Origin of the sequence: Paenibacillus sp. NEAU-GSW1, from assembly GCF_009737085.1 — a bacterium.
Lineage (GTDB): Bacteria > Bacillota > Bacilli > Paenibacillales > Paenibacillaceae > Pristimantibacillus.
Genome location: NZ_WOVL01000012.1, coordinates 57,672 through 115,342, shown reverse-complemented (window position 1 = coordinate 115,342; position 57,671 = coordinate 57,672). Strand labels below are relative to the sequence as shown.

At 52.4% G+C, this 57,671-nt stretch carries 51 protein-coding genes and 1 pseudogene (2 of these 52 cut by a window edge); 20 read left to right on the top strand and 32 right to left on the bottom strand.

The features are described from left to right. Positions 1 to 1,059, bottom strand: partial view of a bifunctional 2',3'-cyclic-nucleotide 2'-phosphodiesterase/3'-nucleotidase gene (locus GOM71_RS11540; protein WP_156281255.1) — the 5' end (the start) only. The gene continues 1,131 nt to the left of window position 1, outside the view; the window shows 1,059 of its 2,190 coding nt (coding positions 1-1,059); the start codon lies at positions 1,057 to 1,059; the stop codon falls past the left edge of the window. A gap of 657 nt (positions 1,060 to 1,716) precedes the next feature. On the opposite strand from GOM71_RS11540, the gene GOM71_RS11535 reads away from it, so the two are divergent. The 5 genes and pseudogenes from GOM71_RS11535 to GOM71_RS11515 form a co-directional block, all read left to right on the top strand. Beyond that, the gene (locus GOM71_RS11535; RefSeq protein ID WP_156281157.1) at positions 1,717 to 2,712 is read left to right on the top strand and encodes an ABC transporter ATP-binding protein; all 996 of its coding nucleotides are present in this window, start codon (positions 1,717 to 1,719) and stop codon (positions 2,710 to 2,712) included. Continuing rightward, positions 2,712 to 3,524, top strand: coding sequence for an ABC transporter permease (locus tag GOM71_RS11530; protein WP_156281155.1), 813 nt, complete (start codon positions 2,712 to 2,714; stop codon positions 3,522 to 3,524). The genes GOM71_RS11535 and GOM71_RS11530 overlap by 1 nt, the downstream gene beginning before the upstream one ends. After that, positions 3,508 to 4,365 carry an ABC transporter permease gene (locus GOM71_RS11525; RefSeq protein ID WP_156281153.1) on the top strand — a complete coding sequence of 286 codons (858 nt, stop codon included), beginning with the start codon at positions 3,508 to 3,510 and terminating at the stop codon, positions 4,363 to 4,365. Before GOM71_RS11530 ends, GOM71_RS11525 begins: the two co-directional genes overlap by 17 nt. A 24-nt stretch (positions 4,366 to 4,389) precedes the next feature. Further along, a complete protein-coding gene (locus GOM71_RS11520; RefSeq protein ID WP_156281151.1) occupies positions 4,390 to 5,271 on the top strand; it encodes a PhzF family phenazine biosynthesis protein in 882 nt (293 codons plus the stop codon). A 49-nt stretch (positions 5,272 to 5,320) separates the two neighbouring features. Then, a pseudogene (locus tag GOM71_RS11515) lies at positions 5,321 to 5,464 on the top strand (tautomerase family protein); the annotation flags it as partial. A 61-nt stretch (positions 5,465 to 5,525) separates the two neighbouring features. Here GOM71_RS11515 and map read toward each other — a convergent pair. Both map and GOM71_RS11505 read right to left on the bottom strand, forming a co-directional pair. Continuing rightward, positions 5,526 to 6,272, bottom strand: coding sequence for a type I methionyl aminopeptidase (gene map, locus GOM71_RS11510; RefSeq protein ID WP_156281149.1), 747 nt, complete (start codon positions 6,270 to 6,272; stop codon positions 5,526 to 5,528). 486 nt (positions 6,273 to 6,758) lie between these two features. Next, positions 6,759 to 6,938: a hypothetical protein gene (locus tag GOM71_RS11505; RefSeq protein ID WP_156281148.1), complete on the bottom strand. Its 180-nt coding sequence runs from the start codon at positions 6,936 to 6,938 to the stop codon at positions 6,759 to 6,761. Positions 6,939 to 7,214: 276 nt separating this feature from the next. Here GOM71_RS11505 and GOM71_RS11500 point away from each other — a divergent pair, with 276 nt between their 5' ends. Beyond that, positions 7,215 to 7,721 (top strand): hypothetical protein, encoded by a 507-nt coding sequence (locus tag GOM71_RS11500; RefSeq protein WP_156281146.1) that lies wholly within the window; start codon positions 7,215 to 7,217, stop codon positions 7,719 to 7,721. A 182-nt stretch (positions 7,722 to 7,903) separates the two neighbouring features. Further along, positions 7,904 to 10,192: an ATP-binding protein gene (locus GOM71_RS11495; protein ID WP_173275511.1), complete on the top strand. Its 2,289-nt coding sequence runs from the start codon at positions 7,904 to 7,906 to the stop codon at positions 10,190 to 10,192. A gap of 58 nt (positions 10,193 to 10,250) precedes the next feature. Here GOM71_RS11495 and chrA read toward each other — a convergent pair whose 3' ends face one another. Both chrA and GOM71_RS24710 read right to left on the bottom strand, forming a co-directional pair. Further along, positions 10,251 to 11,450 carry a chromate efflux transporter gene (gene chrA / locus GOM71_RS11490; RefSeq protein ID WP_156281144.1) on the bottom strand — a complete coding sequence of 400 codons (1,200 nt, stop codon included), beginning with the start codon at positions 11,448 to 11,450 and terminating at the stop codon, positions 10,251 to 10,253. A 118-nt stretch (positions 11,451 to 11,568) separates the two neighbouring features. Next, positions 11,569 to 12,138: a CatB-related O-acetyltransferase gene (locus GOM71_RS24710; RefSeq protein WP_301539625.1), complete on the bottom strand. Its 570-nt coding sequence runs from the start codon at positions 12,136 to 12,138 to the stop codon at positions 11,569 to 11,571. 164 nt (positions 12,139 to 12,302) lie between these two features. On the opposite strand from GOM71_RS24710, the gene GOM71_RS11480 reads away from it, so the two are divergent. Both GOM71_RS11480 and GOM71_RS11475 read left to right on the top strand, forming a co-directional pair. Further along, positions 12,303 to 13,181 carry a lipoate--protein ligase family protein gene (locus GOM71_RS11480; protein WP_156281140.1) on the top strand — a complete coding sequence of 293 codons (879 nt, stop codon included), beginning with the start codon at positions 12,303 to 12,305 and terminating at the stop codon, positions 13,179 to 13,181. Positions 13,182 to 13,202: 21 nt separating this feature from the next. After that, positions 13,203 to 13,502 carry an antibiotic biosynthesis monooxygenase family protein gene (locus tag GOM71_RS11475; protein WP_156281138.1) on the top strand — a complete coding sequence of 100 codons (300 nt, stop codon included), beginning with the start codon at positions 13,203 to 13,205 and terminating at the stop codon, positions 13,500 to 13,502. Between the two features lie 824 nt (positions 13,503 to 14,326). On the opposite strand, the gene GOM71_RS11470 is transcribed toward GOM71_RS11475, so the two are convergent. From GOM71_RS11470 to GOM71_RS11425, 10 genes are all read right to left on the bottom strand, one after another. Then, the gene (locus GOM71_RS11470; RefSeq protein WP_156281251.1) at positions 14,327 to 14,773 is read right to left on the bottom strand and encodes a threonine/serine exporter family protein; all 447 of its coding nucleotides are present in this window, start codon (positions 14,771 to 14,773) and stop codon (positions 14,327 to 14,329) included. 129 nt (positions 14,774 to 14,902) lie between these two features. Then, positions 14,903 to 15,628 (bottom strand): threonine/serine exporter family protein, encoded by a 726-nt coding sequence (locus GOM71_RS11465; RefSeq protein ID WP_173275525.1) that lies wholly within the window; start codon positions 15,626 to 15,628, stop codon positions 14,903 to 14,905. 144 nt (positions 15,629 to 15,772) lie between these two features. Beyond that, positions 15,773 to 17,158, bottom strand: coding sequence for an MATE family efflux transporter (locus GOM71_RS11460; protein WP_253944806.1), 1,386 nt, complete (start codon positions 17,156 to 17,158; stop codon positions 15,773 to 15,775). A gap of 145 nt (positions 17,159 to 17,303) precedes the next feature. Beyond that, positions 17,304 to 18,491 carry a response regulator transcription factor gene (locus GOM71_RS11455; RefSeq protein ID WP_156281134.1) on the bottom strand — a complete coding sequence of 396 codons (1,188 nt, stop codon included), beginning with the start codon at positions 18,489 to 18,491 and terminating at the stop codon, positions 17,304 to 17,306. 4 nt (positions 18,492 to 18,495) lie between these two features. Next, the gene (locus GOM71_RS11450; RefSeq protein ID WP_156281132.1) at positions 18,496 to 20,415 is read right to left on the bottom strand and encodes a sensor histidine kinase; all 1,920 of its coding nucleotides are present in this window, start codon (positions 20,413 to 20,415) and stop codon (positions 18,496 to 18,498) included. 87 nt (positions 20,416 to 20,502) lie between these two features. Continuing rightward, entirely contained in the window at positions 20,503 to 21,387 is an 885-nt protein-coding gene (locus GOM71_RS11445) for a carbohydrate ABC transporter permease (protein ID WP_156281130.1), read from the bottom strand. Between the two features lie 14 nt (positions 21,388 to 21,401). Next, on the bottom strand, positions 21,402 to 22,295 hold the full coding sequence (locus tag GOM71_RS11440; protein WP_156281128.1) for a carbohydrate ABC transporter permease: 894 nt from the start codon (positions 22,293 to 22,295) through the stop codon (positions 21,402 to 21,404). Positions 22,296 to 22,413: 118 nt separating this feature from the next. Beyond that, positions 22,414 to 23,766 (bottom strand): extracellular solute-binding protein, encoded by a 1,353-nt coding sequence (locus tag GOM71_RS11435; RefSeq protein WP_253944805.1) that lies wholly within the window; start codon positions 23,764 to 23,766, stop codon positions 22,414 to 22,416. Between the two features lie 639 nt (positions 23,767 to 24,405). Beyond that, the gene (locus GOM71_RS11430) at positions 24,406 to 25,623 is read right to left on the bottom strand and encodes a polysaccharide deacetylase family protein (protein WP_173275508.1); all 1,218 of its coding nucleotides are present in this window, start codon (positions 25,621 to 25,623) and stop codon (positions 24,406 to 24,408) included. A gap of 123 nt (positions 25,624 to 25,746) precedes the next feature. Then, the gene (locus GOM71_RS11425; protein ID WP_156281124.1) at positions 25,747 to 26,931 is read right to left on the bottom strand and encodes an ROK family protein; all 1,185 of its coding nucleotides are present in this window, start codon (positions 26,929 to 26,931) and stop codon (positions 25,747 to 25,749) included. A gap of 167 nt (positions 26,932 to 27,098) precedes the next feature. Here GOM71_RS11425 and GOM71_RS11420 point away from each other — a divergent pair, with 167 nt between their 5' ends. Beyond that, the gene (locus tag GOM71_RS11420; protein ID WP_156281122.1) at positions 27,099 to 27,746 is read left to right on the top strand and encodes an NAD(P)-dependent oxidoreductase; all 648 of its coding nucleotides are present in this window, start codon (positions 27,099 to 27,101) and stop codon (positions 27,744 to 27,746) included. A gap of 23 nt (positions 27,747 to 27,769) precedes the next feature. On the opposite strand, the gene GOM71_RS11415 is transcribed toward GOM71_RS11420, so the two are convergent. Beyond that, positions 27,770 to 28,258 carry a glutathione peroxidase gene (locus GOM71_RS11415; protein WP_156281120.1) on the bottom strand — a complete coding sequence of 163 codons (489 nt, stop codon included), beginning with the start codon at positions 28,256 to 28,258 and terminating at the stop codon, positions 27,770 to 27,772. A 218-nt stretch (positions 28,259 to 28,476) separates the two neighbouring features. Between GOM71_RS11415 and GOM71_RS11410 the strand changes: the two genes are divergently transcribed. The 5 genes from GOM71_RS11410 (at position 28,477) to pepT (ending at position 32,890) form a co-directional block, all read left to right on the top strand. Further along, complete coding sequence (locus GOM71_RS11410) at positions 28,477 to 28,917, top strand: MarR family winged helix-turn-helix transcriptional regulator (RefSeq protein ID WP_156281118.1); 441 nt, start codon at positions 28,477 to 28,479, stop codon at positions 28,915 to 28,917. Between the two features lie 650 nt (positions 28,918 to 29,567). Next, a complete protein-coding gene (locus GOM71_RS11405) occupies positions 29,568 to 29,939 on the top strand; it encodes a GntR family transcriptional regulator (protein WP_156281116.1) in 372 nt (123 codons plus the stop codon). Continuing rightward, the gene (locus tag GOM71_RS11400) at positions 29,936 to 30,829 is read left to right on the top strand and encodes an ABC transporter ATP-binding protein (protein WP_156281114.1); all 894 of its coding nucleotides are present in this window, start codon (positions 29,936 to 29,938) and stop codon (positions 30,827 to 30,829) included. The genes GOM71_RS11405 and GOM71_RS11400 overlap by 4 nt, the downstream gene beginning before the upstream one ends. Further along, positions 30,829 to 31,512: a hypothetical protein gene (locus GOM71_RS11395; protein WP_156281109.1), complete on the top strand. Its 684-nt coding sequence runs from the start codon at positions 30,829 to 30,831 to the stop codon at positions 31,510 to 31,512. The genes GOM71_RS11400 and GOM71_RS11395 overlap by 1 nt, the downstream gene beginning before the upstream one ends. Positions 31,513 to 31,651: 139 nt before the next feature. Further along, positions 31,652 to 32,890 (top strand): peptidase T, encoded by a 1,239-nt coding sequence (gene pepT / locus GOM71_RS11390; protein WP_156281107.1) that lies wholly within the window; start codon positions 31,652 to 31,654, stop codon positions 32,888 to 32,890. 225 nt (positions 32,891 to 33,115) lie between these two features. Here the strand turns inward: pepT and GOM71_RS11385 are convergent, their stop codons facing one another. The 8 genes from GOM71_RS11385 to GOM71_RS11350 all read right to left on the bottom strand — a co-directional run bounded on the left by GOM71_RS11385 (position 33,116) and on the right by GOM71_RS11350 (position 42,355). Then, on the bottom strand, positions 33,116 to 36,472 hold the full coding sequence (locus GOM71_RS11385) for an S-layer homology domain-containing protein (RefSeq protein WP_173275505.1): 3,357 nt from the start codon (positions 36,470 to 36,472) through the stop codon (positions 33,116 to 33,118). A 444-nt stretch (positions 36,473 to 36,916) separates the two neighbouring features. Then, on the bottom strand, positions 36,917 to 37,540 hold the full coding sequence (locus GOM71_RS11380) for a flavin reductase family protein (protein WP_156281103.1): 624 nt from the start codon (positions 37,538 to 37,540) through the stop codon (positions 36,917 to 36,919). A 55-nt stretch (positions 37,541 to 37,595) separates the two neighbouring features. Further along, positions 37,596 to 38,204 carry an alpha/beta hydrolase gene (locus GOM71_RS11375; RefSeq protein WP_173275522.1) on the bottom strand — a complete coding sequence of 203 codons (609 nt, stop codon included), beginning with the start codon at positions 38,202 to 38,204 and terminating at the stop codon, positions 37,596 to 37,598. 2 nt (positions 38,205 to 38,206) lie between these two features. After that, positions 38,207 to 39,169 (bottom strand): ring-cleaving dioxygenase, encoded by a 963-nt coding sequence (locus GOM71_RS11370; protein WP_156281099.1) that lies wholly within the window; start codon positions 39,167 to 39,169, stop codon positions 38,207 to 38,209. Between the two features lie 67 nt (positions 39,170 to 39,236). Then, positions 39,237 to 39,680 carry a MarR family winged helix-turn-helix transcriptional regulator gene (locus GOM71_RS11365; protein WP_156281097.1) on the bottom strand — a complete coding sequence of 148 codons (444 nt, stop codon included), beginning with the start codon at positions 39,678 to 39,680 and terminating at the stop codon, positions 39,237 to 39,239. Positions 39,681 to 39,792: 112 nt separating this feature from the next. Then, positions 39,793 to 40,656, bottom strand: a complete 864-nt coding sequence (locus GOM71_RS11360) for a helix-turn-helix domain-containing protein (protein ID WP_156281095.1) — start codon at positions 40,654 to 40,656, stop codon at positions 39,793 to 39,795. 129 nt (positions 40,657 to 40,785) lie between these two features. Further along, complete coding sequence (locus GOM71_RS24705; RefSeq protein WP_156281093.1) at positions 40,786 to 41,814, bottom strand: peptidoglycan-binding domain-containing protein; 1,029 nt, start codon at positions 41,812 to 41,814, stop codon at positions 40,786 to 40,788. Between the two features lie 259 nt (positions 41,815 to 42,073). Next, positions 42,074 to 42,355: a hypothetical protein gene (locus tag GOM71_RS11350; RefSeq protein ID WP_156281091.1), complete on the bottom strand. Its 282-nt coding sequence runs from the start codon at positions 42,353 to 42,355 to the stop codon at positions 42,074 to 42,076. 130 nt (positions 42,356 to 42,485) lie between these two features. On the opposite strand from GOM71_RS11350, the gene GOM71_RS11345 reads away from it, so the two are divergent. From GOM71_RS11345 to fabI, 5 genes are all read left to right on the top strand, one after another. Beyond that, positions 42,486 to 43,166 (top strand): class I SAM-dependent methyltransferase, encoded by a 681-nt coding sequence (locus GOM71_RS11345; RefSeq protein ID WP_156281089.1) that lies wholly within the window; start codon positions 42,486 to 42,488, stop codon positions 43,164 to 43,166. A gap of 105 nt (positions 43,167 to 43,271) precedes the next feature. Then, a complete protein-coding gene (locus GOM71_RS11340; RefSeq protein ID WP_156281087.1) occupies positions 43,272 to 43,985 on the top strand; it encodes a glycosyltransferase in 714 nt (237 codons plus the stop codon). A 91-nt stretch (positions 43,986 to 44,076) separates the two neighbouring features. Next, on the top strand, positions 44,077 to 45,798 hold the full coding sequence (locus GOM71_RS11335; protein WP_156281085.1) for an ABC transporter substrate-binding protein: 1,722 nt from the start codon (positions 44,077 to 44,079) through the stop codon (positions 45,796 to 45,798). Between the two features lie 155 nt (positions 45,799 to 45,953). After that, entirely contained in the window at positions 45,954 to 46,586 is a 633-nt protein-coding gene (locus GOM71_RS11330) for a lysoplasmalogenase (protein WP_253944804.1), read from the top strand. Positions 46,587 to 47,358: 772 nt separating this feature from the next. Further along, positions 47,359 to 48,135, top strand: a complete 777-nt coding sequence (fabI, locus tag GOM71_RS11325) for an enoyl-ACP reductase FabI (protein WP_156281083.1) — start codon at positions 47,359 to 47,361, stop codon at positions 48,133 to 48,135. An 80-nt stretch (positions 48,136 to 48,215) separates the two neighbouring features. Here fabI and GOM71_RS11320 read toward each other — a convergent pair whose 3' ends face one another. The 8 genes from GOM71_RS11320 to GOM71_RS11285 form a co-directional block, all read right to left on the bottom strand. Then, the gene (locus tag GOM71_RS11320) at positions 48,216 to 48,902 is read right to left on the bottom strand and encodes a glycosyltransferase (RefSeq protein WP_156281081.1); all 687 of its coding nucleotides are present in this window, start codon (positions 48,900 to 48,902) and stop codon (positions 48,216 to 48,218) included. Positions 48,903 to 48,999: 97 nt separating this feature from the next. Then, positions 49,000 to 50,334 (bottom strand): polysaccharide deacetylase family protein, encoded by a 1,335-nt coding sequence (locus tag GOM71_RS11315; RefSeq protein WP_156281079.1) that lies wholly within the window; start codon positions 50,332 to 50,334, stop codon positions 49,000 to 49,002. Between the two features lie 52 nt (positions 50,335 to 50,386). Continuing rightward, positions 50,387 to 51,133 (bottom strand): hypothetical protein, encoded by a 747-nt coding sequence (locus GOM71_RS11310; protein WP_156281072.1) that lies wholly within the window; start codon positions 51,131 to 51,133, stop codon positions 50,387 to 50,389. Positions 51,134 to 51,394: 261 nt separating this feature from the next. After that, positions 51,395 to 51,979, bottom strand: a complete 585-nt coding sequence (locus GOM71_RS11305; protein WP_156281070.1) for a pyridoxamine 5'-phosphate oxidase family protein — start codon at positions 51,977 to 51,979, stop codon at positions 51,395 to 51,397. A 40-nt stretch (positions 51,980 to 52,019) separates the two neighbouring features. Continuing rightward, complete coding sequence (locus GOM71_RS11300) at positions 52,020 to 52,850, bottom strand: sugar phosphate isomerase/epimerase family protein (protein WP_156281068.1); 831 nt, start codon at positions 52,848 to 52,850, stop codon at positions 52,020 to 52,022. 163 nt (positions 52,851 to 53,013) lie between these two features. After that, complete coding sequence (rlmN, locus tag GOM71_RS11295) at positions 53,014 to 54,084, bottom strand: dual-specificity RNA methyltransferase RlmN (RefSeq protein ID WP_156281066.1); 1,071 nt, start codon at positions 54,082 to 54,084, stop codon at positions 53,014 to 53,016. 138 nt (positions 54,085 to 54,222) lie between these two features. Then, a complete protein-coding gene (locus GOM71_RS11290) occupies positions 54,223 to 57,138 on the bottom strand; it encodes an S-layer homology domain-containing protein (protein ID WP_156281064.1) in 2,916 nt (971 codons plus the stop codon). A 111-nt stretch (positions 57,139 to 57,249) separates the two neighbouring features. Next, positions 57,250 to 57,671 carry the final stretch of a response regulator gene (locus tag GOM71_RS11285; protein WP_156281062.1) on the bottom strand. 679 nt of this gene lie beyond the right edge of the window, so only the last 422 of its 1,101 coding nucleotides appear in the window; the start codon falls outside the window, past its right edge — the gene reads right to left on this strand; the stop codon is at positions 57,250 to 57,252.

The following is a 57,671-nucleotide window of genomic DNA, read 5'->3' as shown; positions in this document are numbered from 1 at the left end:
TTGATCCGCATCGACAAGCGGCTTCTTGTTCACCGTATCGAATATCGGCTTCACGGATGTGGCCGAATCGACAACCGTCCATTTGCCGTCAGCCGTCTGCTCCAGCGTCAAGTCGACAATGCCGAGATTGTTGCCCCAGAAACCGGGCTCTACGGCAGGCACCCCGTTGATCGTTCCTTTAGCCAGATCAACACCCGATTTGCCTTCAAACGATTTGTCCGGAAACACTTTGTGCGCGTGCCCAAACAAAATGGCATTGATATCCTTTACTTTACTTAAGTACAGCACGGAATTTTCCAGGTTGTCCGCCTGCGGAATATCCTCAAAGCCCGAATGGGGAATCGCCACAACGATATCGGCGCCCTTCGACTTCATTTCCGGAATGAACTTTTCAGCCGTCTTCACGATATCCTTGGCTATAACTTTGCCTTCAAGCTTCGCCTTGTCCCATTGCATAATTTGCGGAGGCACGAATCCGATTACGCCGACCTTCAACTTGTGCGTCGCGCCGCTCTCGTCCTTCACTTCCTTATCAAGGATGAGATACGGCGTGAACGCATTTTTGTCGTTCGACTCGTCCTTGTCCCCGTCGTCAATATAGACGTTGGCGTTGACGTAAGGAAAATTGGCGCCAGCCAGCGAATTATCCAGGAATTCCAAGCCGTAGTTGAACTCATGGTTGCCGATATTGCCCGCGTCATAATCAAGCAGATTGAGCGCTTTGTACACCGGATGCGTCTCGCCCTTCTTCAGCGGATCGACCGTAGCCACATAGTCGCCGAGCGGATTGCCTTGAATGAGATCGCCATTGTCAAAAAGAAGACTGTTCGGCGCTTCCTGACGCGCCTGCTTGATCAGCGTCGCCGTCTTCGCGAAGCCATACTCATCCGTCGGCTTGTCCGCAAAATAATCATAGTTCACCATGTTCACATGCAAATCCGTCGTTTCCATAATTCGAAGCTGAACTTTCGTCCCGCTCCCCGTCGCAGCGGCGATCGCCGAGAACGGCAACGCCACTAGCCCCGCCGTTACCGCGACCGATAACGCGCTTCTCCACATTTTTTGATTACCTCTCACGAATCTCACATCCCTCTTCTAATTTCAACCGAATTATTAGACTCGATGACATAGATGTGTGAATAATATGGGAATTATGGCATCATTTTTTTAAGTTTAGGTCAAATATCCGCAATTGTCACGCAATATTTTTGTAAAATTATTCCCCATTATGTGAGGTTAATCGACAGTCATCATCCCCTTCATTTCTGCTGTTTTCGACATCAATCTGAACATTACTTCCCGCTGTTCCTTCCCTAGCAAAATAATCATTGCATGGAATCACCTTCCATGTTAGTATGTCTAAAATCATGGAAGGGTATCTAGGGATCCGATCCTGCAAGGGAGGCGAACCAAGCGATGCCAGCGACGGCAATACGCCAAAGCCACACCGTAAGGAATAAAAGGCCTTCGGAAAGTTCCGCCCGTATAGGGCGAGACTGTCCGAAGGCTTTTTTGTGCTTGTACAGAGGGCTAACCGCAACTGCGAAAATAGATGGACTTCCGGTTACTGTTGTTTTCAGATTTTCTAATTGGATTCCTTATAGTTAAAATCTGAAAACAAAGGTAAACGCTAACGCTCCTCCAGCTCATCTATTCTCTCCGTTTGCTCCTACGCCATATTGTGCACCAACAAAAATAAATAAAAGGGGAATCACCATGGCAACCATTCAAGTGGAGCAGTTAGGCAAGGCTTTCCGCATGAAAAAGAAACAGGAAGGCTTTGCCGGCAGCGTCAAATCGCTGTTCAAGCCAATTTACGAAGACAAGACCGCCGTCGACGGCATCACGTTCTCGGCTAAACAAGGCGAGACCGTCGCTTTTCTCGGTCCGAACGGCGCCGGCAAATCGACGACGATCAAAATGCTCACCGGCATCCTTCACCCGTCCACCGGCTCCGCCGAAGTGCTCGGCTGCTGTCCCTGGACGGAGCGAACGAAGCTGTCATACCGGATCGGCTCTGTATTCGGGCAAAAATCGCAGCTGTGGTACCACCTTCCGCCGATGGATACGTTCGAGCTGATGAGCCGTATTTACGAGCTGCGCCGCAGCGACTACTTACAGCGGCGCGATGCGCTGATCGAGCGGTTTGAGCTGGAGCCGTACATGCAAACGCCGGTACGAAAGCTGTCTCTCGGCGAACGAATGCGCTGCGAAATCGCCGCATCTCTTCTCCATCGTCCGCAGGTGCTGTTCCTGGACGAACCGACAATCGGTCTCGACGTCGTCGTTAAGCAGCGCATCCGCCAGCTGATCCGCGAACTGAACGAGCAAGAGGGAACGACCGTATTCCTTACCTCCCACGATGCAGGAGATATCGAGCAGCTGTGCGAGCGCGCGATCGTCATCAACTATGGCCGTATCGTTTTCAACGACCGGGTCGAACTGATGAAGCAGCGGTATATGACGCACAAAACGATCAAGCTCGTTCTTGCTAACGATCCCGGCAGCATGATCGTTCCCGGAGCGGAAATCGTGGAACGCAGCGGCGCGCGGGTTACGCTATCCGTAGACACTTCGCTCACAACCATCGAAGCGGCGCTGACAACCGTAATGGCCAATTGGCGAATCGTAGACGTCACTGTCGAGGATCCGCCGATGGAGGAAATCATTACGCGCATGTACAGTGATTTCGGAGAGGAGGCGCTCTCGTAATGGCTGGAACAGCCCTCCGCAAAAGCGCGAAATACGCATTCATTGGCAAAATAACGCTCCGAAACCAATTGGCCTACATCGTTGACTTCCTTATCCGCTCCTTGTTTCTGTTCCTTATCCTTTATATTTTTTTGCAGCTATGGCAGGCGACATTCCATGGGGAGGGCAGCGGTTCATTCATTTCCGGATACAATCTGAAACAAATCATGTGGTATCTGGTCATCACCGAATCGATGACCCTTGCATGCCCCAGCCTTTGCTCCAAGATCGAGGAAGAAGTGAAGAACGGCGACGTCGGCTACCGCCTCGTTCGTCCCATCCACTTCATCGCGTTTCATTATGTTGAATATATGGGCGAGACCGTCGTCCGTTTCAGTGTTAATATCGTGCTCGGCGGCCTGCTCGGACTGCTTATGCTCGGCCCTCCGGATTTAAGCTTCGGCTACCTGTGGCTGCCGCTCGCCGCCTTATTCGGCTTTACGGTCAATTTCCTGATGAATATGATGCTCGCCCTCTGCGCGTTCTGGGTAGAAGAAACGAAGGGCATCGAATTCGTTTACAACAAAATCTTGTTTACGATCGGCGGCATGCTGATGCCGCTGGAGCTTTTTCCGCAGGCGCTCCAAGCCGTCGCCCATTGGCTGCCATTTCAAGCGATTCTGTATATTCCGGCCAAAATCGCTGTTGCGTTTGACGCCTCCCAGCTCGCAGCAATGTTTGCTGTGCAGACGCTATGGATCATCGTCATCGGCGCGGTCGTGGCGTGGATTTACCGGAAAGGAGTGACAAAACTCAATGTCAACGGAGGCTAGGACGCAACCAACCGCAGCTCGGCATACCATCAGCGAGCACGAGCAGCCAGGCAAGCTGCGGCGGCAGCTTGTATTCATTCTGCGAAGCTGGACGCTGAACCTCGCCGGTGCGATGGAATTCAGGCTAAGTTTTCTGCTTACGGCAGGGATGATGATCGTCAACAACATCGTCTGGATTCTTTTCTGGGGACTGTACTTCAATCGGTTTCAAGTGCTGAACGGCTGGGAGCTGCACGACGTTATGATGATGTGGGCCGTGTCGGCAGGCGGCTTCGGCTTAATGGCCGCCTTTTTCGGCAACGCCGCGCGTATCGCCAATATTATCGCGACGGGCCAGCTTGACATCTATTTAGCCCAGCCGAAGCCGGTGCTGCTTCATGTGCTTATTAGCCGAATGTCGGTCAGCGCGATCGGCGACGTGCTGTTCGCACTGCTCATCTTTGCCATATTCGGTGACAAATCGGCGCTCGGCATCATCAAGTTTGCGCTGGCGTTAACGATCGCCGCCGTCATCTTTATTTTCTTCACCGTTATCGTCAACTGCCTGGCGTTCTGGCTCGGCAATACGGAGGGTCTCAGCTTTCAGCTGTTCAACGCCCTTCTGGCATTTACGACTTATCCGACGAGCATATTCAAAAGCTGGGGCAAGCTCGTCTTGTTCTCCGTCATTCCCGCAGGCTTCATCAGCTATTTGCCGATCGGCTTGCTGCGCGAGATCGAGCTGCCTTTTCTGGCTGGCGCGCTTGCCGTTGCGCTTCTGCTCGCCGCCGGCGGAACGCTGCTTTTCTACCGCGGACTGCGGCGCTACTCGTCAGGCAACATGATGTCGCTGCGGCGCTGAACAACAACAAATGGAGGCTTGATTATGGAATCCGTTAAGGTCTATCATTATGACTCCTTCAGCCCTGTTCCCCATAAAGGGAACCCGGCTGGGGTCGTGTTCAATGGAGCACAATTGTCTGAGGAGCAAATGCTCGATATCGCCAATAAAGTAGGGTTTAACGAAACAGCTTTCCCTCTTCCGTCCGATAAAGCCGATCTGCGCATTCGTTTTTTCACGCCCGGACATGAAATCAATCTATGCGGCCATGCCACTGTTGCAACCGTATATGCATTGGCAACGAAAGGGCTATTGGACGACAAAACAGACATCACCATCGAAACGAAAGCCGGCGTTTTGCCGATACGAATCGATAAAGCCGACGGCGTATTTTTCATTACCATGCGGCAAGCCGCTCCCGAGTTCCGCCCCTTTAACGGCTCGCTCCGCGAGCTGGCGGAAAGCATCGGACTTGAAGAGCATGACATCGATGATCAGCTGCCGACCCTGTATGGAAGCACGGGCACGTGGACGCTGCTCGTTCCGATCAAAAGGCTCGAAGCATTTAACCGAATGAAGCCTGCCAGCCAGCGTTTTCCGGACGTGCTGGAGGAGATGCCGCGAGCTTCCGTCCATCCATTTTGTCTAGAAACCTATGATCCCTCAGCTCACATGCATGCCCGGCACTTCTCATCGCCATTCTCCGGCACGACGGAAGATCCTGTTACCGGCACGGCTTCAGGGGTGATGGGCGCTTATTACAACAGGTACATTTACCAGCGCACCGATTATCAGCTTTCGCTGATCGTCGAGCAGGGACAGGAGATCGGAAGGGACGGCCGCGTTCATGTCACCGTTACGAACGGCAACATCATTGAAATTTCCGGACATTGCGTTCACGTTAACGATTTCGACGTCTCCCTTTAGCACCGGAGCGAAGTTACGCCGGAAGATGACAGAAGATTTGGAAAATTTTATACTATTTATGCGAATCGACGAGATAGTCGGCATTGCGCCGAATGACCTCGAGATCACGATATTTGAAACGCCGAAACAAAATTGGGGAATTCGAGGCTTGCCCGCAGACGAGCTGCAATTAAACTATAAGGTGAATGTTTAGCAACGAAAAAGCTGTTGGACGTTAAGGGTCGCCCCCTGCATCCAACAGCTTATTTTCATGATTATTGGGCGGTCAAAATGAGCGGTCCGTCCGCTGTAATCGCCAGCGTATGCTCGTACTGCGCCGACAGCTTGCCGTCTCTCGTGCGAGCGGTCCAGCCGTCCGCATCGATTTTCGTCAAATAGGTGCCGACGTTCAGCATCGGCTCGATGGTGAACACCATGCCCTCTTTAATACGAGGCCCTTTGTTTGGCGGCCCGTAATGCGGCACCTGCGGGTCCTCGTGCATCACTTGGCCGATGCCGTGGCCGATGAAGTCGCGCACGACCGAGAAGCCTTCCGCCTCGGCGTATGCTTGAATCGCATGGGACACATCGCCGATTCGGTTGCCCGCAACCGCTTGCTCGATCCCTTTGTAGAGCGATTCCTTCGTTACGCGCAACAGCTTATCCGCTTCCTCGGAAACTTGGCCTACTGCATAAGACCACGCGGAGTCCGCGAGCCAGCCATTCAAATTGACGACCATATCAATCGTAACGATGTCGCCTTCCTTGAGCTTCTCTTTTTTCGGGAAGCCGTGGCAGATGACGTCGTTAACCGATGCGCATGTTGCGTACGGGTACCCTTTATACCCTTTTTGCTCCGGCGTTGCGCCGTGCTGCTTCATGAACTTTTCAGCAAACTGGTCGATTTCGTGCGTCGTAATGCCTGGCGCAATCAGCCCGGCGATTTGACGATGAATTTCCGCAAGCAATTTGCCCGCTTCTTGCATACGGCTAATTTCAGCCGGTGTCTTGATCGTTATCATCTGTATCTCCTTCTTTACTCCTCATGTTCGTGTACTAAAAAGCATACATCAGCGACGAGCCCGCTTGCAACCCGCCTTACGGTTGCGATAAACTGTCGCTAACATTTAACGATTGGAGATGAAGAGAATAATGTAAAATTTCTTGCTGCCCCGTTTAAAGAATAAAGCCGTTTATTTGTGTTTTATTCTTTGGCCAGCAAGAAGGTTACCTTATTCTTTTCACTCTCAAAATATACCCTAATCCACCCCTCCGCCAGGGGTAGGTTTGCTGTATTCTTTTGGAGCTGCGAGAAAGGTATCTTTCTTGCAGCTCTTTTTATTTTGTCCAAGGAGGTGCATGACCTATGTCATTAATCAATGTAACCAACCTAACATTTGCCTATGACGGCAGTTACGATAACATATTCCTAATCGCCCTTTATATAAATAAATCCCCTTCAGGTCGAAGGGGATGGTTATTATAATTATTTAAAATGACCGCAATCATTATTCCGCTTCTCCCTCAGATGCTTCGGCCTCAGCCGCTTCCTCTTCTTCCTCTGCTGCTTCTTCTGCGGATTCTTCTTCCGCAGCTTCCTCTGCAGCTTCTTCCACAGCGGCAACCTCTTCGGCTGCTGCTTCTACTGCCTCTTCAGCAGCTTGTACTACTTCTTCTTCATGGCTCATCGTTATCACCTCCTAGGTCCTTGTTACTTCTAATTGTAGCGCTTTCATAGTAGATCACAAGAGGTGTAAAATGTCGTAATCTAAGAAGTTTTGATTGATTTTAGCCGGTTGTGGGAGCAGTCGGATTTCTATGATTCAGTGCCTATCAAAAAGCTGGACTTAAGTCCAGTTCACCCGTTACCCAAAGGACGAGGACAGCGAGGAACCTGCTATGGTATGCTGTAAACAACTTACAAATCACTCGGCGATTACGTTGTGAACAAAGGAGATAAACTCATGAGCAAAAAGGCAATTCTCGGCCCCGTTTTTATTTTATTCGGCGCCTACTTATTTCTAAACGAAGGCTCCAGCTTTGGCACAGGCGATATTTTCGCCTACTTCTGGCCCAGCTTGTTCGTCATTCCGCTAGGATTATTTTTTCATTGGATGTACTTCGCAATGACCGGCCGCAGAGGCGTCGGCATGCTTGTGCCCGGCGGCGTTCTGTTTACTGCAGGTATCGTATGCCAGATCGCCATGCTGTTCAACAACTGGGAGTATATGTGGCCGGGCTTCATTCTCGCACCCGCAATTGGCCTATTTGAGCTCTACTGGTTCGGCTCCCGCAACAAATGGCTGCTTATTCCGATCAACATCCTCACTGTCCTGTCGCTTTTATTTTTCGCCGTCTTCTCGATCGGCGCGTTCTTGAATGAAGTATCCGCGATGCGTCCGTTCCTCGCTATCGTATTCGTCGCAGGCGGTGCGTTACTCCTTATCGTCCGAAGCCGTAAAGAGGATTAAATAACAAAGAGTGAGCAATGACGGGAAGATTCATCCGTTGCTCACTCTTTTTTACGTTTACTAAAGGTTCGAACGCTCTTCCTCAACCGCCCGCTAATTCCCTCGCCGCTTTAACAAGGATTTTACACTATGCATGTCAAATGAATAAATATGCATCTAGAATCCCGCAGGAGGGCACATCATTGTCGATCAAATCTAAAATCGCCTGGTTTATTTCGCTAACGGTTACCGTTATTTTGCTGTTGAATATATCAATCTACTACCTCTCCTCGAAATCGGAGCTGCAAACGAACGCCGAGCAGCAGATGCTCGTCATCGCCAAGCAAATCGGCCAAACGCTGGAAGCCTCTCAAAAATCCCGCAAGATGATAGAGGATGCGCTAGGCGAGAAGCTTCGGACGGCAGCGATTGCCGCTCAGCAGCAGCTCAACCCCGACATCGACAAAGTCAGCAACGAAGAGCTCGTTCAGTTGAGCGAAGAGCTCGACGTTGACCATATAACGCTATGGAAACGGACAGACAACGACATTATCGTGCAGAAATCATCCGATCCCAATGAAATCAATATGAGCTCAAAAACGTGGGATTACTGGTATACGGCATTCAATCAGCTGTTTGACTTAAAGCCGGTAACCGTCCCGCAGGGGCAAAAGCTCGAACACTTCTGGTCGGGTCCGATCAACTTCTCATCCTCCAACCCTTCCGAAATTAATAAGTGGGGCAACTATTACGACGGAACGACCAATTACATGATCAATCCGTATATTCATGCCGACGTATTTCTAAAGTTTGAGCAATTGAACGGCAGCGAGGCGATCTCAGCTCAAGTGCTTAAAGACAACCCTTCCATTCTGGAGGTGACAGGCTTCGATCCTGATTTTGTCGGCAAGGAACCGATCATTAAAATGAAAAAAGGGATGCCGATCCGCAATTTGGATGTGCGCAGCGTCATTTTTGGCGATTACACCTATATGGACCAAGCCGACAGCGACAACATCCGGCTTGCCGCGCAAAGCGGCAAAGTCATCACGACCAAGCTAATTATTAACGGGCGCCATGTGTTAAAAAGCTTTATCCCGATTACCGGGCAAAAAACGTACGTCATCAGCGTCAACTTTGATCATGGCGTTATTCAGAAGACATTGTTCCGCCAATTGACCGTCCAAGCCATGATCTCGCTCGGACTCATCCTGATTACTGTCGCAGCCAGCTTTATTCTCGCAAGGCTCATTACCCGCTCGCTGAATCAAATTGTAATGAAGGTCAGCGATATTTCCAAAGGCCATTTCGGCGTTCAGCTGGCGGTAGAAAGCAGCGACGAGCTGGGCTTGCTGGCATCGAGGGTCAACATGATGAGCCATAACTTGCAAGCCTACACCTCGCAGCTCAAGGACGCCGCCGAGGAACTGAGGCATACGAAGCAGTATTTGGAATCGTTCGTCAATCATACCTCGGATGCGATTCACGTATCTGATCTAAGCGGCAGTGTCATTCAAGTCAACAAGGCGTTCGAGGCGCTTTACGGCTGGAGCGAAACGGAAGTTCTCGGCAAGCGGATTTCGAATGTTCCGGATGAATATATCGAGGAGCAGCGGCAGCTGCTGGCAATTGTCAAGGAAGGCGGCTCGATTGCCGACCATGAAACCGTCCGATATGACAAAGACGGCAACCCGATCGACGTCAGTATTACGGTATCTTCTATTCGCGATGAACAAGAGGCGATTGTAGCTGTTGCTTCCATTACGCGGAACATTACGGCGCGGAAGCATACCGAGGAAGTATTGCGCCGCTCAGAGAAGCTGTCCGTCGTCGGCCAGCTCGCCGCCGGCGTAGCGCATGAGGTTCGCAATCCGCTCACGACGCTCCGCGGCTTTGTCCAATTGCTCAAGAGAGACGGCAAGCTCGCTCCTGCCTATTTCGATATCATGCTGTCCGAGCTTGACCGCATCAACTTTATTGTCAGCGAGCTTCTCGTTTTTGCGAAGCCGCAAGCGAGCCGCTACCAGCTGACTGATATTCGCGAGACGTTGAATGACATCGTTATGCTGCTCGATTCGGAAGCAAATTTCTATAACATTCGCATTATCACCCGCTTTGACGATAACGTTCCGCTGTTGAAAGCCGAGCCGAATCAATTAAAGCAAGTGTTCGTCAACGTCATGAAGAACGGCATCGAGGCAATGAAGGACGGCGGCGATCTGACCGTCGAATTGATCTGCCATTCGGAGGACAGCATCCTCATTCGGATTGCGGATCAGGGCAGCGGCATCCCCGAGCAGGATATGGCCCGTCTATGCGAACCGTTCTTCACCCGCAAAGATGAAGGCACCGGCCTGGGGCTTATGGTCAGCCAGCAAATTATCGACAATCATAAAGGCAGCCTAAGCTTCAGCAGCGAGCTTGGCGTCGGAACAACCGTAGAAATCAAATTGCCGCTGCAGCAAGGAGCGGCAGCGGCAAGCACGAATTAGTTCGGGACTAGGAGGCTTCCTCCGGAGCTGCCAAACCGGCAGCCTCGAGTCATTCCGCCTAAACGAGTGCGAGCAGCGTTCCGCCCAGCATGCCCGCGAGCACAACAGCCCAAGGCGGCATTTTCCAAAATACAAGCATCAGAAACAGGACGAGTGCGAGCGCCAGATCAGCAGGTTCCATAATGGCCGTCGTCCATAACGGATTGTAGAGCGCAGCCAGCAGGATGCCCACAACGGCGGCATTCACGCCAGCTAACCCCCCTTGGGCCGACGGACTGTTCCGCAAGGAGCTCCAGAACGGCAAAGCCCCGGCGACGAGCAGAAAAGCAGGCAGAAAAATCGCCAGCGTGGCAATAACCGCTCCTGGAATGCCGCCTGCCATCGCACCCAAATAAGCTGCAAATGTGAAAAGCGGACCAGGTACCGCCTGCGCAGCGCCGTAACCGGTCAAAAACTGCTGCTCGCCGATCCAGCCTGCAGGCACGGTCTCCCGCTCCAGCAGCGGCAGTACAACATGGCCTCCGCCGAACACTAGCGAACCCGCGCGGTAAAAGCTGTCGAACATCGGCAGCCACAATCCGCTGTCTCCGTTCGCGTCAAAGAAAGCGCGGAGCAGCGGCAGCGCAAGCAGCAGCGCGGCAAACAGCGCGAGGCATGCCGCGCCCCATCGGCGGCTAATCGGCACCGCTAACGGCGGCGCAGCATGTACGGCCGCCTTGCGGTACAGCCAATAGCCAGCCAGTCCGGCAGCGGCAAGCAGCGCAATCTGGCTGACAGCAGTCTGCCATAGCAGGCTCACGGCCGCAGCCAGGATGGCAATTGTCGCTCGAATCTTGTCCGAAGCGAGCTTTTGTCCCATTCCAAGCACAGCTTGCGCTACGATTGCGACCGCAGTTATTTTGAGCCCGTGAATCCAACCCGAGCTGCTCACATCAAAGCCTTGCAGCAGCAACGCGAATAGCGTCAGCGCAACGACGGATGGCAGCGTAAATCCGATCCACGCCATCAGGCCGCCGAGCCAACCCGCCCGAATAATCCCGATGCCGATGCCAACCTGGCTGCTCGCAGGACCGGGCAGAAACTGACATAGCGCCATCAAGTCGGAATAGCTCTGCTCGTCCAGCCATTTGCGGCGGCGAATATATTCATTATGAAAATAACCCAAATGCGCAATCGGCCCGCCAAAGGACGTTAACCCCAGCTTTAGCGACACGAGTCCCACTTCCGTTAAGGCGCGCAGCCGTTCTTTAAACGTCATTTTTAAAACCACTCCCGTATGCAATCGTGATGCTTTCACAGTATCATTTTACGGGAAGCCTCTCTACTCCCTTTACATAAAAAAAAATAATCCGCCCGAGAACGGACGGATAGATCCTCTATTTGCCGAAAATTTTCGCGTACCGGAAGACGGCAGGGAAATTTTCCGACATCAAGAGCGGAATGACCTGCTCAATTTGCTGCGGTTCCCACTCCCACCACTTAATCTCCATCATGCGATCAATAATGTGCTGCGGAAAACGATACTTGATCACTCTCGCCGGATTCCCGCCTACGATGGCGTATGGCGGCACATTTTTGGTCACTTGCGCATTCGTCGCTATGCAAGCGCCATCTCCGATCGTCACACCGGACATAATCGTTGCGCCCATGCCGAGCCACACGTCATTACCGATGATCACATTGCCGTTCGATCGCGATACGTTCGCGATATAGCTGTACTCGGGCATAAACGCGCTGAACGGATAGGTGGTTCCCCAGTCATACCGGTGATTTCCTCCCAGCATAATGGTGACCCCGTTTGCAATTGAGCAAAACTTGCCGATTACAACAATATTGCTCACGCCATAGGCGAGCACAAGCGGTTCGCCATAAGTATAGGGACCGATGTACGTATTTCCGTTCAAAAAACGCGGCGGATGGGTAGCATACAGATGATTCATTCCCATTACTATCACTTCCTTGGCGTTCATTTGCTATCAATCTATTACAATTTAGTATATTCGGAATCAAGTCTCGCGCTACCGGTCAAATGCCAAATCATTAGCGGCGCCGGCAAAAATAATGGTATGATGGAGCCACATGAGTAAGCGGAAAGAAAGGTACGATAGCGATGACGAAGGAAGAAGGAGCTAGAGAGCTGCTCGTATTAGATCGGATGGGCGACGTGGCGTCCATGCATAAGAACATGGATCCGCTCTATTCGTTCGCTTTGGACGAGCTGCTGTGCCGCAGCACCGGCCGAGGCGGACCGGCGATATGCCATATTTGGCGCCATCCGCGCGCCTTCATTATGGGGCTTCGCGACAGCCGTCTTCCCGGAGCCGGAGAAGCCCAGCGATGGCTGGAGTCCGACGGCTGGGCCGCCGCCGTTCGGCATTCCGGCGGCGCTGCGGTGCCGCTCGATCTTGGCGTCGTGAACGTGTCGCTTATTTTGCCGAAAACGGATACGCTCGACTTTCATTTTCACAGCGACTTTGAACGAATGTACGAGCTCATCCGCGCTGCGCTTGCCGATACCGGCCGCCAGATCGACAAAGGAGAAATAGCCGGCGCATATTGCCCCGGCGACTACGACCTAAGCATCGGCGGCTTGAAGTTTTGCGGCATTGCGCAGCGCCGGCAGACGCACGCGTACATCGTGCAGGCGTTCGTCATCGCGGCAGGTTCCGGCCGCGAGCGGGCGCAGCTCGTCCGCTCCTTTTATGAGCGGGCGGCTGCTGGGGCTTTGTCCGTAACCGCCGCCGATTATCCGGCGGTTACGGACACAAGCACGGCCAGCCTCGAAGAGCTGGCCGGATTGGGCGGCGGCGCGGCAGGAGACGCAGCGGCGATCGCATTCGCCGATGCGGTGAAGCGCGTCATCCGCGCCGGCCAAACCGAAGAGGGCATGCGGCGCGCAGCCGCCGCGCTCGATATGCCCTCGGAGGAGCAAATCCGCGAGATGATTTGCACTTTACGGGAGCGATATACGATTAGAGACCGAAGTTAATCGAAAAAGGAGGAAGAAACTATGCTTTTGGAAGCGGTCATGCTGCAAGTAAAACCGGGGATGGAAGCCGAGTATGAGGAAGCTTTTCGCATAGCCTCCGGCATCATCTCCTCGATGAAGGGATATATCAGCCACGAGCTGCAGCGCTGCATGGAGACGGAGGGCAAGTATTTGCTGCTCGTCCGCTGGGAAACGCTCGACGACCATATGACCGGCTTTCGCCAATCGCCGGAATATCAAGAATGGCGAAAGCTGCTGCACCATTTCTACGACCCGTTCCCCGTGGTGGAGCACTTTGAACAGGTTGATCTCACGCGCTAACTAAGGAAAAGCAACTCGCTATCATGCTCTCGGTGCGGGTTGTTCCAGTTAACGAACCGCATTCGCTAACTAAGGAAAGTTACTTCGTTATTTCATGTTCTCGGCGCTGGTTGTTCCATTTAACGAACCGCATTCGCTGATTAAGGAATGTTACTTCGCTATTCATGCTCTCGACGCTGGCTGCTCCAGTTAACGAACCGCATTCGCTCATTAGAGAAAGTAACTTCGCTATTTGCTTCCGTTTGGTCGTGCGCGAGGGGGATAGCGAACCAGCCTTCGCTATTTGCGAAGGTTGGTTCGCGAATTGCGAAATTTGGTTCGCTACAGCGGGTTTGAGGTCATTTCGGCGCATGGTTAGCGAAGTTTGGTTCGTTAATTAGCGAAACAGCTTCGCTGTCGAGCTTGGTTCACGTTGCAAAGCAACTGTGTCGCTGCTGGTGACCATTGGGTGACCATATAACGAACCGCATTCGCTAACTAAGGAAAGTAACTTCGCTATCCATGTTCTCGACGCTGGCTGCTCCAGTTAACGAACCGCATTCGCTCATTAGAGAAAGTAACTTCGCTATTTGCTTCCGTTTGGTCGTGCGCGAGGGGGATAGCGAACCAGCCTTCGCTATTTGCGAAGGTTGGTTCGCGAAGTGCGAAATTTGGTTCGCTACAGCGGGTTTGAGGTCATTTCGGCGCATGTTTAGCGAAGTTTGCTTCGTTAATCAGCGAAACAGCTTCGTTAACGAATGGTTGATCGTTACGATACAAGACGCGAGACGAAACGCCAAGCGCCCGCCAAACAAAACAGCCTCAGCACCTCCCCCAACGGGAGGCTACTGAGGCTGTTTGGCTGCTGCGGATTTGCGCAGCACTTGGTTGACGACCTCGGAGAGTACGAGGCCAAGAGCAATTGTGCCGGAGAACATGAAGGCGCGGACGACCAGTTCGACAGCGGCGTTGTAGTCGTTCTCCACGACTTTGCGCATCGCGTCGTACGCAATGCCGCCAGGGACGAGCGGGATAATGCCGGAAACGTTAAATACGGTCACCGGCGTTTTATACCACCGCGCAAAAAACTGGCTGATCACCGTTACGACAACGACCGCAATGAGCGTCGACGGTATGGCGTGCACTTGCAGCTTCGTGCAGCATACGTACATCATCCAGCCGGCCATGCCGACCGCACCGCATTGCACGAGCGTCCGCTGCGGCGCATTAAATATGAAGCCAAACATCGCCGAAGCGATAAAGCTCGTCGCCAGTTGCCCTAACCACCACATCATGATCGCCCTCGCGCCTCCTCGCTATACAATCCAATCTCCCATGCAATTGATGATCCCCAGCCTGCTAGCAGCCTTTGCGTTGGGCAGACCTGCCGCAACGCACGCTCATTAGCGCCGCAATACCCGTCAAGCAAATGACAACACGACAGCAATTCCTGATCCAATCGCAAAAGCGGTCAAAAACGCCTCCGCCCCTTTGGACAGACCGGACACTAAATGTCCGGCCATCAAATCCCGCACCGCGTTCGTAATATGCAGGCCCGGTACTAGCGGCATGACGGATCCGATTATGATTTTATCCAATTGATCTCCTAAACCGAACTGAACCATCAGAACCGACACGACCCCGACAGAGATCGCAGCCATAAACTCGGCAAAAAACTTGACCGGCACGAGCCGGTGAAGCAGGACGAATAGCAGAAACCCGAGTCCTCCTGCCAGAACCCCCGGCAGAACGTCATGCCAGCTGCCTTGAAACATAATGACAAAGCAGCCGCTGGCAACAGCCGCGGCCGCAGTCTGCAGCCATTCGCCGTATGCGAAGGGCTGCGCCTCAACTTCATGTAACAGCGTATAGGCTTCCTCGGCTCCGAGTCTGCCGCTGACGATTCGCCGCGATATATCGTTAACCAGCGACACTTTGCGCAAATTGGTGGAACGCTCGGATATTCGGATGAGACGAGTCGACGGAGCCGTTCCGTCGATCGCAAACAGTATGCCCGTTGGCGTCACGTAGCTGTGCGAATCGGAATAGCCGTATGCGGCGGCAATTCGCATCATCGTATCTTCCACGCGAGACGTTTCCCCGCCGTTCTGGAGAATGATTTTGCCCGCCAGCATACATATTTTCATTACGTTGCGCTCGTCCTGCCAATCGCCGCCGCTTTGACCGCCAACCAATTCAGCGGCAGCTTCAGCTCCTTCACCCTCCACAGCTCCGGCCGTTTTATCCGCCATCTGCGTCAGTCTCCTCTGCAAATTCAATTCGCACGTCGCTTAATGGGCAACCGTCGCCGGCTCCGAGCGGTCATGCTTCACGAGCGCATGCTTCTCCCAAGCGCGGCTACGCCAGCGCAGCGACATGATGACGGCGCGCAGCCACTCATCGGCGGCAATCGCCAGCCAAATGCCCGGCAGTCCCATGTCCATTACAAATACCAGCAAATAACCGAGCGGCAAGCTGATGCCCACCATCGTCACCATGCCGACCCATAGCGGATAACGAGCGTCACCCGAAGCGCGCAGCGAATTGACGAGAATAATGTTGATTGTTCTTCCAGTCTCTAGAATAACGCTATACAGCAGTACATGCGCGCCAATCTCAATGATGCTCATGTCATCAGTGAAAATACTCATTAACGGCTCGCGGAATATCATCACGAGCGCAACCATCACAATCGTCGATAGACTCGCAGATTTAACGCTTTGCCATACGCGGCTGTATGCGTCGTCCTTGCGGTCCGCGCCGACGAAGCGGCCTACCAGAATTGAAGTACCGATTCCGATCGCAAATGCCATCAAGTAAATAAACATCGAGATGTTGGACGCATACTGACGCGCAGCCATCGATTCGTTCCCGAGAAACGTAGCGTAATAAAGAAATACCATTTGGCAGCTCTGATACATCACTTGCTCGGTAGCGGACGGTACGCCGATCTTTAATATTTTACCTACATACGTTTTGGATAACGATAAATAATAGCGGAACTGCACTTTAATTTCCATAATCCGATACAGCAGCCAGAAGAATACGATCAGCGCAATGCCGCGGCTTATAACCGTTGAGATCGCAGCGCCGTGGACGCCCATTTCCGGAAATCCGAAGTTGCCGAAAATAAGTGCGTAGTTGCCGATAATATGCACGACGTTCATCCCCAGCGAGACGAGCATCGCTTCTTTCGTAAAGCCATGTACGCGAATGATCGCCGCCAAAGAATTGATAATAGCCTGCAAGAAGATGAATCCGCCGACAAACGACAGATAGCTCTTTGCATGCTCCAAAATTTCACCCTGCAAATGAAGCCCTTGCAGGATTTGATTGCAGAATAACAGGAAAAATCCGCTGATAACGAGGCCGACGATCAAGTTCATCGTCACCGCGAGCGCTGAAATGCGCGCCGCTTCCAGCATTTTGCGTGAGCCAAGATACTGGGCCACAACGATTGACGCGCCGTTTCCGATTACTTCCAGGACCAGGATGGCTATGTGCAAATATTGATTCGCCGCGCCTACGCCCGATACGGCATTGTCGGAGATCGCACTCAGCATCAGCGTATCGGCGATGCCCATGAGCATAAACAAAAAGATTTCTAAAAATATCGGCCAAGTCAAATAAAACAGCTTAAACGACTTTGCTTCTTTCTCATCTATTGCACTTACCAAAATAACACCTTCTCCACTCTAATCTGTCCATCTTGTTGCTCTCTCTATCTAAAGCAACCCGTATAGTAGCATAGTTCTCACCCAAATGCATCAACTAATTATATGTTAACAAATACTTCTTTTTTCGTTCAGCTTGCCGTTTGGATTAAATCGGCTCCTTTGTTACCCCGTTATCCTGCTTTTGCCGAAATTCCGAAGGCGTTTCTCCAAACTTCTTGCGGAAAAGCTGAGAGAAGTGACGAATGTCCTGATAACCGATCCTCTCCGCAATGTCTGCAAGCTTCAGCTTCGGATTGAGCAGCAGCTTTTTCGCTTGATCCATGCGCAAACCGATGACATATTCCTTAAATCCCGAGCCGGTCTTTTGTTTAAACAGCTGGCTGAAATAAACCGGATTCAAGTAAACGATCGACGAGACTTTCTCCAGCGACAGATCCGCATGGTAATGCGTGCGAATATATTGCTGAGCAACTTCGACCGCCTGATCCCCGCCGCTTGCGTAATGCTCATACACTTGAGTGGACGAGGCCTGACGCATTCGCTGCACCTCCGCCGGAATGGCGTTGCTGTCCTCAATCCGTTCGGAATGCATGATCTGGAACGGAATGCGCAAATATTTAATCAAATGTCCGCGCAATTCCTCGAGCAGCGCAGCAAGAGCGACTCCTTCATTCAGCGTAACGAGACCAAGCAGGCTCTTATTGTCTTGAATCGCAACAAAGCCGGTTCCGTAGCGGCCAATCAGCTCCGTAAGCACGTTCTCGATAATAAAATGCTCCAGATGGACGATTTTCTCGCTCTCCATCTTCACCATAATGAGATGAAAATACGGATGGCTGTCCATAAAAGGCTTCATATCAATACGGCCGATATCCAGTCCCGACGCCCACCGCTGAAACACAGCCTCGCGCAAAAACTTCTGATTGACTCGCAGAAGTTCCGCCTCCTCGGTCAGCTCCTTCTCGCGGGCAATTTCCGCGCCAAGCTTCTCGATCATTTCGATCAACACCTCTTTGCCGATCGGCTTCAGCAAATAATCTTTGGCGCCAAGCCGCACCGCTTCCTGAGCGTACGAAAATTCGGAATGTGCCGATATAACGACCCATTTGACACACGGGTAGCTGGCCGCGGTCAAATTCATCATCTCAAGCCCGGACATGCCGGGCATTAAAATATCGGTCAGCACAATATCGATCCGTTCACTGCGCAGCCGAACGACTGCTTCTTCCGGACCCGCGGCCAGAAAAACGCGATACTGAGGAAACCGGTTCGCCAGTGTGCGCTTGATTCCTTCGCGAATGATTTTTTCATCGTCAACCATTAATATGTTCATGCGGCTAACCTCCTAGCTGTTGTGACGACGGTGGCGGCGTTTGCGGCATTATCGGCATAGGCATGACGATTACGACCGTCGTGCCTTCGCCATGCTTGCTGTCGATGCGAAGCCCGTAGTTGTCGCCGAACATAAGCGCCAACCGATGATGCACATTCGGCAGGCCAATGCCTCGGCGCGACCGCTCTCCGGCTCCGGACGCTCGATCCTGTATCAGGCCGCCGCCATTGCCCGCAGCGTTGACGGAGTTGCCGGGCGCTCCTGCGCTGCCGAATACGGGCTCCATCATTGAAGTTCGAATTTGCGCGAGCGTGTCCTCGCTCATGCCGATGCCATTATCGGCAATAACGATGCGAAGCTCCTGCGCTTTCTCATCCACTTCGGAATAGACGCGCAATACGCCCATATGGCCGAGCGGCTCAATTCCGCTCTTCACTGCATTCTCGATAATCGGCTGCAGCGTCATTTTGGGCATTGGCGCCTCCAGCCATCGCGGATCAATCGCTATCTCCGTCTGGATGCGTCCATCCAGCCTGCTTTCGATAATGTTCATATAGTGCTTCATTTGATCCAGCTCCTGGCTAAGCGTCGTCTTTGAAGCTTCCTCCCAATGGCTGCTGTAGCGGAACATATGCGACAGGGAGAGAATAACTCTGCCCAGCCTGTCGTTCTCCCGCTCGTCCAGCATCCAATAAATCATATCGAGCGTGTTGTACAAAAAGTGCGGGTTCACCTGCGATTGCAGCGCTTGCAGCTCAGCGTTCTTCTCGCTGATTGATGATAGCGTAATCCGGTCGATCAATTCGTCCATTCGCAGTACCATCCGGTTAAAAGAAGAGACGAGGCTATTAATCTCATCAAATGAATTGACGTTAACGGCGCCGCGGAAATTACCGAGCTCCACCTGCTTCATCTCGCGGATGAGCAATTTGAGCGGCTTTGCGATATTCCGAGAGATCAAGCTTGCGAGCAGTGTCGCCAAAATAAAAACGGCCGCAATAACAACGATCAAATAAAGTCTAGTCTGCGCAAGCTCGGCATTAATATCCGCCTTCGGCGTAAAACCGAAAACCGTCCATTCCGCCATTGCGGCGTTTGCCGCGACGATGAGCTGATCGGTCGTGTTGTCGATTACGATCTCATTGTTTTTCGGCCTCGGCAGCCCCTCGAACGATGGCGATTCGGGCAGCGCCTCCCCCGCTGCCACTTCAGGCTCCGTCGAAGCGATAATATTGTTCTCGCGATCCACAATATAAACTCGGCTGTTCGGACTGATCGAAACGTTGGATAGCGCGTTCATAATCGGTCTTGGGTCGGTCTCAATCAGAATGACGCCAATCGGCTTGTAGTTTGTCAAATCATACAATTGCCGGCCGAATACGAACACAGGGTCCTGACGCAGAAAGCTGTTGATCAACGAGCCCTGGGACAAACCGTACCAAACCATCTGGCCGTTGGAATCAACAAGACGGTGATACCAGTCGGCGGAGTTATAGTTGATATCGACGATCCCCGCGAAACGCCGCTCATAGTTGTATACCTTGCCGCTGTTCGAAATGACATGTATGCCAATGATGTCATCGCGCGAGTAATAAACGGCCCCAATCATATTCGTAATCGTCCGTTCATTAATAACGCTAAGAACCGAGTCCTCTTCCCCGTCGCGTTCCTCCAGCAGCCGCAGCAGCTCATAGTTGCCGTTGAGCGACTTTGTGACGCTGTCGTAGCCTTCGAGCATCAGATCGAACAGGCCGACCGTCTGTGAAATATTTTTTTCTGCCATATCGCTAATTTTAGTATGAATGATTTGCGTCGTTTTTTGATAATAAAGAACGCTCGTTAATAGAAGAAGCGTTAACATCGAAATGAGGAACAATAAAAATAGCCGTCTATGAATCGAATGGCTTCTCCATATTCGCAGCATCGTTTGCGGAACCTCCAAATCTCGCCTTTTTCCAAGTATTGTAGCATACGTCCGCCTAGCAACAGGAACGAAAAAACGGCGAAGGGTTTAACCCTTCACCGCACCTGCTACCATGCCCTTCGTAATCTTGTCGGCAAGCAGGAAGTATATAACCAAGACCGGCAATGCGCCTAGAACGAGATACGCACCGATCCCGCCGTAGTTGACCGAATACTGGCCGACAAAGCTGTTTACGCCAAACGGAAGCGTCTTGAGACGCTCGGATGAAATAAAGGTCGCCGCCAAAATGTACTCGTTCCAAATGTTGATAAAAGTCAAAATACATACCGTCATCATCGGCGGCACCGATACCGGCAGGATGATGTTCCAGAAAATCCGGAAAACGCCCGCTCCGTCTACGATCGCCGATTCTTCGATCTCATGCGGAATCGACTTCATGAAACCGCTGAGGATAAATACCGAGATTGGCGTCTGGAACGCAATATACGGCAGGATGATCGAAGCATGCGTATTGAGGATATGCATGTTTTTGAAAATAATCATGAGCGGCAACAGCGTCGCCTGCATCGGAATCATCATCCCGATTAGGAAAATCAGCAGAACAACTTGCCCGTACTTCCATTTAAAGCGGCTGATCGCAAACGATACGAGCGATGCCAGCAGCAAGACGCACACCATCGTAATTGCGGTAACAAATACGCTGTTATACAGGTATTTAAGGTAGTTGCCCGATTCCACTGCCGTTTGATAGTTCACCCATTGCGGGACAGCAGGAAAGGAGAAAAAGCTTCCGGACAATATTTCTTCATTCGTTTTCGTCGAATAGATAAGCAGCCAAAGGAGCGGATACAGCTGCGTGACAAACAGCACCGCGAGCAATAGATAGACCAAGCCTTTGACGATACTAAACTTGCTTTGCGGCTTTATTTTCGCGGACGGTTTGACCGCTCCTGCGTTCGCAGTATGATTCATGGCGGTTCCCTCCATTACGTGTATTTCCGTTCTAAGCGGTTAAAGATCACATTGATGACAAATGTTGCAACCAGACATACGACTACGAGGAATGCTGCAATCGAGCTGCCGTAGCCGTATTTCATCGACAGGAACGACATGTTGTACATATGCGTTGAGATCACGTCTGTCGCGTGCGCCGGTCCGCCGCCGGTCATAACCATAATGAGGTCAAACGATTGAAGCGAGCCTATAAATGCAAGAACGATCGAAATCTTTATGATCGGAATGTTCATCGGTAAGGTAATATGCCAATCTGCTTTAAGCCCTTCAGCGCCGTCGATTTTCGCAGCTTCATAAATATCGGAAGGGATGTTCTGAATGCCTGTAAACTGGATCAAAGCATGGTATCCCAAATATTGCCACACAGCAACAAAATATAAACTGTACATCGCTACGCTTGGATCTGTCAGCCAAGAATGCGTCCAAGATTCCAAGCCTATTGTCGTAAGCACCTGGTTAAGCATGCCGCCTTGCGTAGCCGGATTGTAAATGGTTTTCCATAATTGGCCGATAACGACGACCGAAAGAATGGCCGGCAGGAAATAGCTTGATACGAGGAAATTCGGCTTTTTTACATAACGGTTAAGCAAAATGGCTACAAACAATGCGAGCGGAATTTGCACGCACATGGAGACAACCGCGAACATCAACGTTCTGCGGACAGCCGGCCAGAACACCGTGTCTTCAAAAAGCATATGTTTAAAATTTTGCAGTCCGATAAATTGCGATTCGCCGATTCCGTTCCAATCCAGCAAGCCGCTGTACAGGGATACGAGAATGGGGACAAATACAAAGCTGAAATAGAGCAGCAAGCACGGCAGCACGAACAGCGCTATCGTCCATTTAGATACTCTTAGTACATTCATCTCGCGCTCCTCCTTGGAGTTACTGACAGCAACAGCGAACGACGAGAGGGCTCCCGCCCCTTTCAGCAAGGAGCCCTTCGCCACGCAAATTGCTTCTTTATCTATTTTGTCTTGTTGCTTATTTGTTTGTTTCGTAAGCCGACTGATGCTCTTTCGCTACGTTAGCAGCATCGTTCTTTTTAACGAACAGGTTTTGGATGCTCGTCAAGTGGCCTTGAGCAGTGCCTGGGTTCATCGTGTTGTCGAACGCGATGTCGCCGCCTTTAACGTCTTTGAACATTGCCAGTACGTCCATTGCCATGTCGGAGTAGCCGGCAGCTTTGAAGTCGCCGTCAACCGTTTGTGCCAGACCAACTGCGCCTTTAACGGCAAATGCTTCTTTAGGGAAGTTCAGCATGAAGTAGTTCAAGAAATCTTTCGTTTCTTCAAGATGCTTGCTGTCAGCCGAGATCGCGAATGCGCTGCCTGGAGCGAGCATGAATTCGTTAGGGTCGCCTTTGCCGTTAACCGTAGGGAATTTGAACACGCCTACTTTGCCGTTTACGGACGAAGTTTCGATACCGCCAGTTGCCCAGCTGCCCATGTAGTACATTGCCGCTTGGCCTGTTTTGAACAGGTTTTCGCCTGCGTTGTAGTCGAACGATGTTGCGCCTTCTTGGAACGCGCCTGCTTGAATCAGATTTTGGAACGCGTCAACCGCTTCCGTGAACGCTGGATCTTCGAATGTTTTCGTACCGGCAACTACGTCGCTAAGGAAGCCAGGGCCGCCGTTTGTGCGAAGCAGTACGTTCATGAACAGGAACGAACCTGTCCACGTATCTTTTTCGCCGATTGCCATTGGCTGAATGCCTTTGGCTTTCAATGCTTTTACAACTTCGACCATTTCTTCGAAAGTTGTAGGCACTTTCACGCCAGCTTTTTCAAACAGTTCTTTATTGTAGTACACAAGGCCGATGTTGTTGCCGTCCGGCAATGCGTAGATGTTGTTATCGAATGTGTAGAAATCAAGAATGCCTTCTTGGAACGTGCCTTTCAGGCCGTTTTCCTCGATCATGTCGTTCAACGGAGCGAACAGCTTCGCTTCAACGAACGGCTTCATTTGCGCCGCAGGATTCACAATAGTAATGTCCGGCACTTCGCGGGAAGCCGCTTGCGTTTTCAGCTTCAGCTTTTGTTGGTCCGTATTCAGCGAGTCCAGCTCGATTTTTACGTTTGGATGATCTTTCTCGTATTGTTCGACGATTTTCTTCATCATTCCGTTTTTCGGATCCGTTGGGTCCGGGTAAATGTTTTGGAATGTAATCGTGATGTTCTCTTTCTTAACTTCCGTCTTGCCCTCATTTGTAGCGCCTGTGTTGCCGTTTGTGCCAGTGTTGCTGCCGCCGCCGTTATTGGCTCCGCATGCTGCAAGGCTCAGTGCCAGCGTACCAGCAGCCGCAACTTTCAGGATGTTCTTCATGTTATTCGTCATTTGTTTATCCCCCTTATTTGTGGATGTGTTTATTATGCTCGGATATGAAATCCCTTACAATGTGCGAACTTAGGGTAACAGGTATGTTTTCTTAAGGTGGCTGACGCAAACGGGCAAACCCGTAATTTTGGCGGTAATAGCAACCGTTTGGCGTTGAAATATAAGGAAAACGCGCTGAGTTGCCCTTGCAATTCCGGTACCTTAGCACCACTTTTTTGCCTCTTCCCGCATCATTCCGGCGCATTCCCGAAATAGTATGGCGCGAGTTTTTTAACGAATCCCATTCGCTAAATAAGGAACCCACCTTCGCTGCTCGATGAAGTTAGTAGGTCCCAGCAGACGTTAACGAACCCATTTTCGCTTTTCATGAACTTTAGTTCCCCTAATAGCGCCAATCGGTTCTCGCTAACGCTTCAATAAACCAGCTTCATACCGCCAACTGCGAAAAATGCTTCGCTAAACAGCGAAGCAGATTCGCTGCCGCGGTCTAAGGCGAGCTGGCGACCCGGCGCATGCCGGTGACTGTACATGCCCGGTACCAGTCATGGCGAAACAGGGCAACAAAAAAACAAGCATAACAACGGAGCAATCGCGCGGCTTAGCCGCTGTTACTCACGTCGTTATGCTTGTTAGAATGGTTTACGTACTGATTTCTACTCGATTTTTGTTGCTGTTCCAGTCCAGCTTCATGTTATTCATCTTGCAAAAATCACGCAAAGGAATCATTACGCCTTCCTTCCGTTTCACCGGCTGTACCTCTGCAAAAGCCGCTTCGCTGCCATTCAGGCTTACTGTTACCGCGCCGTCTTCAACCGTCAACCCTTTCAGCTTTTCGAGCAGCTGTTTAGCTGATTCTCCTTCTTTGGCGCCATTGACGCGGAAGCCGTTCGTCTGCCCTTTGCCGTTAATACCTTCTTTGACCGTAAAGCTAAGCTCGATTCCTGTCTTCTCCAAGATGTCGAGCACTTGCTCGTTATAAGCCCCATATGGGAACGCCAGGACACCCATCGGATTGCCGAGCTCCTGCTTTAAAATTTTCTCCGCCTCGGCCAGGTCATTCGTGACGCGAGCCGTATATTCCTCGTCCGTCTCAAGCCGCTTCTCGTCGGCAAAATATTGCTTGCGCGTCAGTACCGGCTTCTTCATGCCGTCTTCGCGCATGACACCGTACCGATGCGAATCGTAAGTATGATTGTAGAAGTCCATGCCTTGCTTTTGCATCTCGCGCATTTGATCCCACGTCATTTTCGGCGCACCTTCTTTGGTCGTATCGCCAACCGAGGACACGATCACGAAATTGACTGCCGGGTATCCGTATTCCTTCAATATCGGGAATGCATTCGTATAGAACGTTTCATAGCCGTCGTCAAATGTAATGAGCACCGCATTATCAGGCACTGCACCGTCGCGCAAAATAAAATCGGCATACTGCTTTAGGCTGATGACCTGGAAGCCGCTCGTCTTCAGCAGCTCCAACTGCTCGCGGAAAAGATCCGGCGTAATAGCCGATTTATCCTTCTCGGGCGTAGCGGTAATATCATGGTACATAAGTACAGCCACTTGATCGGAATAAAAAACGCCGTCGCCGTCTTTGCCATTGCCCTGCTGCAGCGCCCATTCCAATTTCACATCGAACGTATCCTCGAGAAAAACGGCCGATACCAGCGGCTCGCCCTTCTCCACCTCAACTGCAGGCGGCTGCTTCAGCTTCTCGCCGTTTACCACAAACGTTGTTTTTGCCGGTGCGGCCGGCGTCTGCGAGCAGGCAGCGGCTAACATCGCCGTCAACCCGATCAGCAGAAGGAGAACGATTGATTTCATTGGAGCGATTGAATTGAACGAATGCTTGCGTATCATTTTTCGTACATTCCCCTTATTATCCCTATGGATTTTCTCTTTGATGGAGGCGCAACTTCGCCCCTCTCCTAAAACGAGGGACATCTTCAAAAAGTTGCTTATTCGATTTAATATTTCTAGCGCTTACAGCTGCAGCTGCTTCAATACCATAACCGCAGCCCCTGCGGCAACAGCTTCTTCCTTAAGAACTCCCTTAGAGAAAAGCGGTTTATAGCGGGGGTAGTAATACGTATTCTCCTCAGCTACGCGAATCGCCGTATCATACACCGACTCGTGGGCATTCAGCAGCGCGCCGCCCACGATGACCTTCTCCGGATGCAGCACGTTGATCAGATTGGCCAGGCCAATGCCTAAATAGTAGGCGGCTTGGTTAAAAATGTCGGTCACATCCGGGTCTCCGTCGGCAAGCGAGCGGACCATCGACTCGAAATGAATCTGCTCTTCAGCCGCGTCGCCGCTAAGCATTTTCCCCCGCGCTTTCACTTGGCTCTCCAACGCTTGGACGGACACATACGCTTCCCATGCCCCGTAATTGCCGCTGTCGCGAAGCCGCGCGTCGCTTCCGGTCTGAATGATCATCTGACCGACTGCCCCTTCGGTATCCGTTGCGCCGTAAACGAGCTTTCCGCCCGACATAACCGCCGAACGCAAACCCGCTCCCGCATGCAAATAGAGCATATGCTGATATTGCTCGCTGCGCAAAGCCCAATGCTCGCCAATGAGCGCCGCATTCGCGCCGTTGTCCAGCAGCACAGGAAATCCTAGCCGCTGCTCCAGCAGCTTGCATATCGGCAAGTTGCGCCATCCTGTCGCAGGGAAATAAAGCGGGTCGACGATCAGTCCCTGCTCCCGGTCGAGCGGCCCGACCGCGCCAACGCCCATGCCGAGAATTCGGTCCGCTGACAATTGATGCTCGGCGAAAAAGGATTGTACCGCATCATGCACGCGATCCATGAAAACATCCGGCGTCATCGTTTCATCCATTGTCCAGCGTACGAGCGACAGCCGGTTCATATGTAAATCATAAAGCCCCATCGACGAGTAAATTCGCGAAATTTCCAAGCCGAACATGTATCCATAATGAGCATTGGTCTCATACAAAATGGGCGGGCGTCCGCCTGTCGAGTCGCCGAGGCCTTTTTCCTGCAGCCACTTCTCCTCGATCAGTTCCTCGAGCAGCCTCGTCATGCTGTTGCTTTTCAGCTCGAATTGCCCCATTAGTTCGGATTTCGAAACGATCCCGTTGCGGGCGATATAATCATAGACTTGTTTTTTGGCATTTGAATGTTTCAAGGTTAATCTAACCATAGCGCTCCTCAAGTCATTTAAGCGGATATAATCCCCATCATGCTAATCGGGGATAACTTCCATTTATTATAACCGAGAGGCAATAGGAGCGCTATATAGAGATTATAATCGCTGTGCGGATTGTGCTATTATTGTAAATACTGAGAATAGAGAGGGAAGGCGATTTTATGAGAATAACGCTGCTAGGAGCGACCGGCCGCGTCGGACGCCTCATACTGGCCAGCGCATTGCAGGAAGGGTTTGCGGTAACGGCGATTGTGCGATCACCTGAAAAGCTTGCAGAGGTGACGGATGGCGAGAACGATGCCTTTGTTGCGGGGAAGCTGACCCTATTGCAAGGAAGCGTACTGGACGCCGAGCTGCTGGATACGGCGGTCGAAGGAGCCGACGCTGTCGTCAGCGCGCTCAGCACGGACGGCGGGACAACGCTGTCGGACAGCGTTCCGCTGCTCATTCGCGCAATGGAGAAGCATGCCGTCAAGCGGCTGATCGCCATTGGAACGGCCGGCGTGCTGCAAAGCCGCGCGGAGCCCGAGCTGCTCCGCTATCAATCCAGCGAGTCGCGGCGATCGCTGACACGCGCAGCCGAAGAGCATCACGCGATGCTTCAAATACTGCAGCAATCGACGCTCGACTGGACGCTCGTCTGCCCGACTTATTTGCCGGAGGGCGAGTACACAGGCGTTTATCGGACAGAGCGCGATTTCCTGCCTGAGGGCGGCAAGCAAATTTCCACCGGCGACACCGCCGATTTCGCATTCCGGCTGCTGAGCAGCGACGAATGGCTGCATTGCCGCGTCGGCCTAGCGTACTAAGCGAAATTGCGACCTAGCGGCGTCTAGCGCCCCTTCATCACAGCTGCACGGATTTCGCCTTCGATCTGCTCCGGCGTATCCTTCGAGCCAAAGCGTTTCAAGACGCGGCCATCGCGGTCAACGAGAAACTTCGTGAAGTTCCACTTGATCGATTTCGTGCCGAGAAATCCGCGCGCATTGCTCGTTAAATATTGAAATAGAGGATGCGCGTTTTTGCCGTTCACATCAATCTTCGCATATAAAGGGAATGAAACGCCGAAATTCAACTCGCAAGCCTCGGCAATTTCCTCGTTATCATCCAGCTCCTGATTCATAAATTGTCCGCACGGAAATCCAAGCACCGCAAAGCCTTCGTTCCGATAGCTGTCATGCAGCTTCTGAAGTCCTTTAAACTGCGGTGCAAAACCGCAATTGGTAGCTGTATTTACAATGAGAAGCACTTGGCCATGATAAGGCGCCAACGTCTGCTGCTCCCCGCTGACCGTGCCTACTTTAATATCGTACAGAGACATTTCGCTTGCTCCTTTACTCGCTTTTTCAATTAAATTTATAACAATTTAATTGTATTCAATCTGTATAATGTTGTCAATTGCATACCCGTCTCTCAACCATCTGCGGTTTTGACACTTTTTCAGAATTAATGCTATTATTTAATAAATTGCATACAATTTAAGTGAAAGTAAAGAAAAAAGACATTGCCGCTCGATCGGCAATTGGGGGCGTCACAAAGATGGACAAAGATGAATTGTTAAAACTGGACAACCAGGTTTGTTTTGCTTTATACGCTTGCTCTCGGGAAATCACCAAGCTGTATCGGCCCATTCTGTCCGATATCGGCCTTACGTATACGCAATACATTACAATGCTGGCGCTATGGGAGAAGGACTCCGTTACGGTAAAAGAGCTCGGCTCGCGCCTGCTCCTCGATTCCGGCACACTGACCCCTCTGCTTAAGAAGCTCGAGTCGATGGGCCATATTGTGCGCGGACGCGACAAAGTGGATGAGCGCAATCTCGTCATCAAAGTGACCGAGAAAGGCATGCAGCTCAAAGAGCTTGCTTATCAAGTTCCCTTGCGGCTGTTCAAGCAGCTGAATCTGACTCCGGAAGAAGCTATCGTTTTCCGCGATCAAGCTTACGGCGTGATCGCCAGAATGGATTCGAACATCTAATCATAATGGCGGTGCTGAGGACATTGTCCCGGCACCGCCATTTCTAATTTTTGCTCGAGTGCTGATTTAGGACCATTGCTCCAGCATCTGTTAGGTGAAAATTGGACTTACAACCGCAATAGTATCTATTGAGCGCATGCGTAAGGCCGGAATTGGCCTTACATGCAGCAGTGTAATGAGATCCGCTTCACTAGACGTGTGTGTTAGGACGAAATTGGACTTACAACCGCAATAGTATCTATTGAGCGCATGCGTAAGGCCGGAATTGGCCTTACATGCAGCAGTGTAATGAGATCCGCTTCACTAGACGTATGTGTTAGGACGAAATTGGACTTACAACCGCAATAGTATCTATTGAGCGCATGCGTAAGGCCGAAATTGGCCTTACATGCAGCAGTGTAATGAGATCCGCTTCACTAGACGTATGTGTTAGGACGAAATTGGACTTACAACCGCAATAGTATCTATTGAGCGCATGCGTAAGGCCGGAATTGGCCTTACAACGCGACCCGTTGCACTAATGAAGCAGTGCTGTCCCTTCCGGGTCAGCCTTTTTTTATTAAGTGTATTGACAGAACTATCCAATTACATGTATAGTTGATTACATGAGTAACCAACCACTCCAGTAGATAAGAGGTGAGCATACATTTATGGTTCTTGGCATTGACGACAGCCGGCCGATTTTTCAGCAAATTGCCGAACAAATCGAAGACGACATTATAGAAGGCAGATTGCCCGAAGAAGCACAGGTTCCATCAAAGAATGAATTCGCTGCCTATCACCAGATCAATCCTGCAACGGCGGCCAAGGGCGTCAACCTGCTGGTAGACGAAGGAATTTTATATAAGAAAAGAGGGATCGGGATGTTCGTGGCAACAGGCGCTCGCGCAGTACTGGTAACCAAACGGCAGGAGCATTTTTACGAGCAGTACGTCGTAACGATGATGCGGGAAGCGGCAAAGCTTGGCATTACGGCCGAGCAACTAATGACGATGATTCAGAGAGGGGATGCATCGAAATGACATACGCAGTAGAGGTCAAAGAGCTGACGAAGACCTACGGTAACGTCAACGCGGTCAAAGGCGTCAGCTTCAACCTGGAGGCTGACAAAATATACGGCCTGCTGGGCCGCAACGGAGCCGGAAAAACGACGATTATGCATATGCTGACGGCACAGTTGTTCGCGACAAGCGGCGACATTCACATTTTCGGAGAGGCGCCGTACGAGAACAATCGCGCGCTTAGCCAGATTTGTTTTATTAAAGAAAGCCAAAAGTACCCCGACAATTACACGATCCAGGATGTGCTCGAGCTGTCCGCTTCACTGTTCCCGAATTGGGATAAAGCGTATGCCGACTCGCTGCTGAAGCAGTTTCAGCTGCCGCTGAAGCGCCGCATCAAAAAGCTGTCGAGAGGCATGCATTCCTCAGTCGGCATTATTGTCGGCCTGGCAAGCCGCGCCCCGCTGACGATCTTCGACGAGCCTTACCTCGGACTCGACGCTGTCGCTCGATCGCTGTTCTACGACAGGCTGCTGGAAGACTACGCGGAGCATCCGCGCACCGTCATTCTCTCTACGCATCTGATCGACGAGGTAAGCCGTTTGCTGGAGCATGTCATCGTTGTCGACAATGGCAGCATCATTCTCAATGAAGATGCCGAAGAGCTGCGCAGCGCTGCTTATTCCGTCGGCGGCACAGCCAGCACGGTGGAATCGTTCCTCTCCGGTAAAAACGTCATCGCAAAACAGCCGTTCGGCGCTTTGATGAACGCCGCTGTCATGGGCCAACTAACCGCCGAAGACCGAAAGAAAGCCGACGCATCGGGCTTGCAGCTCGCCCCGGTGCCGCTTCAGCAGCTCGTTATTTATTTAACAAACGGCAATTTGGAATCCAAGGAGGCTGTCAACTAATGAACCGCATTCCAAGCGTAATGAAGATGCATTACCGCGACAAGTTAAGCTGGTTCTACGTCCCCTTTATGGTGCTTGGCTCCAGCTTTAGCGTGAACTGGATCGTCGGCTTGTTAATGACCGAAACGCCGCTCTATACCGGCGGCCAAATGTCGATCTTTATCTATTTGTTCGTCATGGGCATTCTCGTGCTGCCGCAAACGTTTAATTTCGCTTTAGGATTCAGCATACGGCGCAACGATTATTTTGCCGGCACCTCGCTTTATGGCATCATCTCCAGCACGATCATTTCCTGCTTTCTGCTGCTGATGACTGTACTAGAGCAAGCAACAAACCATTGGGGAGTCGATCTTCACTTTTTCAGCGTCCCTTACTTGAACGCAGGCAGCTATGCGCAAGAGTGGTTCATCTTCTTTATTCTGACACTGACGATGTTTTTCGGAGGATTAACGATCGGCAGCATCTATCGCAGATTTAAAGGAGTCGGCATGATCGTTATGACGCTCGCCGTCATCGTTCTTGGCACCCTCTTCTCGTTTCTGGCCAACAAATACGGCTGGGGCTTAACTTTCATTGAATGGGCCGTCGACCATACCGCTTTCCAGCTTGCTCTTTGGCTAATCCCCGTCATTCTCATCTACACCCTGGTCTCCTACATCCTGATTCGAAAATCTACCGTCTAACAGCGCCCAAGCGCAATAATCCCCCTTTGCCGTGTGCGGCTTACGCGTCCGGAAAGGGGGATTTCGTTTTCTGGCAAAGCGTGGTCTATAATAGAGAGAGCAATGCCCTATTGCAGTTGTTAAAGGAGATGGATACGCCATGAAGGATGAGATCATTCGGAGACTTACATCTTACGTCATCGTAGATACGCAATCGAATGCCGACAGCGACACCTGCCCGACGACGCCGGGCCAGCTGGTGCTCGCCAGTCAGCTCGTCGAAGAGCTTAAAGCAATCGGCATGGAGGAAGTCACGATCGACAGCAACGGCTATGTGATGGCTACACTGCCCTCCAACACCGACAAAGATGTCGCTGTGATCGGCTTCCTCGCTCATGTCGATACGGCAACTGATTTTACCGGCAAAAATGTAAAGCCCCAGCTCGTCAACAACTATGACGGAGGTGACATCGTGCTGAACGCGGACGCCGGCGTGACGTTATCGCCGCGGGAATTTCCGGAGCTCGCCGGTTACAAAGGACATACGCTGATGACGACGGACGGGACGACGCTGCTTGGCGCTGACAACAAAGCCGGTATAGCAGAAATTATGACGGCGATGGACTATTTGGTTCGCAATCCGGAAGTCAAGCACGGCAAAATCCGTGTTGCGTTTACCCCGGACGAAGAAATCGGACGCGGCCCGCACCGTTTCGATGTCGCCGCCTTCGGAGCGCGATATGCGTATACGGTGGACGGCGGTCCGCTCGGCGAGCTGGAGTATGAAAGCTTTAACGCGGCGGCGGCCAAAATCACGATCAACGGTACGAACGTTCACCCCGGCACCGCAAAGGGTAAAATGGTCAACTCTATCAAGATCGCAATGGAGCTGCAGCGACGCCTTCCAACCGATGAAGCTCCTGAGCATACGGAAGGCTATGAGGGCTTCTATCACCTGCTGTCTATGCAAGGAGACGTCGAACAGACGAAGCTCAGCTACATTATTCGCGATCATGACAAAGAGAAGTTCGAAGCGCGAAAAACGCACATCGCAAGCATCGTAAAAGAGCTGCAGTCGCAATATGGCGCAAACCGCATTTCACTAGAGCTTGCCGACCAATACTACAACATGGGCGACCGGATCGCACCGGTTATGCACATCGTCGACATCGCCCGCGAAGCGATGGAGAGCCTTGGCATCAAGCCGCTGATCAAGCCGATCCGCGGCGGCACGGACGGCTCCCAGCTGTCGTATATGGGACTGCCGACACCGAATATTTTTACCGGCGGCGAGAACTATCACGGCAAGTTCGAATACGTATCCATCGACAATATGGAGAAGGCGGTCAACGTCATTATCGAAATCGTGAAACGGTTCGAGCAGCAAGGACAGCAATAAGCGAAGAAGTCGCAGCGCAAACCACCAACCGAGCGTTTTAGTCCCAAATGTGCCTAATATGCCACGCAGATGCTGTAATCAATTGATATTAGGCTCGTTTGAGCCTAATATCTGCGCCAGAGCTGGACAGCTAGCCGGTGAGTGCCATTAATCGCCCTTGCCCGCAATGCATGAAGAGGCTATCCCATTGTAGTATGGGATAGCCTCTTCGCTATGCTGCTCTGATTAGTACAGCTCCATCGCGCGCAGCAAGAGCACAACCGCTTCCGCGCGCGTCGCGTTCTCCAGCGGCTCAAAACGGTTGCCGCTTCGCCCGTCAATAACATCCTCGCGGCGCAGCGTCTCAACAGCGCTCTTCGCCCACTTCGGAATTAAGCGGTCGTCCGCAAACCCCGTCGATGAATAGCTCGACGACGGAATGCCAAGCATCCGACCGACAATCGCCGCAATTTCGGCTCTCGTAATAAGCGCATTCGGACGGAAGGTGCCGTCGTCATAGCCGTTAATAAGGCCGGTGCGCACCGCCTGCGACACCGCATCCCTCGCCCAGCTGCCGATATCCGCTTGATCCTTGAAGTAAATGGTCGATCCATTCGAAGTCTGCCCTGTCGCGTTCATGACCATAACGATGAACTCCGCCCGCGTAATCGAAGCGTTCGGACGGAAGCGTCCGCTCGAATCGCCCTGTACGATTCCTTTCTCCGCAGCAGATCGGATGCCGCCGGCAGCCCAATGCCCCGTTATATCGGTGAAGTACACTTGCGGAACAACCGTCTTCACAAATACCGCATAGACCGTTCCGGTCGTCACGCCGCCTATCTCGACGCGAATGAAGCTGCCGTCAACCGTTCCGCCAAGCTCCGTCCACTGTTTTCTCGCCGCATCATAGCTGTACACGCTCGCTTTCTGATTGCTTTTCAACTGCGATTTATTGAAGGCGATCGTCAGTTGCGCAGGCTTGGAGTAGTACGCTGACACATCTGCTCCCCAATTAAAGTAGCCGCTCAGCAAACTCTCGCCCGCGCCGGTCGTTTTCTCCGGCGTATCCGCCCGCTCTAGCGTGTAGCAAAGCTCTTTGCTTGCCGCGCCGCTCGGGATCGATACCCAGATTTGATCCGTATAGTTCAGCACTGCCGATTGCCCTGCTTCAACAAGAATCCGCGAATTAATCGATGTGCACCAGTTGCCGCTTGGCGGAGGAGTCGACTCGCGAATGTTCGAAATTTGAATCACCTTGACCGACTTATTGCCGGCCGTATCCTCTGCATAGACGGTATATGTCCCGTTCGAGCCGACCGTGAACTTGCTCGTATTCGTAATATCTTTGCCGTTCGAGGCAAAATAGTCCTCATTCCGCTGGCCGCTTTGCCACTTCAGCGTATCCAGATTGTTGCCGGAACCTTGCACCACGACTGTGATCGTCACGGTCACGTTGCCGGTAGTCGTCTTTGTCGGGCTGAGGGACGTTTGAATGACCGGCGGCGCGCTGCGTATATTGCTTATCGTCACCGTTTTGACCGTCTCATTGCCGTAAGAATCCTTTGCGTATATCGTGTAAGTGCCGTTCGTCGTCACGCTAAACTTGCCGCCGTTCGTCACCGTCGTACCGCGATTGCTGAAATACGCGGCATCGCGATCGCCGGACGCCCATTTCAGCTTGGATAGACTTGCCCCGGACGCATTCACCGTTGCGATTACCGTAACCTCGACAGGTCCGTTCGTCGACGAGCTCGTGCTTAACGCCGTTGCGATCGAAGGTCTGTCTTTCGTAATGATATTGGATATCGTGATCGTTTTGACTGCGGCATTGCCCGCCTTATCCTTGGCAAAAACCGTGTAAACGCCGTTAGCGGAGACCGAAAATTTCTTAGGGTCCAATATATCCGCGCCTTGCGTTGCAAAATAGTCCGCATTGCGGTCACCTTGCTCCCACTTCAGCTGCGCAAGCGAGTTGCCTGCCCCCTGGATGTCGACAGCCGCCGTAACCTGCACCGGCCCAGTCGTCGATTGCGTCGTATTCGGCGTCAAGTTAATGACCGGCTTGACGTTATAAATGTTTGCAATAGCAATCGTCTTCACGATTTCATTGCCTCGTAAATCGCGGGCATAGAAGGTATAGGTTCCATTCGCAGTAATCGAGGCTCTTCCGATGGATGTAATATCGTTGCCCGATTTTGCAAAATAAGCGGCGTCCCTTTCACCCTGCGCCCATTTCAGCTGGACAACGCCGTTGCCCGCGCCCTCCAGCGCCGCCGTTACCGTTACTTGTACCGGTCCGCTCGTGATTTGCTCTTGATCCTTCGAGAGCGTAATATCGAACCGGCTTGCCGCCGTATATTCGAATGCGCCGATATCGACTTTCCCGTTCACGATCCGGCTTCTTCCGTCGCGATCCGTTGCAATGCGGGACAGATCAGGTCTCGCATCCGCTGCAAAAACCGCATTCGAGCCTTTGTCGACGGCAGGCGACTCCGCTTTTAACCGCGGAAACGATTCATCCGACTGAAATTGCGGATTATAGTCCGAATTGCCCGCCACGCTGTTGCCCACAGAGGCGTGCAGCGCTCCGTCCGCTTGATTGTCCTGAACGATGCTGTAGGAAATGTCGATATTGCCGCCATTGCTATTGGCAATGCTGTTCATGTTCCCGTCAGGGTTGTTCCAAACGATGCCGTTGCGCAGCTGAGGCTTGCTCGCGCCGTCGTTTGCGATGCCTCCGCCCAGCACCGACGCCGAATTGCCGGTCAGCGTGACGTTCGTAAACACCGGGCTGCTGCCCGTATTATAGACGCCTCCGCCATGGGAAGCGCGATTGTCGATGAACAGCGCGTTCGTTATAATCACATGGCTCTCGTTGTTATTGAATATCGCCCCGCCGGAGCCGGAAGATTGATTGCCGTTGAACGTAACATTGGTCAGCACCGGGCTGCTTTTCCAATTCGCTATGCCGCCCCCGGCAATCGCTTCATTTTTCAAAAATACAACGTTGCTGATGACCGGACTGCTGTTCGTGTTCGCCATACCGCCGCCGCTGTGATACGTGTCGCTGTTTGTAGCCGCGCCGCCGGTTACCGTTACTCCGTCCAAAATCGCGCTGTTATTCAAGCCGTCGTTCTTAAACACGCTGTAAACGTTGCCGTTCGCCGTCTTATCTTTGTTGATATCAGCGCTCAGAATCGTCTCGTTGACCGCGAAGTTCCGATTGGCAAGCAACGCTTCCTTCGTGACGCCGTTCTCGAACGTCTCCGTTCCGGCAAATCCGCCGCGAATAGCGACGCCATTTTCCATCTCGAAATGCCGCGTGCGCCGGTCGCTGCCCGTTTGATGCGCGCTAGGGTAATAGGTGCCTTTCGCCACCCAAATTTCCGTCCCGCTATTCACCTCCGTTTTTGATAACGCCTGCTCTAAATCCCGATATGCATTGCTCCAACTGGTACCGTTATTCCTCCCCGCCGCGCTTGCCTTCACATACACAATTCCGTCGCCTTCCGCCGCGTGCGCTTCCTGAGCCGCCGCCGGCCAAATGCCGCTGCCGATCGTTAAAGTCAATATAAGGCTTAAACAAACGAACTTTCTTCTCAACTTTGTCTGCCTCCTTACATCAGGATCTTTAAGCATGACATCAGGACCTTTAAGCGGAGCTTAAAGTCACTCATCATCTTAAAGTCACTCCTTAGCTACATCAGGATCTTTAAGCATGACATCAGGATCTTTAAGCGGAGCTTAAAGTCACTCATCATCTTAAAGTCACTCCGCATCTTAAAGTCACTCCGCATCCTAAAGCCACACCTTAACCCACGGACTTGCCATATACAATTCGTAACAATCCATCTCTTTTCTGTCCGTGATGTCGGTACAATTGATACGAAACGTATATGGAAAATGTTGCGCTGTCCTACAAAAAAAGTTTTTTACCCTATAATTTATCGCGGTTGCGCATGTCTGCTTGGTTCATCGCCAGGACACATTAGGGTAACAAAAAAAACTCCCTGGCAATTGATTGCCGGGGAGTTTCTCACTTTCTGTTTATAGCGGCCGTTCGAGCGTGAACAGTTCGCCAAGCTTGGCGTAATCGTGGCCCGCGAGCCTGCTTACAGGCTGAAGCGCGTTAGGGTCGATGTGGCCATGCTCATCATAGAGCGCATCGTCGATATGGTAATAGACGACGCGGCCGATGAGCAAATCGCAGGCCGGATCGCCGCCTGCCGCTGCGTCGCCGCCAAGCTCAAGCGCATGCTCCAGCTCGCACTCGAGCCGAATGCGCGCTTCCGCTATGCCCGGAACAGCGATTCGCTCGCTGGCGACTGGTGTCAGGCCGGCTGCAGCGACCTCACTCTCGGTCGGCGCGAAGCTTCCCGCTGTCACATTCAACTGCTCGACGTACGATTCATCCGCAATGTGAACGACGAATTGTCCATTGCCGATCGCATTGCGCGCAGTGTCCTTGCGGACGCCATCCCTTCGTTGCACCGACACTGATACCATCGGCGGATTGGAGCTCACGATGTTGAAGAAGCTGAATGGCGCCGCATTCAACACGCCGTCCGCCGACAGCGTCGTCACGAAGGCAATGGGCCGGGGAATGATGCTCCCGATCAACAGCTTATAATTGTCCCTCGCGCTAATAGCGGACGGGTCGATCATCACCATGGCGAACAGCCTCCTAAACGTTTTGCGAAGCTATACCGCTTCGTAAGTGTACAAATTACTGAATGGACTCGCGATACCACTGCGCGGCAGCAGCCACTTCGGTTCCGGTCAATTGATGCCCGAAGCGTTCCCAATGCACGTTGACGCTGGCTCCTGCTCCGTTAAGCAACGCGGTCAATTCCTCCGTCTCTTCCGGACGGCAGATCGGATCGTTCGTGCCTGCGCCGATAAAGACGGGAACATCAGCCAACTCAGGCAGCTGCTTGCCGCGAATCGGCACCATCGGATGATGCAAAATCGCGCCGCGCAACGCATCTTTGTAGTGGAACAACAGGCTTGCCGCGATGTTGGCGCCGTTCGAATAACCGATCGCCACAATATTTCGACGGTCAAACCCGCGTTCTTCAGCCGCCGTGTCTAAGAAAGTGTTCAGTTCTTCCGTACGGAAAACCAAGTCTTCCAAATCGAACACGCCCTCGGCCAATCTGCGAAAGAAACGCGGCATGCCGTTTTCCAGCACGTTGCCTCTTACGCTGAGCACCGACGATTCCGGCGAAATCGCATCCGCGAGAGAGAGCAAATCATGCTCCGTCCCGCCTGTTCCGTGAAGCAGCAGCAATACGGGCGCCGCCGGATCTGTACCTTGTTTGAAAATATGTCTCATGCTCATATTTGATCCTCCTCCAGTACGCGCACTGCGATTGGCGGCAGCCCTCTCACGATTTGATCCCGGTATTTCTCATACCATTCCGGCAGCATCAGTTTCTCGCCAAGCTGCGTTTGTTCTTCGTCGCGAGCAAAGCCCGGAGGATCAGTCGCGATTTCGAACAGTATGCCGCCTTCCTCACGGAAGTAGATCGCGTTAAAATATTGCCGGTCAACGATTGGCGTCGGCTGGTAGCCGCTGCCCTCGACATGTGCGCGCCAGCGCTCATGCTCGGCGAAATCTTTTGCCCGCCATGCGATGTGGTGAACGGTTCCGGCACCGCCGGCGCCTCTTTCTACCTCTTCAACATTGACGTCGATGATGTTGCCGATATCGGCGAACGATTGGAACCGGGCGTAACCGGCATCCTCTCCGACTTTCTCCAGACCCATTACTTGTTCCAGCAGCTGCGCTGTGCGGCTTGGAGCAAGGCTGAACAGCACCGCTCCGCCGAAGCCTTTAATTGCTTTGTCCGCCGGCACGCCGCCGTGCGACCAGGTGCTTGCCGCTCCTTCTTTACGGGCGACCAGCTCTGCCTGCATGTTGTCAGGATCGCCGAATTGCAGGTATGTCTCGCCAAATCTTGTTGTTTCTTTTACTTCCACATTGAATTTCGCCAGACGCTCACGCCAGAAATCGAGTGTGCCTTCCGGAACGACGTAAGTTGTAATGCCGACTTGGCCAGCGCCTACGCGGCCGAGACGGGAACCCGCCGACGGGAAAAATGTAATGATCGTGCCTGGGCTGCCTTGCTCATCCCCAAAGTACAGATGGTATACTTCCGGCGCGTCGAAGTTGATCGTTTTTTTCACCAGCCGCAGACCGAGTATACCTGCGTAGAAATCAACCGTAGCCTGAGCGTCTCTTACAAATGCTGTAATGTGATGAATACCTGCTGTGCGAAGCTCGTTTTGCGTTGTCATAATCAAACACTCCTTTTAATTTGGTTTTGTATATAACGCCTTGCCTTTATGCGTTCAATTCAAGCAGCTATTTGTAGTTGCTCTGAGCGAATTTGCCTAGCTTCTTTAACAAGCTGCTTGCCATTCGTTTCTCTTCCGCCGTCAGCCCTTCAACAGCGTTCTGAATGACCTCGGCATGCTGCGGGAAAACGTCCTCCATAAATTGCTTGCCTGCCTCGGTTACCTCAGCGTATATCAAGCGGCGGTCCTCGGTTGACGTTCTGCGGCACACCAGCCCTTTGCCTTCCAGCTTATCAACGACGTACGTAATGTTGCCGCTGCTCATCAGCACCTTGCCGCCGATCTGCTGCAAAGGCTGAGCTCCCTTGTGAAAAAGCAATTCGAGAACGCCGAACTCCGTCCGGTTTAAACCATGCTTGCGAATATCGCGATCCGCATGCGCGTTCACCCATTGGCTCGCGCGGGCCAGCGCAATGTACAGCTCAAGTGATTCGTCTCTGTTTTGCGTCATGTCAGCCGTCCGCTCCTTTCGGTTAATATCTTAATTTGTATTATCTTAAATTTAAGATAAACCATTACAAGCCTTTTGTCAAGCGACTGCCGCAAAAAAAGTTTAACGCCCTCTACTGCGCTTGTTCACGCGATTTCGCATAGCTCTCCGGCGATACGCCGACCAGCGCTTTAAACGCTTTACTGAAGTGCGCCTGATCATAAAAGCCCAGCTCAGCCGCTAACGCCGGCCAATCGACAGTCTCTGACGTATCGGCGTTGGCTGCCGCCTGCGCCGCTTCCAGCATGCGATAGCGCTGAATGACCCATTTTGGCGATACTCCGACATATTGATTGAAGAGGCGCTGCAGCGTTCTTTTACTCATGCCGAGCCCCTCAAGCGCCTGGTCGACCTTCGTTATGCTTGAATCAGCAATCATGCGATCGACAACATCGCAAATCCATTTCAAATTGGGATCGTTCGCAGGCAGCCGTTCCTCTGCGGTTAAAAACTGCTCCAGCACCGCAATCATTCCGGCATGATCCGGCTGCGATAATATGTCCCGCTCCAGCCGTTCCGTTTCGCAGCCAAATACCTCCTCCAAGCTTTTGGATGTATCCGTCAGCTCGCTGACAGGCCGGCCATAGAACGGATAGAAGCCCCCGGGCAAAAAATGCACCCCGAAAGCGAGACCGCGCCCCTCCAGCATATGATGCGACTTCTCTCCCGCAATGCCGAAAATCGCCGTCTGCCCTTTTTCAATAACGAAGTTCACGACAGGATTTTGCAGCACTTCCTGCTTGTATGGAGGCTGTCCGGTCAAATCCCATTCCACGATCCAGTAATGGCGAATAAACGGCTGCAGCGCCTCGCACGGCAAATACCGCGCCATGCGAAATTTACTTTCCGCTGTACTTTTATATAGAATGCCCCTTCCTTGCAAATCCATATGCGCATCCGCCTGCGCTTGTCCGCTTGCATTGATCTGCTTTTCCATCCATACCGCCCGCCTTTTCCGCTCGTCATTGACAACTATAACTAGAATAGCAAATTTTTACGCCTTGGAAAAAGAGCAAGAAAAAGCGGTACAGGTGCTGCTCCTGTACCGCTTTTTCGTAATCAAAGCTTATTGCGAGCCTTTGCCTGGCTTGCCAGGGCTCGGGCTTGTCTGGCTGCCGCCTATTCCGCCTTTGCCTTCATTGCCGGTTTGGCTGCCGCCTACTCCGCCTTTGCCTTCATTGCCGGTTTGGCTGCCGCCTACTCCGCCTTTGCCTTCATTGCCGGTTTGGCTGCCGCCTACTCCGCCTTTGCCTTCATTGCCGGCTTGGCCGCCGCCTACTCCGCCGCCTTTGCCTTCATTGCCGGCTTGGCTGCCGCCTACTCCGCCTTTGCCTTCATTGCCGGCTTGGCCGCCGCCTACTCCGCCTTTGCCTTCATTGCCGGCTTGGCCGCCGCCTACTCCACCTTTGCCTTCATTGCCGGCTTGGCCGCCGCCTACTCCGCCTTTGCCTTCATTGCCGGCTTGGCCGCCGCCTTTGCCTTCTTCAAGTCGGCCGCCTTCAATGCCTTTTCCGCCTTCGCTAAAGCCGCGTCCCTTGAATTGAATACCTCCTTTACCCTCCGCGCCGCCGCCTGCGCCGCCGCCAGCTCCACCGCCTGCACCGCCGCCAACTCCACCGCCTGCGCCGCCGCCAACTCCACCGCCTGCGCCGCCGCCAACTCCACCGCCTGCGCCGCCGCCTCCAACACCTGGCCCTTTGCCGCGGCCTCCGCCAATGCCTTTAGCTTGTCCTCTCCATTTGCCTTGCTGCGAGTACAAGGCAGGGTACTTCATTTTTCCGTAAGCATAATTTATCGATTCAAACGTCTTGCTGTCTACTTTGCCCGTTATCGGCAGACCATGTTTTTTCTGATAGTTCTTTACGCCGCGTACCGTTACAGCATCATATTTGCCGTTAATCGGACCCGCATAGCTGCCTACCGATTTCAGCATCCCTTGGATGACATAAACGTCCGGCCCCTTCGCGCCTTTGCCGACAGCTAAGGTCGTATGCGGAAAGCTGACTGTTAATGCCAATGCAAGCATCAGCACTCCGATTACTCTTCCCCATTTTGATTTTTTATTGTTCTGGCGGGAACTCCAATCCCATTTCATGAACAGACACCATCCTTTTCTAGGCTAAGTATTCGTTTTGCAACACGCCTTACTATTTCCTATCCTTTCAATTTCATTACAAATAATTATTCAAAATCTTTTAACCGCGCGCAAAAAGCCGGACTGCTGCTGTATTGCGCGCTTACATGCAGCAGCTCTATGCTGCATTATTCGGCTGCTATTCCCCCGACAACAAAAAAGAGCAAACCGGCAATCCGGTTTGCTCCATGCTTCAATCTTTAATGTACTGCCGATTGCATTAATCGATATAGCCTGCCAGCCCTTTATCCATATAATAGTCCATTTCGGCATCAAGAATCGATTCGACCTTAAGCTCGTCCAGCTTTACGTCCGGTCGGCTTATAATGTAATCTACCAGCTCATCGCTGTCGATCTCCACTTCGCCTTTTGCGTTTGTTTTCGCGCTGTCCATATATTTTTGCTCGTGCTTCAGCACGCGCTCAATGCTTTGGACGTCAATTTCCGTTTCCTCTGCAATATACCGGATCAAGTCCTGCTCATTTACAGTTTGCTCGCTCATTATCGTTCTTCCCCATTTCTTTAAGGCAACTATTGACCTTGCCGCAACGTTAAACTTTACAATGACCTCGAGAAGCGCATGCTTTCGAAGCATGTTTGCTTCGCAAACATTTTAGGAGGTTATGACCATTATGCCCGATCATGAAAAGATTTACAACGAAGCCGCCGACACGTATGACCTGCTCGTCTCCAAGCAATCGAGCCTCATCCCCGTTATTGAGGCTATCGTTCCTTTCAAGGGACTCGACATTGTCGATGTCGGCGCCGGAACCGGCCGACTGACCGCCGCGCTCGCACCGGAAGCCCGTTCAATCGTCGCGCTGGACGGATCAGAGGCAATGCTGCAATTCAACGCAAGCAAGCTCGCCGCTGCCGGTTTGACGAATTGGACAATCAAGAAAGCCGACAATCGCCAGCTGCCCTTGCCTGACCGCAGCGCCGATCTCATCGTTTCAGGCTGGAGCATCAGCTATTTGGCGAACACCGAGCATTCCGATTGGGAGCAAAATTTGGCGGTCATTATGGCCGAATTCAAACGCGTACTGCGCAGCGGAGGGACGATTATCATTTTTGAGACGCTTGGCACAGGCCATGAGACGCCGGCGGCTCCCGATTTTCTGAAGCCTTACTACGAGGCATTAGTTGAAACCTACGGCTTTTCGCAGCAATGGCTTCGCACCGACTACCGCTTTGACGATGCCGAGCAAGCAGAACGGTTGACCCGAATCTTTTTCGGCGACGAATTGGCGGCTCAAGCAGCCGGAAAAACCATGCTGGCGGAATGCGCCGGCGTTTGGTCGCTCCAGCTCTAGCTCTACCTCCAGCTCTAGCTCTAACTCTAGACTCGATGGCCTCACCCTGTTTTACGACGATGAATATGCTGATGCAAACAGACCGAGGAGGCTCCAAACGTCAATATGGCAGCGAAAAAAGTCGTAATCGTCGGCATCGAGTTCAATAACCGCTCTGTAAGAGGCGGGCCTTATAAAGTGGGATTGACGAAGCAATGGATCGAATATCGGATGGCTATCTTTATGAAATACACGTTCCAGAGCTTGAAAAAGCAAACCAATCAGCAGTTCACAGCGCTTATCCGCTATGCTTCCAGAACGGAGGGCCTGATTCGCCAAGCGCTTGCCAAATACGAACCGCTGCCGAACAATATCCGCTTTGTCCGCGATGAGGACTATATCGCAACGCAAAAAGAAATTGTCGGCGACGCCAAGTGGCTCTACCTCGTGCGGCTCGATTGCGATGATACGTACAGCAAATCGATTATCCAGCAGCTGCACCAATATAAGCCGAAGGAAGGCACGCGCGCGCTCGTCAATCAGCTCGGCTATATTTACGACAGCATGCGGCACCGGATCTCGCCGGTCAAACGGACTTCTCCGCCTTTTTATACTTGGATCTATAAGAGCGTCAATTACTTCAGCGGCAAAACGTATGTCATCAAAGGCGGCCATCCCGCAGTAGTCAAGCATAAGCACGAGATTCTGACTCTAAAGGGCAAACGCAATTATATGGTTGTCGTACACCGGCGCAATACATTAAACCAACGGCTGCTCCAGCGAAAAAACTACATCAGCAACAAACAAACGGTCGACGCCATTTTGCGAAAATTTATTTAACCCTCACCTTGCAAATGTTAAAATAGGTAAATAAAGAGCTTTAATTCGATTCACAATGTTCGTATTGGGAGGAAGGAGGCGACTCGTAACGATGAAGCTGCACGGTCAATATTTACGCCTGCATTCCCGATACGGCGCCTCGGGAGAAGCCGATTTGACATTGGATGAGCTTGCGGCCGCGCTTAATTGCACGCATCGCAACGCGAACAATATTATTCGCAGCATGGTTCAGCACGGCTGGGTCGAATGGAGCTCACGCCGCGGCAGGGGCAAACGCTCCCTGCTGCGGTTCCAAGCGCCGCCTGAGGACATTGCGGCACAATCGATGCTGCACGCGATGGCGGCGAACCGGAGCGCTATCGGGCGTTCAATCGAGCAGCTTAAAGAACATATGCAATCGTCGGCGCTGGAGCAGCATTTGCAAGGCTGGCTTCTCGGCTTTTTCGGCCATCGCTCGGAGCTCAGAAGCAACAAGCGAATCGACGCCCTTCGTCTGCCGCTCCGGCAGCAGCTTCATACGGTCGATCCGCTCTGCATGAATTTGCTCGCTGAGTCGTTCGTGTCGAGCCATGTTTTCGACGGTCTCGTTCGAAGGTCGCATGCTACGGGTGAAATTGCGCCGTGTCTCGCGCATGCCTGGGAAGTCGACGCCAGCCGCAAGCGATGGACATTTTACTTGCGCAAAGAGGTGCTGTTCCATAATGGCAAGGTGCTGACCGCTGACGACGTTGTTTTTACGCTGGAGCGGCTGATCGGGACGACGCGCCGAACGTTGTACAGCTATATTTTCAAACAAATTCAATCCGTTCGTGCGGTTCATCCAACTGTTGTCGTCATTGAATTGAATGAGCCTAACGAGCTCTTCTTGCCGTTTCTCGGCACGAGCCGGGCCGCTATCGTTCCGAAGGATCTGGATCAACTCGGCGACCATTTCGGGACGAAGCCGATCGGGACAGGCCCGTTTCAATTAACGGAGATGAATGACGGCGGCTGCGTGCTGGAGGCGTTCACCTCGTATTATCAGGGACGAGCCCACCTGGATCGGGTGGAAATCGTTCACGTTCCGTGGGTCGTGTCAAGCGATAGCGTCGAACCATCCTCTCCGTTTCATTTGATCCATGATCCTTCCGAGGCGGACAACGGCAGGCTTAGCCAGATTCATTCGCAGACCGTGGTACGGAAGTTCGTAACCTGCAACACGCAGAAAAGCAAAGGCACGATGTGCGATCCGCGCTTTCGGGAGCGTCTGCTTGCCTGTCTTTGCGAGGAGACGGACGAGCTTGCCGTGCATTCGGCGCCGCATGCCGACGAGTCCCTCGATCCGCAGACGGACGAACCGATCCGCATCGCGACCATCGAGCCTTATCGGCATGACGCGGAGCTCGTTGCAGGCAGATTAAAGCAGCGCGGCATCGCTTGCACAGTGGAAACCGCCTCTGTCGAGGAGTTCAAAGGGCCGATCCGTTTGGAGGCCGATCTGATCGTATTCTCGCTGCTGCGCGATCAAGATGAGCAGCTGCGTCTGTTCGATTTGTACCAGACGATGTCGGCGCATATCGACCCGCATACCCGTCTCGATATCGAAACGATGCTGCAGGCTGTCGCCCGGCAGCCGGAGAGCGAGCAGCGCGCGGCGCTTTTTGCCCGGATGGAGGAGCTGCTTATCCGCGAGCATCAGCTGTTCATTTTGTACGAGCGTCCGGTCCAAACCGCTTATATGCCTTCCGTTCGCGGACTTACGTTCAATTCGCAGGGCTGGGTCGATCTGCGGCATGTTTGGTTTCCGCCCACGCAGTTTCAGCAATATTCTTAGATGCAAGCTAATATGTAGCTAAAGAGTGACTTTGAACTCCGTTCAAAGATCCTGATGTAGCTAAAGAGTGACTTTGAACTCCGTTCAAAGATCCTGATGTAGCTAAAGAGTGACTTTGAACTCCGTTCAAAGATCCTGATGTAAGGAGCGATAGCTTGAAAAATTCCGGCCTTCCTCTGCTCATTCTCGCAATGAGCGTGCTGTACATCTTTGTTATCCCGAATGATCCGTTTGCGGTCAAACTGCTGTTCAAGCTCATTCCGATGTGGCTAATGATCGGCTATGCCTACCTGCAATTTCCCGCCGAAAGTAAGCGTTCTCACTGGCTGCTGCTGACCGGCTTGTTCTTCTGCATGCTCGGCGACGGTCTCCTCGTATGGTTCGTAGTGGGCCTGACGGCCTTTCTGATCGGCCACCTATTCTACTTATTCGCCTTCCTGAGCGTATGGCGGTTCTCGTGGATTCGGCTCTCTGCTCTCGTGCCGTTGGTCGCGTACGGAGCTTGGATGTGCTCGAATCTCGTTCCGGCACTCCAAGACAGCGGTGACCAAGCGCTCATCATTCCGGTGCTCGTCTATGTTGTCGTCATTATGCTCATGTGCTGGTCGGCCATCATGACGGGCAATAAGCTCGCCATACTGGGCAGCGTGCTGTTTGTCATCTCCGATTCCGTGCTTTCCTGGAATATGTTTGTCTCCGATATCACTTATTCTTCGATCTATATTATGGCAACCTATTACGGCGCCCAATTTCTTATCGCTCGCAGCACGCGGAGGCTTGCCGCTTAAGCTGCGAATACATGGGCTGGCGCTACAACACGGCTCCCAGCAGGTGCAACCAGGACAGCTGGCGCGCCGCTGTTGTTGCCAATCGCAGCCGCTGCTGGGTCGGACCGGGCGGCCACACTTCTGCGGCACCTACCGCAACCAGCGCACCTTTAGCGAACCCGACTCGCTGATTAGCGAAGCTAGATTCGCTAATTCGGCTGAACAGAACGCAAGTGAGAGCGATAAGGAACAAAAATGCGCTATTCAGGAACCTAGGTTCCTGAATAGCGCATTTTGTTTCGCTGCGGGCAGCAGAGATCGTGATGATGGCGAAAATAGCGAAAATCGTTTCGCAAAATTGCGAACCTGCTTCGTTCGCGTAGTTGACCGCGAAGGCGTAACAGCGTGGCGGTAGTTGGCCGCGAAGAACGTAGCTGCACGGGTGGTAGTTGGCCGCGAAAGCGTAGCTGGCAAGTGTATCGCCTGCGGAGGCGACTCGTTCGCGGTAGTCACCCCGCGGAGGCGTCAATGCACAGTGAGCAGGCGTATCGCCCGCTGTGTTAGCTGCGGAGGCGAGTCGTTCGCGGTAGTTTTCCCTGTGGTTGATGCCGCACCGCGCCTTGCGCTGGGAGAGGCCACCGCGGGTCGCAATTTGCACGTTGGCCTGGAGGATCGCGGGGAGAAACGAGGCTTCCGCAGCAGCGACGAGAAAATTAGTACTAGGTATTATTATCTTGTGTTAAACTAGTGGAAAGAGAAAGCCAAGAAATTTACAGAAACGAGGCCAACAACAATGAGTGGATTACTAACAGGAAAAACGATAATCGTGACTGGCGTCGCCAACGAGCGCAGCATTGCGTGGGGAATTACGAAGTCGTTGCACAACGCCGGCGCAAACCTTATTTTCACATACCGGAAGGAACGTTCCTTTCAAAAACTGACGCAGCTGCTGGAAGCGAACGGCATTAATCCGCTGCTGTGCGTATCGTGCGACGTAACGGACAACGCGAGCATCGAAGCGGCATTCCAACAAATCCAAGAGAAAGCACCGGTTGTTCACGGACTGGCTCACTCGGTCGCTTTCGCCGAGAAGGAAGATTTGAAGGGCGAATTCATCGACACCACCCGCGAGGGCTTCTTGCTGGCTCATGACACGAGCGCATATTCCCTGGTTGCCTTGGCGAAAGCTTGCCGTCCGCTTATGACGGAAGGCGGCAGCATCGTAACGCAAACCTATCTCGGCGCTGAACGCATGATGAAAAACTATAACGTTATGGGCGTAGCCAAAGCTTCGCTGGAAGCAAGCGTACGTTACTTGGCTGAGGATCTCGGCAAAGAAAACATTCGCGTCAACGCGATTTCGTCCGGCCCGATCCGCACGCTGTCCGCGAAAGGCGGCGTAGCCGGCTTCAACGATCTCGTAACGACAATGGAAGAGAAAGCGCCGCTCCGCCGCAACGTCGATCAAGACGAGGTTGGCGATGCGACAATGTTCTTGCTTAGCCCATTATCGCGCGGCGTAACGGGCGAAGTCATTCACGTTGACTCGGGTTATCATATTCTCGGATAAAGCAGCCGCCATCTAACAACAAAGGTCGAGCTGACTGGCATCGCCCCTTATGGGCATCCGGTCAACTCGACCTTTGTTCATTAAAAATGGTTCGGGAATTGCTTAACGATGCCTGCTGCCAGCGTGTCAGCCAGCGTCATCAGATGATTAAGGTTCTGGTCGAACGCCTGAATCGCGCCTGCCGAATCCTTTTTCATCCCCGCAGCCACCTCAGCGGTAACCAGCTGCAGATGCTGATCCAGCATCTCTTTCAGCTGCTTTTGCGACCAGTTCGGATTGGCTCCGCTTAGGAAGGCCGCAATCGCATCCGCATTGTCGTACCATTGCTTATTCAGCTTTTGCACCTCGGCTTGATTGCCGCTTTGCAGCGCATCAATCAGCTTGCCGGCAATCACGATGTGCTCGGTGAACAGCTCCGCCAGCTTATTGCCTGCCGCCTCGCCATAATAAGGCTTGATCGCATTGCCGATGTCCTGCTGATTGCGAAGCAGTCTTGCCAGCACATCGTTCTTGCTTTCCAAGTTCGACAACGCAGCTACGATATAGCTTTTGGTCCAGAGCGCATGCTCGGCCCACAGCTTTCGCAGCTCGTTTTGCAGCTGCACCGCTTTCGGGCTCAAGCATTGCTGATGGCTATGCGAATGATCAATCGCAACCTGCTGCCCGGCAACAGCGCGATCATCAGCGGCATGCGCAGTAAGCGCCGGCAGTGTTAATGCAACCGATACACCAATCGCTACCAGCGCGTGAGCAAAGCGAAATCTCATTTTCTATCGTCCCCTTTATTGGCATGAATGGAATTGACCGTTATATTGTGGGCAATTCCGTTTATTTCATGCATAGAGGAGGACGACTGTTATTCGCCTATTCGAAAACAGCGAACTTCAGCTTTTTCTTTTTTAAGTATTGAATGATTTCAGGCAATGCCTCAACCGTTATTTTTTTCTCATGCAGCACGTAGATGCCGCCCGACGGATCTGTCTGTCGGAAATAATCGACGATGTCCGTCGCGTTCTTCACGCTCCAGTCCTCGGGATCGCGATTCCACATGAGCACGTTCAGTTTCTGCTCGCTAACGCTTTCTTGAAGCTGGTCGTCCAGCGAACCGTACGGCGGTCTAAAAAGAGTGACGGCGCGGCCGGTTATTTTCTCCAACACCTTGTTCGTCAGCTCCAATTCTTCCTTCGCCTTGTCCGGCTTGACCGCCGCCAGATCGCTGTGATCCCAGGAATGGTTGCCGACCGCCATTTGCCGTTCGCTGGCGTAGGCCACCGCGTCCGAATTTTGCTTCACTTTAACCCCGATAAACAGAAAAGTTGCTGCCACATCATGCTCCTGCAAAATGTCGACGATTTGCTCCGTATACGCGGAAGGCCCGTCGTCGAAAGTGAGCGCCACATAGCCTTTCGGTAAGCTGTATTTCGCCTCATCGGCATCCACTTGCACCGTTTCAAAAAGCTTGTCCGGCTTCGGACTCGATTCCGGCTGCTCCGGCTGCTTCACATCAGCTGTCGTTACAGCGACCGGAGTCTGCCCTTTGGCATCGGCGCTGGACACATGGTCATTCGCCAATTTCTCAGCCTTAGGTCCGGCTTCTGCAAGCACGACGTCCGCCGTCCCGCCGCTGCCGCGTTCATCGTTCGCTTGCCCGCCAGAGCTAGCCGCTGCAACCGTATTATTAATCGGGTCGTCATCGACAAACAGCTTCCGGTCAAAACCGATGGAAGCCATGACGAAAACAAGCGATAACACAGCAAGCCGTCCTGCAATCGTGCGAATTCGCCGCACCCTCGCTCTCCGCTTGCTTTCCTTCTCCGCATCGTCGCCGCTTGCCGTATGATTACCGACAACAGCAAGCAACGCCGCCTCTGCTTTGTCTCGCAAAAGCTGCTCCAGACGCAGCGCATAATTATCCGTGCAAGTAAACAAAAGCTGCCTGCTTCCCGTCGAATCCGCGATGGTCAGGCTGCTGTTATATCCATTTAAATAGGCATCCCGTTTCGGATAGAGCGACAAACGCACCCGTTTTCGCTCCTCTTGGCGGGGAACTGCCACTTTTAGCTGATGATATGTATGTTCATCGATCTCGAGGACAACGTCATCGTGCGCCTCGCCAGCCGTCACTCGAAGCTCCAGCAGGTATAGGTCCAAATCCTGCCGCAACGACAGCAGCTCGATCATTCGTATTTTGTTATCCAATTTGACTTCCCCCTGCCGCCGCTATTCCGTTTCTGCCTTCACAAAAGAATGCTTACGAATCTCTGCCGCCGTCTTGTCCATGATTCGCGGAATTCGCGTTGCCGAACGGCACAGACATCCGATTGGTGAAATCTTGAATCATGTTGGCGAGATACGTTTTCTCCTGACGTGTCGCCTCGTATTTCTGCCGCATATGAATCGCTTCCGCTTCGAGCCGGCTAATTTTTTCCTCCAGCTCATTGATCCGCTTGTTGCGTTCCGCTTGCGCCTCATTATGCTTTTGCAGCAAACCGCTGTACTTCTGCTGCTCTAGATCGATAACGCCTTTAAGCTCCTCGGTCTCGGCCGACATCGCCGTTTGAAGCTCGCGGTAGTCCTCCATAACCTGATCAACCTTCAAATTTTTCTCGATCAGCTTGTTTTCCAGCTCGAGAATGTTTTTCTCGCGCTCTTCGATCACTTTATTTAAATTTTTAACGTCCCGGTTCAATCGGTCGACATGGTTATTCGCATGGTTTAACCGGTCCTGCAGTTCATGGATATTGCGATCGGCATGCTGCCGAGCTTGAATCATTTGCTCGACGGCAAAAATGAGATCGAGCGATTTTTTGTCCAAATTCGCTTTACTGGAACTGCTCATCACGGTGAACGTCTCTTCAGCCGCAGCTGCCGCCTCTGCTTTGTCCCCTGCTTCTTCAGCCCCTGTATCCTGCGCCGCAGACACAACGTCAGCCGCTTTGAACTCATGGTCCGATAGTCTTGCGACCGGCTCCTTCTTCTTAAAAATCATCGCTTCCATACACCCCGCTAAAAATATGTCAGATTATGTCGAACATAGACGCTGATTTTATTATAGAATATTTATCCAAATGATAGGCGAGACTTTGAGACTATATCTATTAAATCGGACTAAAGTCCCGATTGCGCATAAAGGCGTAAAAAAAGACGCTCGCTGTGCGGGCGCCCGGGACTATTGTGCATCTGTTCTGTACGTTTATGCTGCGGAATTGGCCTATTCCTTCACTTTTACAGGTTTTTACTGAACCTGCTATGCTACGGATTATTCAACCGCCGACTGATCATTTTGACCGCTTATTTTTACGCCAAGAGGCGTCGGCATGCCGTCGATGCTGAACCTATTCTTCTCCTCGACATACTGTTTCAGACCCTCTTCGCCCTTCTGCGCCGCCCAGCGTTGAAGCGTCTCGCGTTCTCCCTCATAGTTCATAAACGGAACGGCAAAGCCGCAAGACGTCTGCACCAAGTCGAAATCAAGGACGATAATTTGCCGCGCTCCGGGAAGCGGAGGAAACAGCGGATACAGCTCCTCCCACTCCGCCGTCTCCGGCAATACAACCGTGCCCTTGCCATATAAACGCATAATATTCGGCGCTCCTTCGAAAGCGCAGAACATAATCGTCAGCCGGCCGTTCTCTCTAATATGGGCGCTCGTCTCGTTGCCGCTGCCTGTCAAATCGAGATAAGCAGCGCGATTCGGCGATAAAATGCGAAGAACATCATGTCCCTTCGGCGACAGGTTTACGTGTCCGTCCGCCGACAATGGCGCCGAGCCTACGAAAAAAATATGCTGCTTTGCGATAAACTGCTCATGCTCCGGCTTTAACGCTTCAAACTGTTTGCCCATTCTTATCTCCCCTATTCGATTTGATCTTGATCGGCACTGCCTATCCTACATAAGGCTCGGCAATTGCTTTCACCCGCTCGATACCTTCCCACATATCTCCCGGGCCGTCATATATCATTGCGACCGGGCCTTCATAACGGACATCCTTCAGCAATTGGAGCAGCCTTGCGAATTCCGCTTCATCGGGTATGCCATTCGCGTCTAATTCCGGCTTGGCATGCACGTTCTCGCAAATCGGCAGCAACGCCGAAAGCTCCTCATAGCGAACACTGCGGTCAAAATTGCCGAAATCGCCGATCATTCCGATCTCGCCGCCGCCTTTCTTCGCCAATTGCAAGCAGTTGGCTGCGGTGTAAGAGAGCGACCGGAAATTTTCCGTAATGACGCGGATATTCCGCGGCTTGGCATAGGCCGCCAATTCGAGCAATCGCTCGCCTGCGCGATCCAGCGCTTCCCGGTCTTCCGGCGGCGATTCGCCTGCAACGATGCGGATGCGCTTGGCGCCGGTCTGCGCCGCAATATCGATCCATTGTCGAGCTAACGCCATATCGGCGGCGCTCCGTTTCACATCCGCCGACGAGATGTCGCCGTAATCGAGCAGCAGCGTGTGAAACGCCACCTTCGCTTCCGCAAGCGCTTGTTTCAACTCGTCCAGGTAGTCCGAATCGGTGCGCGGGAAGTTAAAATGGCAAATGTCGACCGCAGCAAATCCTTTGGCTGCGAGCAGTGCGGGAAGCTCCAGCAGCGTCGTCAATTCCGGCTGCGGATCGATATGTACCCCATGCGTTTGCTGCTCCTCATTCCAGTAGGTCCAGCGAAGCGGACCCAGGTGGCGATGAAGGCTCCACGTATTCAACGAAAGATAAGTCATTGGCGAACAGCTCCTCTATTAATCCTTATTTTTGGGTTTATTTGCTAGTTTTTCATCATTGTAAACACTCATTGAGGCACCGTCAATCCATATGCCAATTGTGCACAAAAAGACAGCCAATGCGATGTATCCTCGCACTGGCTGTCTTCAAAATCAATCTATTCTACCCTGCGTTCTGCTTCATTTGCTTGCTCCGCAATTGACCGCAAGCGGCATCAATATCGGTGCCGTGCTCCAAGCGGACGCTGACGCTGATTCCGTTCTTTTTCATCACGTCGTAGAACGCCTTGATTGTCTCCTGCTCGCTTCGCTGATATTGGCTGTGCTCGTCGACCGGATTGTACGGAATGAGATTTACGTTGACCAGCGCTTTGCGGTCGCCCTCTCCAATCAGCTCCACAAGCTCCAGCGCCTGCTCCCGTCCATCGTTTACGTCTTTGAGCAAAATGTATTCCAGCGTAATACGGCGATTCGTCTTCGACAAATAGTAGTCGATCGCAGGCATCAGCTTCTCCAGCGGATAAGCGCGGTTAATGACCATGATGCGCGTGCGCAGCTCGTTGTTCGGGGCATGCAGCGAAATCGCCAGGTTGACGCCTGTATTCATATCGGTAAATTCGTAAATTTTGTCGGCCAAGCCGCTTGTAGAAACGGTAATATGACGCGCGCCGATCGCCAGTCCTTTATGATCCTTTACAACGGTTAAGAAGTTAACGAGATTCGTCATGTTGTCGAACGGCTCGCCGATGCCCATGACGACAATATGACTGACCTTATCGCCATTCCCCGCGCTGTCCAAATGAAGCTGAACCTTCATGATCTGCTCAACAATCTCGCCTGCCGACAGATCACGGCTCTTCTTCAGCAATCCGCTCGCGCAGAAGCTGCAGCCGATATTGCAGCCGACCTGCGTCGTCACGCATACCGACAGGCCGAATTTGTGGCGCATCAGCACCGTTTCGATCAAGTTGCCGTCTTGCAGCTTGAACAGAAACTTGACCGTGCCGTCAACCGACTCCTGCTTCACATGCTCGCTCATCGTTTCCAGCACAAAGTTCTCTTCCAGCAGCTCTATACAATCGGCATTTACGTCCGTCATCGCAGCAAAGTCCGTTACCCGCTTCCGGTACAAATATTCCCATACTTGCGTCGCCCGAAACTTGCGATGCCCTCGCTCTTCCAGCCAAGCTGCCAGATGGTCCTGCGTCAATCCGTATATCGATGGTTTACTCATTGAAATAGTCCTCTTCTCGCAATCTGTTACTGCCTATTGTCCCAAAAATAGTTGTTGAAAACAAGTGGGCATCGCTGGGCTCCGCTGCCAGAAAAAAGAGGAGCGCCCTGAACGGACGTCTCCTCTTCGTTAAATCGACTATTTCTCCGCCGCTTCGAATTTGTGATCGATCGAAGCCTCCTGAATGTCTCCGAAAGCCCAATATCCTTCTGCGACATCACTCCATCTCGCATCGCCGTCGTTCAGCGGCCCTCTGCCAAGCACTTTATTAAGCAGCGTAACCGCTTCAGCCCGCGTCAACGCTTGATCCGGCTTAAAGCTGCCGTCCGCATAGCCTTGCATAATGCCTGCCGCCGTCACTTTGCCAATAGCCTCGGCCGCCCAATGCTGCTCGCTGTCGGCAAAGCCCGCCGCCGTACCGCTGCTTGCTTCCGCAAGCCATTTTGCGACAATGCTGGCCATCTCCGCGCGCGTAATTTGCTGCTCCGGTTTAAAGCTGCCGTCGGCATAACCTTGCATCAGTCCGAGCGCCGCTGTCTGGCCGATCGCTGCGGCAGCCCAATGCTTACCGCCGACATCGAGAAACGTTGGCGCCAGCAGACCGCCCTCACCGGCATCTTCCGCTGCGACAATCGAGCTCGCATTGCTGTCAGCCTGTTTTCCGTCTTGTTCCTCATCCGCCGCGAAAATTCGGCTCAACATAACCGCCATCTCCGCGCGAGTCAAATTCCGCTCCGGTCTAAACGTTCCGTCCGCGTAGCCGGTAATGTACGGCTTATGCTCATCGCCCCAGCCCGGAATATGGACGATGGTAAAGGCGCTGAATTTATTGACGGTAATTTGAAGACCTTTGGCGCCTTCGGCACCGTAGCCGACAATCTCGCCTTTGATCAATTCCTTGTCTCCGTCGCTATGCTCGACGAACACGCCGAGCTCGTTCAACTCATCCTCGCTCAGTTCCGTTTGGCCAAGCGGGAACACTAGCGTTACCCGATGGCTTTGCACATTCGTCTCGATTTCCAACGGACGGCCTATACTCGACACCGCATTCGTTCCAGCCAGCGCAAGAACCAATTGCTCCGTGCGAGCACGGTTCAGAGCTTCCTTGCGCTCGCTTTCCTTCTTGATCGGAATTAGACGGAAGTAGGCATCCTCAGTCAAACCTTTCATTTCCTCAGCCGATAAAATAATGCTGCCGTTCGACGAAGCGATTTCCAAGCTGACGCCGTTTGCCGCAAGCAACGCCAGCGATTCCTTCGGAAGGTTCACGAGCAGCTCCGAAACCTCGTCCTTCGGATCGGGAATAACCAGCTTAGCCGACTTGGAGTCTGCAGTCTGAAGCTGCTGGATCGCGTCTGCCGCTTGCTCCATCGTGAACTTAACCTCATCCTTCTTGTTGCCGAGCAAGTCCGTCGTACGCGTGATAAACGCTTTGGATACGACCTCTCCGTCTTTATCCGCGCCATCCTCGACATCAATCACAATCAATTCCTCCGTCGGCGCGGCAGACTCGGTCGGCGTCGTCTGTTGCTTCGCAACAGGACCTACCCATTCGCTGTCGCTTTGCTCGCCGGCTGCTGTTCCCTCGGCCGCAACCGGAACGACGCTAAAGCTGATATATTTGCCGACATCCGCTTTATGAAGCTTATACGTCTTTCCTGTCGCATCCGCTATCGCCATGCGGTTATCGCCCTCCGCATTGTCAGCGATATACCATTGAAACTTGCTTGTTCCCTCTTCGTCATCCTCGGTATCTGCATAGGCATAGCTTGCCGTCAAGGTTTGTCCGACTCTGAGCTTGCCCGCTGCCGCCAAGTCGCTTGCTGTCGGCGCGTCATTCGGAATGATTGTTCTGACATAGCCGCTGCCCGTCGGCGCTTCTTCCGTATTCGCCACTGCTGTAAGGGTCAGCTTGTCGCTCAGCAGGTCAGTATCTTCCGGCACCGTTACCGTAACGTTCACCTGGGCTACTTCCCCTCCTGAAATCGCTAGATGCGTAGGGCTGTCGATCGTAACGTCCCAGCCGTTCTCAGAAGCAGCGGACACATCGAATTCGGCATCCATTGGCACTTCAACATCGCCATCGCCCAACTGCTCAAGCAGGTTCAGCAATAAAAACGAGTAGGTTGCCGTTTCGCCCGGATATACCTTTTTATTCTCGGGAGCCAACACTTGCACGCCGCCCGCATCTGTCCAGCGCTCATAGGACACGATGCTCCACGCTTCGCCCGGCGCTAGCGAATCATGGTTCCATTGAAGCTGATAGCCGGCATCGATATAACCGTAGTCTCCATTGTTAATAAGCTCATTGTTCAATTGTCCATTCATGGCTTGATCGTACGCTGCGCTGTAGTCCCCGCCGGCATAACCGTCGGCTTTGGACGCCTCGCTGCCGTAATAGCCCATAATGCCTACATCATCCGTCGAATCATTGCGCAGATAGACCATGCCGAGCGTGTCATTCCAATACGCCCTGGCGCTGTCGATGCCGCCAAAGTACGCGTCTCCGCCATGAATCCACTTCAAGCCGGTAAATGTTTCGCTCTCGGTCGTATTTTCCAGCGTCCAGCTTTTCTCATAAAACCAATCGCCGGGAATATATCGTATCGTCTGCTTAACCCGCAACTGGCCCTCATTAAACAGCCAAGACATCTCAATCGTATTGTCGTCCGGACGCTTTACGCTCTCATACGCGCCCCATTCACCGCCGTAATAAGGCGTAGTGTAATACTTGTCTTCGCCGCCCATGTTAACGAACAAATTCGTTCCCCATCCATAGCTGCTATAATACTGATTTACATAGGCGCCGCCCTGTTTCAAATAGGCAGCGATTTTTCCTGATTCATCCATTATAATTTGAATCGGATTGCCGTTGCCTCCCAGTTGAAGCGTATCGCCGCTTACATTCATCGCCGTCTGCCTTGCCTGTGCTCCGTCAGCCAATCCGTCCTTCTTCGCACCCGACGCCGAAGCGGCCGAGACTGAGAACGAAGGAACGAGAAGCGCCGCCGCCAACATGAGCACCAACAGCTTGTTATACTTTCGGTTTCGCATTGCTGTCTTACTTCCCCTCTGCGCAATTTTTTTGATGATAACCGGATTGTACCAATGCCATCTCTCAAAAATCTCACAATATCGGGAATACTGTCGAACGATGCAATACGACTAGCTGAAAGATTCTGCTTTCTGCCGCAGCCGCTCTGGCGGCGCTATTCCAAGCTCAGAGAGATAAACCGCCTCCGCTTTCCGGAAATGGGCAGCAATTTTATGCGAATGCCCGCTCCACGCATAGACGTCAAGCAGCAGTTCATGCATCTCCAGGCGCGTCGGGTCGATGGTCAAGTAGGACAGCAGACGATTTTCCGCCCCTTGCCAGTCGCGAATTCTCATTTCCTCTTCAACGAGACGCCTTGCGATCGTATAGTACTGTTTGCCGAAAGCCTCAGCCAAAGGCTCCTTCCATAAAAAGTCTTTCATCTCCAGCAGCGGACCTTTATACAGCGCAAACAATTGCCGATCCCTGTCCCAGTCGGTCCCGTCATCACGGTTCACATAAGCAAGCACATCGTATGCAGCGGCGTCTCCCG

Coding starts and splice junctions, on each gene's coding strand:
- map (WP_156281149.1), bottom strand. CDS start 6,272: ATGATAACGATCAAGACACCGGCTGAAATTAGCCGTATGCAAGAAGCG.
- GOM71_RS11450 (WP_156281132.1), bottom strand. CDS start 20,415: ATGCTGCGAATATGGAGAAGCCATTCGATTCATAGACGGCTATTTTTA.
- GOM71_RS11530 (WP_156281155.1), top strand. CDS start 2,712: ATGGCTGGAACAGCCCTCCGCAAAAGCGCGAAATACGCATTCATTGGC.
- GOM71_RS11305 (WP_156281070.1), bottom strand. CDS start 51,979: ATGGGCAAACAGTTTGAAGCGTTAAAGCCGGAGCATGAGCAGTTTATC.
- GOM71_RS11470 (WP_156281251.1), bottom strand. CDS start 14,773: ATGTGGTGGTTAGGGCAACTGGCGACGAGCTTTATCGCTTCGGCGATG.
- GOM71_RS11350 (WP_156281091.1), bottom strand. CDS start 42,355: ATGAGCGAGCAAACTGTAAATGAGCAGGACTTGATCCGGTATATTGCA.
- GOM71_RS11340 (WP_156281087.1), top strand. CDS start 43,272: ATGGCAGCGAAAAAAGTCGTAATCGTCGGCATCGAGTTCAATAACCGC.
- GOM71_RS11400 (WP_156281114.1), top strand. CDS start 29,936: ATGACATACGCAGTAGAGGTCAAAGAGCTGACGAAGACCTACGGTAAC.
- GOM71_RS11290 (WP_156281064.1), bottom strand. CDS start 57,138: ATGCGAAACCGAAAGTATAACAAGCTGTTGGTGCTCATGTTGGCGGCG.
- GOM71_RS11345 (WP_156281089.1), top strand. CDS start 42,486: ATGCCCGATCATGAAAAGATTTACAACGAAGCCGCCGACACGTATGAC.
- GOM71_RS11465 (WP_173275525.1), bottom strand. CDS start 15,628: ATGAAAATATGTATGCTGGCGGGCAAAATCATTCTCCAGAACGGCGGG.
- GOM71_RS11480 (WP_156281140.1), top strand. CDS start 12,303: ATGACGAAGGAAGAAGGAGCTAGAGAGCTGCTCGTATTAGATCGGATG.
- GOM71_RS11520 (WP_156281151.1), top strand. CDS start 4,390: ATGGAATCCGTTAAGGTCTATCATTATGACTCCTTCAGCCCTGTTCCC.
- GOM71_RS11525 (WP_156281153.1), top strand. CDS start 3,508: ATGTCAACGGAGGCTAGGACGCAACCAACCGCAGCTCGGCATACCATC.
- GOM71_RS11395 (WP_156281109.1), top strand. CDS start 30,829: ATGAACCGCATTCCAAGCGTAATGAAGATGCATTACCGCGACAAGTTA.
- fabI (WP_156281083.1), top strand. CDS start 47,359: ATGAGTGGATTACTAACAGGAAAAACGATAATCGTGACTGGCGTCGCC.
- GOM71_RS11370 (WP_156281099.1), bottom strand. CDS start 39,169: ATGACAACGCAAAACGAGCTTCGCACAGCAGGTATTCATCACATTACA.
- pepT (WP_156281107.1), top strand. CDS start 31,652: ATGAAGGATGAGATCATTCGGAGACTTACATCTTACGTCATCGTAGAT.
- GOM71_RS11435 (WP_253944805.1), bottom strand. CDS start 23,766: ATGACGAATAACATGAAGAACATCCTGAAAGTTGCGGCTGCTGGTACG.
- rlmN (WP_156281066.1), bottom strand. CDS start 54,084: ATGAGTAAACCATCGATATACGGATTGACGCAGGACCATCTGGCAGCT.
- GOM71_RS11335 (WP_156281085.1), top strand. CDS start 44,077: ATGAAGCTGCACGGTCAATATTTACGCCTGCATTCCCGATACGGCGCC.
- GOM71_RS11430 (WP_173275508.1), bottom strand. CDS start 25,623: ATGATACGCAAGCATTCGTTCAATTCAATCGCTCCAATGAAATCAATC.
- GOM71_RS11415 (WP_156281120.1), bottom strand. CDS start 28,258: ATGTCTCTGTACGATATTAAAGTAGGCACGGTCAGCGGGGAGCAGCAG.
- GOM71_RS11440 (WP_156281128.1), bottom strand. CDS start 22,295: ATGAATGTACTAAGAGTATCTAAATGGACGATAGCGCTGTTCGTGCTG.
- GOM71_RS24705 (WP_156281093.1), bottom strand. CDS start 41,814: ATGAAATGGGATTGGAGTTCCCGCCAGAACAATAAAAAATCAAAATGG.
- chrA (WP_156281144.1), bottom strand. CDS start 11,450: ATGACGTTTAAAGAACGGCTGCGCGCCTTAACGGAAGTGGGACTCGTG.
- GOM71_RS11310 (WP_156281072.1), bottom strand. CDS start 51,133: ATGGAAGCGATGATTTTTAAGAAGAAGGAGCCGGTCGCAAGACTATCG.
- GOM71_RS11535 (WP_156281157.1), top strand. CDS start 1,717: ATGGCAACCATTCAAGTGGAGCAGTTAGGCAAGGCTTTCCGCATGAAA.
- GOM71_RS24710 (WP_301539625.1), bottom strand. CDS start 12,138: ATGGGAATGAATCATCTGTATGCTACCCATCCGCCGCGTTTTTTGAAC.
- GOM71_RS11455 (WP_156281134.1), bottom strand. CDS start 18,491: ATGAACATATTAATGGTTGACGATGAAAAAATCATTCGCGAAGGAATC.
- GOM71_RS11420 (WP_156281122.1), top strand. CDS start 27,099: ATGAGAATAACGCTGCTAGGAGCGACCGGCCGCGTCGGACGCCTCATA.
- GOM71_RS11360 (WP_156281095.1), bottom strand. CDS start 40,656: ATGGAAAAGCAGATCAATGCAAGCGGACAAGCGCAGGCGGATGCGCAT.
- GOM71_RS11500 (WP_156281146.1), top strand. CDS start 7,215: ATGAGCAAAAAGGCAATTCTCGGCCCCGTTTTTATTTTATTCGGCGCC.
- GOM71_RS11505 (WP_156281148.1), bottom strand. CDS start 6,938: ATGAGCCATGAAGAAGAAGTAGTACAAGCTGCTGAAGAGGCAGTAGAA.
- GOM71_RS11300 (WP_156281068.1), bottom strand. CDS start 52,850: ATGACTTATCTTTCGTTGAATACGTGGAGCCTTCATCGCCACCTGGGT.
- GOM71_RS11425 (WP_156281124.1), bottom strand. CDS start 26,931: ATGGTTAGATTAACCTTGAAACATTCAAATGCCAAAAAACAAGTCTAT.
- GOM71_RS11410 (WP_156281118.1), top strand. CDS start 28,477: ATGGACAAAGATGAATTGTTAAAACTGGACAACCAGGTTTGTTTTGCT.
- GOM71_RS11320 (WP_156281081.1), bottom strand. CDS start 48,902: ATGAGATTTCGCTTTGCTCACGCGCTGGTAGCGATTGGTGTATCGGTT.
- GOM71_RS11445 (WP_156281130.1), bottom strand. CDS start 21,387: ATGAATCATACTGCGAACGCAGGAGCGGTCAAACCGTCCGCGAAAATA.
- GOM71_RS11380 (WP_156281103.1), bottom strand. CDS start 37,540: ATGGTGATGATCGACCCGTCCGCTATTAGCGCGAGGGACAATTATAAG.
- GOM71_RS11475 (WP_156281138.1), top strand. CDS start 13,203: ATGCTTTTGGAAGCGGTCATGCTGCAAGTAAAACCGGGGATGGAAGCC.
- GOM71_RS11375 (WP_173275522.1), bottom strand. CDS start 38,204: ATGAGACATATTTTCAAACAAGGTACAGATCCGGCGGCGCCCGTATTG.
- GOM71_RS11365 (WP_156281097.1), bottom strand. CDS start 39,680: ATGACGCAAAACAGAGACGAATCACTTGAGCTGTACATTGCGCTGGCC.
- GOM71_RS11405 (WP_156281116.1), top strand. CDS start 29,568: ATGGTTCTTGGCATTGACGACAGCCGGCCGATTTTTCAGCAAATTGCC.